The organism is Nocardia sp. CY15 (assembly GCF_009829295.1).
Taxonomy (GTDB): Bacteria; Actinomycetota; Actinomycetes; order Mycobacteriales; family Mycobacteriaceae; genus Nocardia; species Nocardia sputi.
The window spans coordinates 1-51,702 of record NZ_VUOT01000040.1; the positions used below are offsets into that span (position 1 = coordinate 1).

Below are 51,702 nucleotides of genomic sequence, written 5' to 3' on the forward strand. Positions count from 1 at the left end.
GTCCGCCGACGGATCCCGCCTGGGCGGCCAACGACCCGTATCTGCACGCGGACAAGTTGCGGGGAACCGCGATCTACGTCTCGACCGGTACCGGAGCACCCGGACCACACGACACACTCGACGGCGCCGGTATCGAGCATCATCCCGGCAAGCTGTTCGACCAATTACTCATCGGCGGCGTACTGGAGACCTTCGCGGACCACTGCACCCGTCAGCTGCGTGACAGACTGGGTGAGCTGAACATTCCCGCCATATTCGAGCTGCGCGACAACGGCACCCATTCCTGGTCCTACTGGCAGGAAGACCTGCACAGCTCATGGCCGGTGTTCGCCGCCGCGCTCGCCGAACAATCCTGACGATCCCAGCCGACGGTCACCCGCGTCGAGCGGTCTGCTCAGGCCGACGCGGCCACCTCTCCGGCGTCGCGCTCGGTGCGGGGCCGATTCGTCGCGGGCCGCCAGCCCAAAGCTGGGGCGATCAGCTCGACGGTGTCGTGCAAGATCTGCTCGTAATCGGCCCGGTAGAACTCGTACGGCAGCTCCAGCCGCAACTCCGAGGTCCGCGTGAGCACCGGATCGGCCCGCAGCCGCTCGATGATCTCCTCGGCGCTTCCGACCACGTCCGGCGCGAACAGGACCCGCCGCTCCCCCTGTGGCGCCAGGGTGCGCTCGTACCTGCTCGCCGCGTACTGCCGGTAACGCTCGCGGGTCGTGCGGTCGGCGCTGTCGAACGGGACGATCACGCGTCCCACCGCAACCCGGCCGGGCCGGACCGGATCCGTCAGTCGGCGGTAGTCGCCGATCAAGCTCAGCTGGGTGGCGGTGAAATCGTCGCTGCGGTCGCCGAAGACGATATTCCCGGTCAGCAGGTTGAGCCCGTTCTCGCCTGCCCAGCGCACCGAACGGCTACTGCCGCCGCCGTACCACAGCCGGTCGATCAAGCCGGGATTGTGCGGCTGCAAGCGGGGTCGCTGGATGTTCCCCGGGGAGTGGATCACCGTGTCGGTGTCACCGAGGTAGTCGCCGCGCAGGTTGTCGATCAGCCTGGTGATCCGTCCGTAGGACAGATCGTAATTGCGCCACTCCCCGTCGAACACCAGGTTTCCGATCAACTCGGCATGCGGCGGCGTGCCCGCACTGAAACCGGCTTGCAACCGGCCCCGGGAGAGCACGTCGGCCAGCGACAGATCCTCGGCCAGCCGGAACGGGCTCTCGTATCCGATGAGAATCACGGCAGTGCCCAACTCGATCCGGTTGGTGCGCTGCCCGGCGGCGGCCAGGAACACCGCGGCCGACCCGACGCCGTGCTCGAGATGGCGCTGCCGGACCCACGCACCGTCGAAACCGAGGCTCTCACCGTACTCGAACAGCTGCAGTGTGTCCTCGAGCCCCGAGTAGGGGTCGTCGTCGAGATAATTGCCCGGAGTCAGGAACGACAACGTCGTGATCCGGGATGTGGTATCGCTCATGGAGTTCAGCGCCGCTCGTACGGGATCTGCTCACCGGCCTCGATCGCGACCGGAAGCCGATGCTGCGCCGGTGGCAACGGGCAGGTCGCCAGGTCGGTGTAGGCGCAGGGCAGGTAGTCCTGCCGGTCGGCGGCGAAGGCGTCGGTCGGGGTTGCGGTGGCCTGCGCTGTCATGTGGTGCTCCTCTGTCTGTCCTCGGTTCGGCGCTGTCCTCGAGGCCCAGCATTACGCGCGCGGCACCCCGGCGTCCGAGCGTCGCCGCGCCCTCTGTCCGAGGGCGCTGCGCCTCTCCTGGGTGACGCCGAACGGAGGTGATACCGAAGTCAACCGAATGCATGTGCCGAGGAACAGGATTGCGATCAGCGCGAACACAAATATTTCGCTCGCGTCACGCGAAGGAACAGCCGCCAGAGGATTCGCGGGGAATGATCGGACCGGCTCGTTCGATTCGGGCTGCGCCGATCCATGTCGACCGGCGGAGTTCAACTCACTCGACCAACCGGCGACTCTCGAACTACGGAGCTTGGGGCGTGATCGTCACCGCACTCTCGAGTTCGCGCGTCCTCGGGCTAGTGTCCGCAGCCGTCGTGGTAGTCGAGGCCGGGAGCGTAGAACGACCAGGTGGCCTCGTCGAGTACGGACGACATGCGTCGGCACGCGGTCCGGAGCGGATCGGCGCGCAGTTCCTCGAGCCCACGGAGATCCCAGACAGCGATGGTGTGGTCGGCAGCACCGATTCCCAAGGTATGCCCGTCCGGTGCGAATGCGACCGGCCTCATCGATCCGCCGGTCTCCATCGGAGCGCCGAGTGGGCGCGGACGCTGCCGATCGCTGAGGTCCCACAGTCGGGCGGTGTCGGCGGTCACCGCAAGGGTCCGGCCGTCAGGCGCGAACGCCACCCCGTGAACGGAGTCCGGATAGCCGGGCAGCGGTTGCCCCGACAACGACGGACGGGCGCGGTCGGTGACGTCCCACAGCAGCACGCCCGGATTGCTGCCGCCGGTCACGAGGGTGCGGCCATCCGGGGAGAACATCAGGTGCCTGGCGGTCTGGGATGTGCCACCCAACTCACTGATCGAGCGAGTCACGTCGGCGACGTCGTAGAGGACGACGAAATCGCGCTCGCGCGCGGCCGCGACGGTGCGGCCGTCCGGTGAGAATGCCAGACCCGTCGTCATGCTGGGTCGCCCGACGGGCTTCGGACTCAGTCGCTTCGGGTTTCCGGGGTCGGTGATGTCCCACAGCATCATGGCCGGATGGCCGGTGACGGCAAGTAACTTGCCGTCTGGAGAAAAGGCGATGGCGCGAACGATATTGGTGAAGTCGGTCAAAGCAGCCCCGACCGGTCGGGGCTCGGCGAGGTCGTCGATGTTCCACAACGTCGTGGTCCGGTCGGATCCGCCGACGGCGAGGATTCGCCCATCCGGGGAGATCGCTGTCGCGGTGATCGTGTTCCCCGGTCGCCGTACCTGCCCGCCGGGCACCCGGCGGCCGGCCTCCAGACTCCACAGCCCGACGGTGTCGCCGGCGGCGACCGCGACGACGGGCCGCCGCTGAGCGAACGCCATTTCCGACGCGTCCGCGCCCAGTCCGCCGAGCGGCGCCGAGAGCCGTTGCGGCCGGTTCGCATCGGTGACGTCCCACAAGATCACCTGGCCGTTGTCGCCGCTGGTGGCCAGCCATCGGCCGTTCGCTGTCAGCGCCTCATGGTTGATGCCGCCGGTGTGCTCGACCGTGAATCGACGGGTCTCCCTGGGTGCGTCCACCGCAGTGACATCCCACCACACCACTGTGTGACCGACGATCGTGACGGCGGAGCGGCCATCCGGAAAAAAGGTGGACAACCCGGCGTTCCAGAGGTCTGTCGGTGTCGCGGTCGGCCCGGCGGGCGAGTCGACGTGAGCGACCAACCGCGCGGTACCTGCTTCGAGGGTGAAGAAGGAGACCGCTTCCTGCTCGGAGGTGATGACCAGTGAGGCGTCGGGGGACAGTGCGAGTTGCGCTACGGCCCGAGTGCTCGCGATCCACGATCCGGTGAGACTCTGTGGCGCCCTGGCGTCGCGAACATCCCAGACGCCGACGAGACCGTTGGTATAGCTCACCGCCACTGTCGGCGTCCTGCTCGCGAACGCCACGGATGTGACACGTGCGGGCACACCGGTGAAGATCGAGCCCACTGTGTCGATCGAGCTCACTACCCGGGGGCCCGGCGTCTCGCTCACGTCCAACAGCATCAGGGTGCTGCCGAAGCCGACGGCCAGCAACCGGCCGTCCGGCGAGAAGCCGAGCGCGCCGACCGGAACGATCTCCATCGCGGGCAACTCGATTCGGGATGGTTTCGCACGATCGGTGATGTCCCACAGTCGCAGGATGCCGGCCCCCGCCGCCGCAAGTAACGTCCCGTTCGGGGACACGGCAAGGAACTCGATCAGGTGGTCGGAAGCCAGTGCGTCGCCCCATCGGGAGGGCCGCTCGCCGTCGAGGTTCCACAACTGGAGACTTCTGCCGCCGTCGGCGAGTGCCAGCAGCCGGTTGTCCGGCGCGAAGGCGAGCGGGGTGGCTCGTCCGAATCTGCCCGGCAGCACGGTGGCCAGAGGGCTCCCGGCGAGCGTGTGGACCAGGCTTGCCGTCGTCTCCGGATTCGGCAGGTTGGCGTAGGCGGCCGCGCCCAGCCGCAAGGCCGTGTCGATGTCGGGGGGACTGCCGTTCCTCGCCGCATCCGCCGCCGTGATCAGGGAACGTGCTGCCGCGACCCGTTGCTGATCCAGCGCCTCTTGCTGTGCCCGTACCGCGAGGACCGTCGCGACCAGGGCGAAGACCAGCAGCACGCTCAGCACGGTGACGACACCGCCGATGATTCGCCGGGTGATCCGCCGCTGGCGGATGTCCTCGCCTTCTATCTCGTCCTTGCTGAGTTTGTGGACGGCGGCGGCCAGGGAAGCGACGTCGCTGCGGAACTCACTGTGTTGCAGGGAGAGAGCTTCTTTCCTTGCCCAGCGCAGATCCGCGTAGTTCGGCTCCGCGGAGAACCAACCCGACAGGCAGTCCGGGAGCGCATCCGTACGGTCCCAGTCGAAATCGCCCGTCGCCTCGTCCCAGCAGATCTCCCCACCGGTGAGCGCCACTAGGAATGTCTCCGGGGAACGGTGCGCCCGCCACCACTCGACCTCCCGGCGTACCCACACCGATCGGGCGGCAGGCGGAGAGGCGAGCAGGACGAAGTTGTCCGCCTTCACCAAAGCGCTTTCGATACCGTGCCACAGGCTGGCGTTCACGCCCAGGCCGGTCCTGTCGCGGAAGACCCGCAGCGCGTACGGCCGATACCACCGGCGACCCAGTCCACGCAAAGCGCGCTGCAATGCCGGCGCCAGTTCGGTGTCGAGCGCGTGACTGTAGGATATGAAGACGTCGTAACGACCGGGCTCGGCCATCAGCAGCGCGTCACTCCCGACTTGCCTTGACACACGCCGGGCGGGAAACTCCACGTCAAACGGTTACTCACGGGAACACGCGAGAATTCCGGCGGGGCCTTGGGCAGGCGGTCCAGCACACCGTCTTCGTAGAGCGTCGCACAGCCATCGACTCGCACGAACTCCGGATCGACGCCGGTGATACACACTCCGCCCGGTCGGGTAACTGTGAAGGTGCATGTTCTGGACTTGGGCCCTTCATCGCAGCCGTACCACAGGAATCCGTCCCGCGGCGGTTGATCGTAGATCAACCGCTGTTGAAAGGTCGCTTCCAAGCGCATGACCGTGGTGCCTTCCGGGATCAGCAAGCTGCACGGCGGCGCGGTGTGATTGGCGGCGAGGCCGCATTCCCCTCCGGCGTCCGAGCGGATGAGCATGCTCCACGGGTGATCGCCGTTGGCGAGAATATTGAGCTTCGAGCCGGGCGCGATAGTCGCTCCAGGCTGCGCCGAGTCCGTGGGCTGTGCCTGCGGCTGCGACCGGAACACCGAGTAGGCGATCGCGCCGGCCACAGCCAGGAGCACCACCGCCGCGAACGCGATCACGATGCGCCGCTTCGAATGGCTGTTCCGGTTCGGCTCCGAATTGGTCGTATGGCTGATCGGGCGCTGGGACATCGCCTCCCCTTCGGCTGTCCGGCTGGCAAACGCCGACAACTGCCCGAAGTCCAGTTCTGCGAAGGGGTTTCGGGTTGCCGTCCACGCAGGGCCAGTTTATTCGACCGCGCGACGGTAGAGGCAGGGAATGACGAACATGCTCGGCGGCGACGCCCGTTCTATCGAGTTCGAGCGCAAGAGAATCCGGGGAGGATACCGAGTTCGCCGCCGTCAGCGCCGCCTACGCGCCGGATGGATCTCCTATCTTCGCTACCGACGCGACCGTGCCACGTTGCCCTGCGGCACGGCATCCATGGGAACGCCCGTTCAGCGCCGAGTCGGCCACCGCGTCCTCGACGCAGGAGTAGATGGGCAGTTGAGCGTCGAGGTCGATGAGGGTCACGATGCGGGCCAGGACCGAGCGGCCGACCACGCACAGTCGCATACCCTGATGCCGGCATCTCTCGGATTCCTCCGCCAAGACCAGCAGGGAACGGCATGCCATGAAATCGAGCCCGGTGGTATCGATCACGATCGGATTCGGCGCCGCGGTAGCCGCGGCGGCCTCGCGCAGTAATCGGCGCCACGTCGGCAGTGTGTAGGCGTCGATTTCGCCACGAGCATGGAGAACGACCGCGCTACCGCGGTGTTCGATGGTGGCGTTCAGTCTGCGGCGAGCATCCTCCGGCTCATCGGTTGGTGGGTGCAGGGGGCCGGATTGACCGTGCAGTGCTGTGCTCATACGGGCACTCGATTCGTTTCGCGCGTATCGCGCTCGACATTAGGGCCCACCCTGCATCCTCAAGACAGACCTGTCTTTCTTTCCTAACATAGACAGGCCTGTCTGTACAGCGATATCGTGACGGGGAGATGGCGACTCCGAACCTTTCCCACGCCGCACCCGCGGTACCTGCCCGGGAGCGAATCCTGACGACGGCATACACGTTGTTCACCCGGCGTGGCGTCCGGGCGGTGGGCACCGACGAGGTGATCGCGGCGTCCGGTGTCGCCAAGGCCACACTGTATCGGCATTTTCCGTCCAAGGACGATCTCGTCCTCGCGGTGCTGCAGCGCCGCGAGCAGCTGTGGACACTCGGCCTGGTCGAGAAGCAGTCCCGTTTGCTCGGCAACACACCGGAAGAGCAACTGCTGGCGATCTTCGACGTCTTCCACGACTGGTTCCAGCAGCGCGAGGATTTCGACGGCTGCTCGTTCATCAACGTGCTGCTCGAACTCGGCGCGGGACATCCGGCCGGGCAGGCAAGCATCGGATATCTGGACAATATCCGGGGCATCGTACGCAGCCGTGCCGAGGCGGCGGGATTGTGCGACCCGGACGATTTCGCCCGCTCCTGGCACATCCTGATGAAGGGCTCGATCATCTCCGCCGCCGAGGGCGACCTCGAGGCCGCCCGGCGCGCGAAGCGCATGGCCCGCATGCTCATCGAGCAGCACCGACCGGTCGAGCCATGACGAAGCGGGCCCTGCGCCGCCATGGACGCGTCCTCGCGCGCAGCACATTTGTTGACACACTGCCAACAGAGCCGGAAGTCGTCACCTACCGCCGTAGCCGTCGTCGGATTCACACACGGCTCGCAGACACGGCACGAATGGAACCTCAGCTGTTGCCGTAGACACGATCCGGCACGATCAGCACCACCGCACGACGTTCGGCGGCCATCACCCTGTCGTACTCTTCCCAGTCCTCGTGGACGCCACCGGCCGCGGTGAACACCTCACGCAGCAGAAGCCGCAGCCGCTCGGCATCGATGCCGGACACCGGGTCGTCCGGCCCGGCGATCCAGACCGGCCCCTCGACGGCGGCCCACTGCCAACCGACCCGGACGACGATCGTCATGCGCGCCCGGGCACGTAGGTTGTCCAGTTTGCGGGCATCGCCGCGCACCACGATCCCCACCACGTCCGTACCGGTCTCAGGGTGCGCCAAGACACCCGCGTTCACCACAGACGACTGAATCGTTTCGTCCGCCCGGAGGGTCGAGACGACGCAGAGTCCGTGGTCGCCCGCAATCAGCCGAGCGAATTCCGCCAGATCGGTCATGTCGAGAGTTTACGTAGCCAGCACTGGAAGGTTGCTGTGCAATCGCCACTCGATCGGTACCTATGTCGGATAGGCGGTCCCGTGCCGCTGTGTAAATGGCAGTTCGCGGGGGTAGTCCCGAGACGATTGCCACGTCGGCGTTGCCGGGCTGTCCTTCGGTCGGGCTACACGCGCCGCAATCGGCATGAAAACGCGAATGCAGAGCAACCCAAAGGCTGGTACGCATCATGGTGCTACAGGTCCTCGGTGCCCCTCTCGCGGACGTCGAATCTCGATCGCGGGCCGCGTCGTGACCGCAGAGGCTCCTTTGTCCTCGTCCCAGTCGGTGGTGCGCACCGATCGACCCGAGCGATACGGCAAGCAGCTGGTCGCGCATCTCGGGCGACGCAACGGCGGTTCATGGTCGGCGGACTCCGCCTCGGGCTGGATCGACTTCGAAGTCGGGCGAGCGACCCTCACCGCCTGGGAAGGCGAACTGCATCTGCGCATCGACGCGGCCGCCGAGGATCTGCCGCGGCTCGAGGATGTGCTCGCGAGACATCTCATCCGGTTCGGCGAGCGCGACCATCTGACTGTGACGTGGCAGCGAGACCTTTCCGGGCCGGATTCGACCGATCCGCGAAGTGGCCGCCTGCCGGACAACTGACGCTCCCACCACGGCGGGGTCGACCCGATGTCGACAGCGATGACGACCGACCAATCCTCGAGCTTGCTCGCCGTAGCCGTTACCGACGACGAGCAGTCGCGCCGACCGGAACCTACCCGAGTCTGCCGCCTGACCAGGACGGTTGTTTCGACGGCCCGCGCCGGGCGGCGGCACCGACCGGATCCGATCTTCAGCCGACTGTCAGTAGACCGAGGGCGGCGGCGGCCGCGGCGAGCCCGAACGCCTGGCTCCGAGTCAAGCGTTCGCCGAGCGCCGCGATGCCGAGGAGAACGGGGATCGCGGGGTAGAGGGACGACAGCACGACGGCGATCACGACCAGTTCTTCCCGGGTCGCTAGCAGGTAGCAGACCAGAGCGAGGGCGGCCAGGACCCCGGTGACGAGTGACAGGAGGATGGCGAGCGCGGTGGCACGCGGGCGGCGGGGCATGGTCCGATGCAGCAGCGGCAGGAGGGTGGCGATCGCGGCCAGGCGTCCGGTGACAACGGGCCAGGTTCCGGCCGCCGCGTCGGCTTGTGCCAGCGCGAGGTACTGGAGGGCGATGCCCGTGCCTGCGAGCAGTGCGTCCACGGTCGCGGCTGTCGATCTGCCCGCGGTGCCGTGGCCGTGCGAGACGAGCCAGAGTGCTGGAATCGCCGCCACGATCCCCGCCCAGGCCAGAAGCGATGGCCGTTCGCCGAGCCACAGCGCCCCGATCAACACCGGCAGCGTCACACCGCTGACCGCGCTGACCGGGACGACCACGCTCATGGCGCCTCGGCTGATCCCGCGGAAGAGCAACAGCATGCCGACCGCCGTACCGGCCCCCGAGATGGCACCCCACGCAAGACTTTTCCAATCCGCCGCGGCGGCGAACAACGGCGCGGTGACCAGGGCGACGATCAGGCCGCCGACTTGTCCGAAGAACGCGACGACGAGGAAGTGAGCGCGTCGAGCCAGCAGGCCACCGGTGAAATCGGACAGACCGTACGCGGCCGCGGAAACCAACGCCAGCGTGGCGCCCGACGTCATCCGGTTCGCTCCCGCACTGCTTGTCCGACCGGGCAGATGGCATCGGTTGTGCAACAGCGACGGTCACACAGGCGGCACAACAGATCGGCGTCGCCCACCTCGCCGTACAGCCCGGTCAGCAACTTGCCGAGCAACTCGGACAGGGCGGCGCGTTCGGACGGGTCCAGGACGGCCAGGGCTCGGGTCAACCGATCCCTGCGTGCGGCGAGAATGCCGGCAGCCGCGGTGCGGCCTCGCCGCGTCAACCGGATGGACACCTCACGGCCCTGACCCGGCCGCCGTTCGACCAATCCACGTTGCAGGAGCCCGTCGATCATCCGCGCCGCCGCGGACTGACTCAGACCCACCCGCCTGCCGAGCTCGGTACCGCTCAGCGCGGCGGAGGTCGCCAGCACCACGAGTGCCGAGGCAGCCCTTGGGCCGGCCCCTGACATCTCGGTCACGTCCTCGAGCATCAGATCGGTCACCGCCAGCGCCGCGGCTCCGAGCAGATTGCCGGTGCGGTCATCATGCATGACTCATGCATAACACGATGGACGTGAATACACCATGAGTCGAGCGTGATTCGATTCGCTGGTCGACGAATTCGATAAAAGCCGATCAATCCGTTGCCCGTGCGACTCGGCCGAATCACCGCGGATGCGGGATCACCACGGATGCGGGATCACCTACGGTGGTGGGCACGGCTCGAACTCGACATCGCTTCTGGTCGGGCGCGATCGTCGCTAAGCTGACGCCGTCGAAGGCCGCCCCTCCGAACATGCGCGGTGTCGCGGGGCACAGGCTCAGAGTCGCGCGCGAAGCGGTGAGGTGTGCGATGCGGGATAGCTGGTGGCGGCGGACGGTTGCGGCGGCGGCTTGTGGCGCCGGCGTCCTGGCGGGGCTGCCGGTGAGCGCGGCGGCGGACCCGGTCGCGGACGTCGGCGTCGTGTGGTTGTGCCGACCGGATCGGGCGGATGATCCGTGCCGAGCGAGTTCGGCGACAACGGTACGCCGGGCCGGGCAGCCGGACGTGCGGGACGAACCGGCGGCGAACGATTCGGGCTCGGACTGCTTCTACGTCTATCCAACGGCATCGTTGGAACCGACCCCCAACGCCGATACCTCGGTGACTCCGGAGATCCGAGCCGTGGCCGAACAACAGGCGGCCCGCTTCTCCCAAGTCTGCCGGATATACGCGCCGGTGTACCGGCAGCGAACCCTGGCCGCGCTGGCGGCGGAGAAGGCGTATACCTCCGAGCGGCGCGCCGACATGGCGCGGATCGCCTACGAGGACGTGCTGCGGGCCTGGCGGCAGTTCATCGGCGAGCGCCGAGACGGCAGACCGGTGGTGTTGATCGGACATTCGCAGGGTACACGCATGTTGCGTCAACTGATCAGGGAGGAAATCGACCCGCGGCCGGAGGTACGAGATCGGATCGTGTCCGCGATCCTGCTCGGCGGCAATGTGGTCGTACCGAAGAACCGCGACGTCGGCGGCGATTTCCAGCATCTGCCGCTGTGCCGCGCCGAGCAGCAGACAGGGTGTGTGCTCGCCTGGCAGACATACGACGAGACTCCCCCACCGGACAGCCGATTCGGTCGCAACCCCGTGACTCCTGAGCCGCTCCCACGTCCGTATGGCGACGACTACGAAGTCGCCTGCACCAACCCCGTTTCTCTGGACCGCAACGAATCTCGCGTCGCCGCCAGTGTCCTGCGCGTGAATCCGGTGCCCAGCCCGCTCGGCGTCGAACTGGCATTGCGGGACGGAGCGTCCGCTGTCGTCGCGCCGACCCCGTGGCTCGATCCCGCCGAACGCTACCGGCTCCAGTGCTTGCGCAACGGCGACACGAACGTGCTGATGGCGACTCCGGAGCCGGGAAGCCCCGACTTGTACGCCGTGCCGGACGCGACGTGGGGTCTGCACCTCGCCGATGTGGAGATCGCGTTGGGTGATCTGGTGCGCATCGTGGCCACCCAGGGCCGCGCCTACCATGCCGCCCACCGCTGACAATCCACCGAGCGCGACCAACCGTGGATGAATCCGCCACGGACGGTGTCCCGGTCGAGCCCAGCCATAACGGACGACACGGACAAAACAGACGCCGACCGCGCTGCGCGGGACAGCCTCTCCGGGTCCAGAGAAGTGCAGCGCATGGCGCGCATCGGGGAGCTACGAAAGCCGGGACGAGCTCACAGCAGGTTGGCGGTGCGGGATGCCAGCCACATGGTGTGCTCGCGACTGATGGCTTCTTCTGCGTCCGCGACGGCCTGCGGCCATTCGACTTCCGAGACATCGGCCAGCTTGTCGGCTTGCAAGGCCAGTTCGTTCGCTGCCGTGGCGTAGGCAGAGTTCCGTGCCGCGTACTGCTTGATGCCCATCCATGCGGTACCCGCGGCGATGCAGGCGGCGATGACACCTGACCAGTCGATCTCCCAGACGCCGAACGCGCGCAACCCGGCCAACACCAATCCCAGAACTTCTCCGAAAACCAGTGCAACACGCCACCGAGACATCTTCTGCTTCGCGTCCTCGGCTTTGTTCGCGTACCACTGACGCTGGTCTTCGGTGCGGTCCCGGAGGTAGACAGCCTTGCGCTCCGTGAACGGGGCGGCTCGCAATGTCTGCATCGCGGACGTGGCGACGGCATCGCCCGCTCCGATCGGAATCTGGTTGCCGAACTCCGCGGCGATGGCGGCAAGGCGGTCCCGCATCGCGGCGCGGGCATCGGCCGCGCTCATCGAGGGCAGGAACGGAGCAGCGCCCGCCGCATATCGCCATGCCAAGGTCTTGGCGGACTCCGCGAGCGCGCGCCCGGAATACCAGTCCTGCTCGGGCCGCACAGTGCTCGACACGATCTCCGCTGCCAGCGCGGCGGCGAACCCGAGCAGTGCCACCACACCCCATACATTGACGGCGCCTGCCTTCCAGGTCAGCGCTCCGCCGACCGCGGCGAACACCGTCCCGCCGAGCCGAATGCGGTTGAGCCGCAGCGTCATCTGCTGCCCCCGCAACGACGCCGCGTCCGCACTGCGCCAGAACGCGGGCATGTCCGCATCGGACATCCGACTCATGTGTCCCCCTCCACCAATACGCGAACCCAGGAATGATGACACGGAATAGAGCACCGCGAGGGGCGAACTTCAGGTGTAGAGAGTCCTGGGCCGTCGAGCTCCCCCGCGTTCTGGCTGGCCGCGATGCGCGATGCGCTTTCCAACCGGATCATCGGCTGGAAGTAGTTGGGAGTCGGTTTCCGCCAACGGGTTCCAGTCGGAACCAGATGATCCGCTCTCCACCCGAGCGGGTGCCTCACGTACCTGGTCGCCGGTTGTCGACTCAGCGCCCGTGGCCGACAGCTCCGGCACCCCGGACCACTGTTCTCCGCAATGCCGCAACCGCATTCGCCTTACCGTCAGGAACATGCATGAATGCGCATATCTACGTAGGAACATATAAGTTCCCGCCGACCCGCTGGCGGGTTGCCGTTGCGCACATCCGGCGCGGTGCGCATTTTGTTTCGGATCATCAGTGCATCGGGTGGCAGACGGGCGGTCCCCACTTAGCGCCGGCGCCCGTCTCGGGCTCGTCATCGCTACTCGCCGACATATCGGCTTCCCGAAGAGACTCGCACTTCGGCGCCTGTGAATGCGGCGAGCATTACGGCTTCACCGACATTGCCGAGCGGTGGAACGGCCACGGCCGCCGCGGACGCGAGCAACAGCAGTCCTGTGCTCAGCAACGGAGAGAGGCGCCCTTCGCTGCGCCACAATACGATTCCGGCGACGAGCAGCACCGCAGTCACGACGAGCGCAGGCACCGGAGGTGCCGGGGATTCGGCAGAATAGCGAAGGGTATCGGCGAACCAGCGGGGCACGAGTCGCAGGTGCGGCAGTTCGGTGAGCACGCCCCACGCCACCAATGCGACGGTGAGCACCAGCGCCGACCGCCGCCACCGCGGGCTCGCTCCGGTTCGGTCGGCCGCCCAGAGCACCAGCAGCGGGGTCAGCAGGGCGTGGCCGACGAATCGGCCGAGACTCAGAGCATGCAGCAACGCCCCCTCCCCCAGCGTCGCTCCGAGCCCGACGATCGCCGAGTCGTAAGCCACGCCGATGCCCACCAGGCCCAGCAACCAGATCCGGGGGATTCGGGTGATGCGAGTCCACAGCAGCACCACGCAGGCCAGCTGGATGCAGGCAGTCAGTAGCAGGACGGCGGACACCATAACGAACTGGAGAGTACCCGGGGTTTTCGCCGCGTCTCCAAACCCGCGTCAGTGGTGCGGCCCGGGCGGCGCCGGGGCGCCGGTGTCTGTTATCAGGCTATCCATTAAATTCTGGCCATGGCGATCGTGGCAGTACTGGCTCCTGACAACGCGCTCGGTTTCGAAGTAATGCTCCCGGGCTTCGTGTTCGGCGCCGCGAATTCCGTGAGCGGGCAAAAGCATTACGAAATCCGGGTTGTCACGATCGGCGGCACTGCCGCCATCGCCCCCGTGCACGGTGTGGTGCGACTGCAGACGGATTGGGCTCTCGACAGCGTCGCCGATGCCGACATAGTCCTCGTGCCGGGGCAATCCGAGTTCCAGCGCGAACCCGCCGACTGCGTTCGCGAGGCGCTGCTGGACGCGGCCGCGCGCGGAGCACGGATGGCTTCCGTCTGCGTCGGCGCGTTCACCCTTGCCGCGACCGGACTGCTCGACGGGCAACGGGCGACCACCCATTGGGAACACGCCGCCGAGCTGGCGCGCCGGTATCCGCTCGTCGAGGTGGACGCTTCGGTGCTGTTCATCGACAACGGCGCGGTACTCACCTCGGCTGGGGCAACGGCGGGGCTCGATCTGTGCCTGCACATGGTTCGCCGGGATCTCGGCGCCAAGGTGGCCGCCGACACCGCCCGCCGGATCGTGATGCCGCCGCAGCGAGACGGTGGGCAAGCGCAATTCATCACCTACACCGACCCCGAAAGCCCCGACACATCGCTGCAACCGGTCCTCGACTGGATGCAGGTCAACCTGCACCGCCCGCTCACCCTCGACGACATCGCCGCGCACGGGGCGATCAGCGTGCGCAGCCTCAATCGCCGGTTCCGTGCCGAGATCGGGACCACCCCCTTGCAATGGTTGCTACGCGCCCGTGTGCATCGTGCGCAGCAGCTGCTCGAGACCACCGACCTGTCGATCGACCGCATCGCAGAGGAGGCAGGCTTCGGCGCCGCCACGACCCTGCGCTACCACTTCGCCCGGCTGACCCGGACGTCTCCGCAGGCCTACCGCAACAACTTTCACCATTCTGGCCGTGCCATGCGGTCCGTGGATCGCCACCAGGAGCCGACCGGTCGGATGGCCGAGTCCACGCACTGAGGTACGAACAAACTGTGGCCAGATCTGGGCAATAGATGGCTATCTGGCCACTGGGCGGCCGCTACTTCCGGGCACACACTGAGTGCGCACATTTCGGAAGGAGCACGATGACCGTTCAAAACGCCGATCCGACCCAGTTCGCACTGCCCGCTTCGGATCTCGCCGTGGCCGCGGACGCGCTGGTGGCCGAGGTGTCGCCGCCGCTGGTCTACAACCACTGCGTGCGCGCCTACCTGTATGCGCGGGAGTTGGCCGCGGTCGACGGGTTGCGGGCCGGTGCGGACTACGACGACGAGCTGCTGTATCTCAGCTGTCTGCTGCACGACCTGGGGGCGACGGACTTTGCGAACGGCGACCAGCGTTTCGAGATAGACGGAGCTGACGCGGCCGCGGAGTTCCTCAGGAGCAAGGGTGTCGACGAGCAGCGGGTGCAGACGGTGTGGAACGCTGTCGCCCTGCACACCAGCGACGGCATCGCGCGTCGTTTCGGTACGGTTGAGGCGCTGATGCAGATGGGTACGGGAGCTGACATCGCGGGGCTGCGGCGTGCACAGCTGTCCGACGGTTTCGCTGCTCGAGTGCATGCGGTGTGGCCGCGCTATGACCTGGGCTACGCATTCGGTGAGATTCTGGCTCGGCAGGTGCGTGACAATCCGGCCAAGGGCAGCTGGTTCACCTTCCCGGGTCAGCTCTGCCAGCTCTACTACCCGACGCACGCGCCGACCACCTGGTTCGACGCCGTCGAGGACGCTGGCTGGAACGACCGCCCGGTACGGATCGGGGACCGTGGCCTGGGAGCCCCCCAGCCGACCGAGCTGGCCTCGCTGTTCGCGCGGTACTTCAACGCCGGTGACCTGGACGCGTTGATGTCGCTGTACGAGCCGACGGCGCTGCTGTTGCCGAGCCCGGGTGACCGGCGATCCGGCGCCGAGGCCATCCGCAGTTCGCTCGCCGCGATGATCGACTCCGGGGCGAAGATCGAGTTGCGGCCCCGTCGCGTGCACGTGGTCGGGGAGCTGGCTTTGATCTCCAACGATGCCACCGTGTCGGGCGCGACGCCGGACGGTGACCCGGTGTTCTCCACTTCGACCGAGATCGCACGGCGCGGGAGCGACGGGTCGTGGCGGTATGTGCTCGACGACCCGTATTTCTCCCTGTGAGCAGGTCGGGCACGCGTACCGGAATCTCCTGTCGCGCATATCGTTCGATGGCCGCCGCGCTGTGCGGTGATCGCGAGCGCACATGAACCGGCGTGCAGCGCTGCGGACGGGACTCGGCGCTGTCGCCGGAGCGGGTGCGCTGTCGAGTCCGTTCACACCGGCTCCGCCGGCCCGCAGCGGAACCGGGCCGGACGGGTGGCGGGTGCAGATTCTCGCATTCGACGGTGTGGATGACATGGATATTTTCGCGCCGCTGGAGGTGTTGGGTTATGCGACGCATTTCGATTCCCGTGCACGTGTGGAGCTGGTGACTGCGGCGAGTCCCGGTTCGGTGGTGCTCATGTCCGGCACCCGGATCGACGTCTCGGCCGGGTGGGCTCCGGAGCGTGCCGATGTGATCGTGGTGCCCGGCGGCGGTTACGGCCTGTCGCCGGGCTCTCCCGGCGTGCCCGGCGAGATCGCGCGCGGGCACCTCCCCCGGCTGCTGGCCGCCGCCCGGCGTGACGGTCTCACGATGGCCTCGGTCTGCGTGGGCGCGATGCTGCTGTCAGCGGCCGGGATCACGCGGGGCAGGCCGTGCACGACCCACCACCGGCTGATCGAGCAACTGGAGCGCGAAAGGGGCGTGATCACCCGGGCACGGGTCGTGGACGACGGCGATCTGGTCACCACTGGCGGCGTCACCTCCGGGCTGGACCTCGCTCTGTGGTTGGTGCAGCGGGAATTGGGTTCGGATATCGCCGTGGCGATCGAGGAAATCATGGAGTACGAGCGACGGGGGACAGTGTGGAGGCGGGACAGGGCATGAGCACATCTACTGCGGACCGGAATGAAGCCGAATCGCCGCGCGTCACCCGGCGCGGGTTGTTCGGCGCGGGCTTGGCGACGGCGGGAGCCGCGGCGACCGGTGTGGTCGCGGGCCGCGCAACCGCACCCGAAACCACCCCGGGGACTCGCCTGGAACCGTTCTACGGGCCACACCAGGCAGGCATCGCGACCCCCGCGCAGTCGCACGCGCTGTTCTTGGCGGTCGATGTCGCGCGACCGGACCGTGAGGTGCTGCGCGCACTCCTGGCCGGTTGGTCGGCGACCGCCGCCGCGTCGGCGGCCGGTGCACCGCTCCCGGAGCAACCGGGGACGCCACCGGGGTTCAGCGCCCATACCGACTTCGCGAGCGGGCTGGCTCCGGCTCGCCTGACTGTCACCTTCGGCCTCGGGCCCTCGGTGTTCGACGAGCGGTTCGGGCTCGCCGCCCAGCGTCCGCGACACCTGCGAGCGCTACCCGCGTTCACCGGTGACATCCTGCATCCGGCGTGGTGCGGCGGCGATGTGCTGGTGCAGGTATGCGCCGACGACGCGCAGATCGTCAGCCACACGTTCCGCGCGTTGCGGGCACGCATGCCGGGACTGGCGCGCCTGCGCTGGACCCAGCACGGGTTCCTGAGCCGTCCTGCCGACGGTGGCACCTCGCGAAACATGTTCGGCCACAAGGACGGCACCGCCAACCCCCGCCCGGGCAACACCGAGTTCGATCGAACGGTATGGGTTCGCTCCGCCGACGAACCCGGCTGGTTCCAGGACGGCAGCTACCTGGTGTTCCGCAAAATCCGCATGAGAACCGCCGAATGGGACCAGCTGCCGCAGACCGAGCAGGACCGCATCATCGGCCGCCGCCGCAGTGATGGGGCGCCCCTGGGCGGTGCGGCCGAATCCGATCCGGTGGACCTCACCCACCACGGCCGAGACGGCGAACTTGCGATCCCGCCCGGCGCCCATGTGCGACTGGTCCATGGCATTCCCATGCTGCGCCGCGGCTACAACTACGACTACGGCACACTGATCTCGAACGCCGGGGCCGCGGGCTCCTCCCCCGAGACTCCACACACACACCTGCCCGGCACTCCCGAACATACTCACGGGGGCCACAACCAGCTCGACGCCGGCCTGTTGTTCGCCGCCTACATGAACAACCCGCCCGAACAATTCATCAGAGCGCAGAATGCACTCGCCGCCGAAGACCGGATGAACCCCCTCATCGAGCACACCGGCAGCGCGATCTTCGCCGTCCCGCCCGGCGCGATCCCGAACGAGTCGATCGCGGCGGCGTTGCTCCCATGAGCGCTGCCGCTTCCCCCGAGCCGACCGAGAGGCAACCATGACAACGTACGGAATTCTCATCTTCGACAACGCCGAAGAACTCGACTTCGCAGGCCCCTGGGAAGTGTTCACCGCATCGGCGATCCTGCGCGACGACACCGACCGCGCCGTCCTGATAGCCGAACGGCCCGAGCCGGTCCGATTCAGCAAAGGACTCCGTGTCCTGCCGGACCACACACTCGACGATCACCCACCGCTGGACGTACTGCTGATCCCGGGCGGGCGCGGCGCACGAAAGGTGGAGCCGTACAACACCGTCGTCACCGAATGGATCGCCCGGACAGCCGCAGATGCCGCGTGGGTTGTCAGCGTCTGCACCGGAGCGTTCCTGCTCCACGCCGCCGGCCCAGCCCGGGGACGCCGCGTCGCCACCCACTGGAAGCACGAGGACGAACTCGAAGCGCGCGGAGACGTCACCGTCGTCCGAGACGCACGATACGTCATCGACGGCAACATCCTCACCAGTCAAGGTGTCTCGGCTGGCATCGACAGCGCGCTGTGGCTCGTCGGCCAACTCCACGGCCGCGCGCACGCGCGGGCGGTGCGTCGCGAAATCCACTATGATCCGGCACCGCCCTACCTCGCCGACGAACCCGGTGTCCGGTGAGTGTGCGATCGATGACGAGACACCAGCCGACGCACGGCTGTTGCCACGCCGAGCTGCCGGTGACGGGTCGTCCAGAGCACTGCCGTTGAACTCATCCGTGTGGCGGCGACCGCATCCGGGATCGCCGCCGCACGCTCCGGCGTCCGACATCACTTGTGGTCGACCGGACCGGTCAGCGAATACGTGGTCCAGGCTGCTCGCGCGGTGGGGTGGTCAGGGCCTCGATCCGCTTGACCGGCCACTGCTGACGCATCTCGTTCTTGTCACCTGCCGCCCGATCCGATGGCTGCGGATACGCCTGCGGTATGACGACAGCCGTGCGTGGTCGAGGACGTTATTGATCGGAGGCCCCGGCGTCCCGGTCCCGGGTCGAACGTGACTTCTGGCGCTGGTAGTAGCGCGCGACCCGTGCGCGGTTGCCACATCGATCGGGTGAGCACCATTGCCTGCGCGGATGGGTGGGCAGGAACAGCATTACGCAATCATCGGCGGCGCAGCGTTTGAGCTGGGAGATGCGCGGGTCGGTGAGCAGGTCGATCGCCGAGTCGGCGAGCTCCGCGGCCACGCGTGCACCGGGGTCTCCGGCGCGGCGAGCGATTGCGATGACCGCGTTGCCGTTCCAGTCGAGGTGACGGGTGACCGGGGCCGCCTCTCGGGCGTCCTCCAGTCCGCGCAATGCCGCCGCAGGCGGGCGCTCCCCTCGCAGTAGTGCCTCGACCGCGGCGGTCAGGTACTCACGCACCGCCCGCACAGCGGCGAGGTCCTCGCCGGCCGGCGAGGAGAGCGATTCCGACAGGCGGCCGTTCTGCAGGTCCAGCCAGGCGGCGAGTTGCTGGGGCGTGCTCAATAGATCGGCCCCGAGGGGTCGGGTGTTGACCAGGTCCAGAGCCAGTGGTTCGCCGATCAGCGGTTCGAGATCACGCATGCCACTAATGCTAACCCATCGGGTTGACACATTAGAACCAATCGGAGTATCACTAATGCCACTTTGGGATGAGAAAGCATGTGAATTGTGAATGAACTGCCACTGGTCCTGCACCGCCACCTCCAAGTCGACGGTGCCGCGGTGTTCTACCGGGAGTCCGTCCCGCAGCGCCCGAACGCGCCGACCCTCCTGCTACTCCACGGCTTCCCCTCTGCCTCTCACCAGTTCCGCCGCCTCATCGATGCGCTCGGCAACGACTACCGACTGATCGCGCCCGACTATCCGGGCTTCGGAAACACCATCACCCCAAAGGATTTCGAGTACCGCTTCGACAGGCTTGCCGATATCACCGAAGGTTTCGTCCAAAAGCTGGGACTGTCACGATTCGCGATGTATGTCTGCGACTTCGGAGCACCGGTGGGTTTCCGGCTGGCGGTGCGCCATCCCGAGTGGATCACCGGGCTGGTGATCCAGAACGGCAACGCCTACGAATCCGGGCTGTCGCAGGGCGCCCGCGAGTTCATCGGCCTGCGCCCCGACCAGGACGGGGCGCACGACACCATCCGCCGACTGCTCACCCTCGAAGGCACTCGCGGCCAGTACGAGGGAGGCGTCGCCGAGCCCGCACTGCTCGCACCGGATGGCTGGACATTGGACCAGTACTATCTCGACCAACCGGGACGAACGCGGGCGCAGGTCGACCTGGCCTTCGACTATCACTCCAACGTCCGCGCCTATCCCGAATGGCAGTCGTGGCTGCGGCGACACACCCCGCCCACGCTGATCGTCTGGGGCGCGAACGACCCATTCTTCCCGGCGCCCGGAGCGCACGCCTACCTGGCCGATCTACCCGAAGCGCGACTTCACCTGTTCGACACCGGCCACTTCGCCCTGGAAACCCACCTACGCGAGATCGCCCCGCTCGTCGCGGACTTCCTCGACCACGACCTTGCGATGGAATCGGACTGACTGCGCGGACCGGGCGACCAACCTCACGACGCGCCCCGCCGAGCTGCTCCCCGAACCATCCCATCGCTCGACACTTCGCCCGAACCAGCGGGTCCGACCGAAAGGTGGTGATCCGGCCGAAGTTCGACTGGCCGAGCCCGGGTCCACAGGAAGTTTTCTCCACTGAACCCTTGCGCAGCACCGACATCAGTGCTATAAGAATCTATGTCTGGTGACACACTTAATCTGATTCGTTCTATTCAGGATAGAGTGAGTTGGAGGTGACGACCATGCTGATGCGCACCGATCCGTTCCGCGATCTGGAACGTCTGACGCAGCAGGTGTTCGGCACAGCGGCGGGCCCCGCAGTACTGCCGATGGACGCCTGGCGCGAGGGCGACCAGTTCGTCGTCGAGATCGACGCTCCCGGCATCGACCGTGATTCCCTCGGACTGGACGTCGAGCGCGACGTCGTGACCGTCCGCGCACGCCGACCGGAACTCGACGCACAGCGCGAGATGATCGCCACGGAACGCCCTCGAGGCGAGTTCAGCCGCCAACTGTTCCTGGGCGACAACTTCGATACCGACCAGGTCCGTGCCGACTATGCCGACGGCGTACTCCGGCTGACGATTCCGATCGCGGAAAGGGCCAAGCCGCGCAAGATCGCCATCGGGCGCGGCGACGGGCACCAGGCGATCGACGCCTGAACGCTGCGGCGGGAGGCACCGTCATGACCGGTTCCGCTCCGAGCACGCAGTCGATCGACGAGTTCGACGCCTGGCTGCTCGATCCCGACCTGGAGCAGCTGTTCGCCGAGGTGGACGCGATTCTGTGCGAAGCCCGCGACCGTATGCGCGGGCGGCCATACCCTTCGGTCCCGGCGCCGCGCTCACGGCGCACGCCGAGCCCGCGACCCGGCCAGGACCCGGTGGGAACGCCTGGGAGGCGGCCCGGGGCGGGGCGCGCCAGCCAACGCGCTCCTCCGCCGAGCCGCATACGACGACGTAAAGAAGGGAGGTGATGCCCGAATTCGACTGATGGAAAGGAGTTCCGCGGCGAGCCGTCGCCGCCCCTGCGCCAGGCGCATTCGAGCACAGCGTGCGACCCTGCTCCGCGCGCACCGCCGCATCATGCGGCATGGCAGGGAGGACGGCATCGCCGCAGGGACAACCTGCTCGTAGTCACGTCACTCTTCTCCAGGCCGGGGGAGGGACACAGGCCCCTCCCCCGGCTGGGGCCGTACCACCGGTCAGCAGAACGAAAGGAGATTCGTCATGTCCGCCTTCCCCATGAGCAACGACACCGACTACGCCGAGCAAGACGTCCTCGCCTACCATGCCGACCACGACTTCGGACTGGACACCACGACGCTCACACCGCTGGCCGAACGCATTCGTACCGCGTTCGACACCGCTGGGATCGCCGACCGTATCGATCAGTCGCTGCTCACGCCGCTCCCCGACGAGGACTATCCCCTCGCCTACTGACTTCGACCGAAAGCGGTCCCCGGCACCGTCGCCTGGTTCATGCCCCAGAAATCGGCGTGCACCGAGCCTGCCGACGCATTCGCGCAAACTCCGCCAGTGATTCTCGGTCACCCATCGCTCGTCGCGCTGCTCATGCTGCGGCTGTCGGCGCCTCCGTGGTACTCACCTCGCCGGCGCGGAACCCCGCCCGGCACCCCGGTGCCGGCCGCAAGCACCGCCGACCTCGATCAACGACCGGTAAGGCCGGGGGTGATTCGGAACGCGGTGGGTATCTCCAGCCGAGACGTTCGCTCCACCCGCCGCCGCTACCCCGGAGAGACACAGCCGCGATCAGTTCGGAGGTTGTCGTGACCAGTGATCTACAACAGGCCAAGCGCCCGGTCAGCGGGCTGCTGGCAGGCCCATACGGGCATCCCTTCCACCCGATCCTGGTCACCGTGCCGATCGGCGCCTGGGTGGCGAGCCTGGTGTTCGACATCGGTTCACGGATCGTGGACGATCCGGACTTCCTCGCGCAGGGCGCGCTGTGGTTGATCGTGATCGGCGTGCTCGGCGCGGTGGCCGCGGCCGCCGTCGGATTCCTGGACCTGTTGGCGATCCCGAGCGGCACGCCGGCGTTCCGAACAGGTCTGCTGCACATGAGCCTGAACATAGCCGTCACGGTCGCCTTCGCGATCGGCTTCCTGTGGCGCCGAGCGGGCGACGGTCCGCACGGTCCCGTGGCGCTCGGTCCGCTCCTGCTGTCGGCGATCAGCCTCGTGGCCTTGGGCGTGTCGGGCTACCTCGGCGGAAAGCTGGCCTACCACTACGGCGTCCGCGTGGCCGACGAGGCGAGCCAAGCCGCGGGCTTCCGGCGCTGATCCCCATCCGTTCCGACCGAAAGGAGATCGTCATGGCCATCGCGGCATTGATCACCTGGCTGCTCACCGCAGGAGGCGGATTCGTCCTGCTCGCCTCGTGGATCTCGAAAGGCGGCACTCGGGAGCAGGGTACGACTCAACTGCCGCCACCGGTGGTATTCGGCCACTTCCTGCTGGCCGTCGCGGGTTTGATCGTCTGGATCATCTACCTCGTCGTCGACGAGGACGCGCTGGCGTGGACGGCATTCGTCCTCCTGATCCCGGTAGCCCTGCTCGGCTTCTTCATGCTGGCTCGCTGGCTGCCGGTGTACCGCGAACGGGCCGCGGCCGGTCCACCGCAGACTCGGGCTGCGGCCGGCCCACAGCAGACTGCCGAAAGCCATTTCCCCGTTGCGGTCGTCGCCGGTCACGGCGTCTTCGCCGTCACAACGGTGGTACTGGTACTGCTGACCGCCCTCGGGGTAGGGGGAAGCTGACAGCCGCCGAAGTCGGCCACCCGGCACTGGCACCTCGCTGACCAGGCGGGTGTGCCAGTCCGCGGACTCGGCCGCATCGGCGCACACACCGGTGGGGCCCCTGTCCGTGACAGGGGCCCCACGGGTCGCGCTATGTCAGGGCTGGCGGGGGTGGGTGCCGGTGGTGGGAACGGTGCGGTTGTCCTTGCGGCGAGCCAGGCCGGTCAAACCGGCGAGGCCGAGGAGGCCCAGCAAGCCCCACAGGCCGGTCTTGTCACTGCTGTCGTCATCAACGTGGGTGTCCTGGGCCAGCGGTGATGGCGAAGGGATGGGGGCTGCTTCGGCTACCCCTACCCCGCCGAGCGTGAGGGTCAAAGCGGTCAATGGGATCGCGATGGTCTTGCGCATCTTGCATCACTCCCTTTCTCTCGATGACTCACGGGCGGTACCCGGTGTGCGGGATCGGAAACAATGCGGGATCCGACAGTTCCCGGCCCACTGGCTCCCGGTCTGCCCGGACCCCCGACGGTCACCTTCCCGGGGCGCACGCGGTCGACTTCACCGGACTCGCGCGAAATATCGGACCGGCATTCGAGGCGACGGCAATGCTCCCCCGTCACATGGAGGCCGCTGCCGATCGGGGATCGAAACGTCATCGTGGGGTACGCGACCGCGCCTGTCGGCGGGGCGATCGGCCGAATATCGACTTCACGCGGTTCAGCAACGGGGCGAAGGGGCGTGGATCGACGTCGCGCAGTGCCTCGGTGAGCAGTCGGATGGGTTCGGAGCACGAGTCGTAACGGGTGCCGGGCTTCTTGGCGAGCGACCGGTGCAGGATCGCGTCAACCTCACGCGGAATCCAGTGATGGCGTTCGGAGATGTCGGGGGGTGCGTCGTGCAGGTGGGCCTCCGCGGTGGCCATGAGGTTCGGGTTTGGGAACGGCGGGAGGCCGGTGAGCAGTTCGACGGCCGCGCAGGCCAGCGAGTACTGATCGGTCGCCGGGGACACCGTGCCCGCCCGCAGCAGTTCCGGCGCGGCATACGGCACCGACGCCACGATGAAACCATCAGTGGCCAATGGTGGTTCGGGCCGGTTCAACCACCGGGCCTGATCGAAGTCCGAGATCTTCACCGTCGCCGGGTCGTCGGCGCCGAGCAACACATTCGCCGGTTTCACGTCGAGATGCAGGACATGGTTGGCGTGCGCGAAATCCAGCCCTGCCGCCATATGGGTCAGCATGTGCAGTACCCGGGGCAGGTTCGGGTGCTGGTGGGGCATGCGCACCAATGCCGCCCCCGTCGTGCCTGCCACGTACTCGCGCGCCGACCACAGTCTTCCGTCGCATTCGCCGTGGGCGTACATCCGCACGATGTCGGGGTGCCGCAAGGCGGAGAGGATCTCGAATTCGTGCACGAATCGCGCACGCGCCACGGCTGACCGACTGTCGTCCGGACCCAAGATCTTCAGTGACACCGGCCGCGACCGTGCGGGGTCCTCGGCCAGGTACACCTCGCTGCTGCCGCCGTGCCCCAACCGGGCCCGCACGACGAATCCCGCGAACTGTTCACCTGACTCGAGTGCCACCGCCTCACCATAGTGTGGTGGCGCCGGTCGCATCCCCAGCTCTGCCCAGCTGTGGAATGCTGCCGATTCGGCCAGTCGAACCGTCACGCCGAACCCAGCGGACGAGCCGAGGGAATCCGGTGTACCGCAGGTCGCGATTATGGCGTCTTGCCCGGCCCTCCCGACGAAAGCGGACCTACAGAAATTACAACAGGGTGTCATCGGGCTGCCCGTTCAAGCGGATGCCGGGGAACCGATCGAGTGCGCTCGCGCGATGACCTGGCTCAAGCCGTATCCATTGACGATCGGTATGCCATAGCGGTCTTCGAACTCCGTTTTCAATTCGATCCCGGCCGGCGCCGCGCAGCAGATGGCGAACCGGACGGACGAGATCGTTCTCGGAATCCGTCCGGGCAGCTCGGACAGCGCTGCGTACAGGCTGGGCACCGCAGAGAAGTAGGTGGGTCGGGTGCGCTCGATTCGTTCCAGGAACGTTCTCGGGTCTACGGCACCCCCCACAGTGGCGCGCCCCCCAGCGACCAGCGGTGACAAGGCTCCCACCAAGATGCCGCTCATCTGCCACATAGGCATGATCGACAGGCTGTGCTCGGTGTCGGTCAAGGCGAAGACCTCGATCACCAGCCGGCACATGGCCTCGAGGTGCCGGTGGTCGAGCACGGTGCGTTTGCTGCCTCCGCCGTATGTGATCAGCGCCGGTGCCTCCGGGCTGGGCGGCGCTGCTTCGGTGGCGCCGGGTTCTGCGACGCAGAGTTCTCGGACCGAGGTGACAGTTCGAACCGACAGGGTATCCGCCAGTGAGCGCTGCGCGATGAGGATCTCGGCACCCGCCTCCGCGATCCGCCGACTGGTCTCCGAGTCGGTCAGCAACGGGTCGACCAGGCTGGCCGTGGCACCCGAACGCCAGGTGGCGAACAGCGACACCAACAGCTCGATGCTGTCAGGCAGCATGATGGCGACAACATCGCCGGTCGTGACGCGCGCGGCGCGCAAGCCCGCCGCGGCACGCCGCACGGCGGCCAGAAATCCGGCGTTGTCGAGTTGGTTGCTGTCATCGGCAAGCGCGGGAGCGTACGGCGCGGCGACGGCGCGACGGTCCGGGACGGTAGAAAGCGTCATGCGACATCCTCCAGCAACGGTGTAGGGGGAATACTGACCACGGTAGGAACCACTGCGCGGGTCGGCACCGTCGCGAATCGATCAAATTCTTCGCCTGCTTTGTCGCCACGAGACAGTATCGGGCTCGCATGCGGCGTGCCCGCTCCACGACGAGGTAACTACTATCGAATGGTGACGGGTTCTCGTCGCAACGGTGATATCGAGCCCGACCGTATCGTCGCAAGAATCGCCGCCCGCATGACCGAGCGGGTGGCGGACATCAGCGCGAGCATCTACCGCGGACTCGGGGACGATATACCCGAACTGGGTGCCGATGTTCCCACCATCGAACTGCTCCGGGCCAGCGTGCAGGGCAACGTCGACACACTACTGCACGCGTTGCGCCACGACATTTCGGTGTCACGGATATACCTGCCTTCGGCAGCGATCGAATACACCAGGCGGTTGGCTCAGCACGGCGTCCCGCTCAATACCCTGGTTCGGGCCTATCACCTCGGCCAGCGGCGGGCAACCGAACTGATATTCGCCGAAATACAGGCTGCCGATATATCGCCTGCGGATCGCTTTCTCGTCGGACGCGCGATCAGCACCAGGCTGTTCCAGTACCTCGACCACATCATCCAGCAGGTCGTCGCCGCCTACGAAGAAGAGCGCGAGCAGTGGTTGGAAACTCGCAACAGTGTGCGCGCGTTGCGCGTGCGCGAGCTACTGGCGGGCAAGAAGGGCGTCGACATCGACCGCACGATCGACCAGATTCGCTATCCGCTGCGTTGGCACCATCTGGCACTCATCGTCTGGTACCCCGACACCGGGTCCTACGGTGACAGACTGCCCGAGCTGCAACGATTCGTCCGTGAATCGGCCGAGACAGCGCGAACCGCCGCGAGCGCCCTGTTCGTCGCCGACGATCAGATGAGCGGCTGGGCGTGGCTGCCCTACCGTTCGGCGCAACCCGACGCGGTCGACAGAGTCCGGGGTTTCGCGGCCACACAGTCGGATGCGCCATGGGTGGCGATCGGAACAATGGCGCCTGGTTTGGCAGGGTTCCGCCGGTCTCATCACCTTGCTTTGAACGCCCGCGCGGTCGCGCTGGCCCGGGCGGATGTCGAACAGCGCATCACCGCGGCCGGTGACTCCGGATTGTCGGTCGCTGCTCTACTCGGTGGCAGAATCGCGGAGGTCTGGGAATGGGTCGGCGAGGTGCTCGGCGACCTGGCCTCCGCCGACGAGAACGACGCACGGCTGCGCGAGACGCTCCAAGTATTCCTGCGCGCCGGTTCGAGTTACACAGCCGCAGCGGCAGAACTCGACCTGCACTACAACTCGGTGAAATATCGAGTGGGACGGGCATTGTCGCGGCGCGGCAAACCGATCGCCGACGACAGACTCGACATCGAACTGGCTCTTCTGATCTGCCAGTGGTACGGACCACCGCGGCGCCGCCACGAGAACGGCTGATCCAGCGTAGGCGCTGTCCGGCGCGGCAGTGACGAGCGCTCCGGCCGACGGCCCCACCTGCGGGGTTCGGATCAGCTCGTGAGGCCCACGAAGAACTCTTCCACCTCGTTCCGGAAGCCGTCGAAGTAGGACGGGACGCCCGGCCACAGTTGCCGGCAGTCCTGTTCCAACTCGATGAGGTAGTCGTACACCTGGTTCCAGAGCCCGGGTGCGAACTCGAGGTAGCTTTCCATCGCGTTCACGATGGTGACACGGCTGTCGGGATATTCGTCGCCGAGGTCGCGCAACCTCGTCGTCAGATCATCCGTGGTCGCGTGGAACCGCGTCTTGTCGTCCGCGATTTGCCGAGCGATCAGGTCTGCGAAATCCGCTCTGCTCATCCGGCCACTCGCGCACCTATCGGCGGCGGGAGCGAGTCTCTGTTCGTTGTCGAGGAGTTGATCTCGCATGGGCGCGCGTCCGAAGTCGTCGAAGACATCCCGGACCGGCTGCGGTAGTCGATCCAGCCGCGCCGGTTCAAGGTGATCGGGTAGCGGGTAGGCGGGCAGCGCACCGTGGCCGGCCGCGATGGATTCTGTTGCCGCTCTGCTATGGGCACGGATGGCGTCGAGGAGGCTCCTGAACTCTTCTGGCGACAGCAGACCGGACGCGGTGGGTGTTGCCATTGCTCTCCCCTCTCCGGATGGCTCTTCGGTGGGCACAGGGCAGTGTATGAAGCGCCCAGCAGAATCGGATTCACCTCTGACGGGTGAATCACTGCGCAGAAGCGACGCTGCGCGACAGGTGGCCCGGCGGGTTTCGTCCACGTCGTTCCCACCGGCCCCGAACTACGATCGTGCGCGTGACGGCACCGAGACTTCGAGCATTCGATGCGAGCGGACGGACGCTGGATGATCCGAGCGACATCGAAGCGCACGACCTCGTCGCGAGCCTGAACGCCCGCTGGACGTACGCGACAGTGGAAAGGCTCGATCGCGAGCCCGCAGGCCAGTTCTACTTCCAGATTCATCTCGATTACGGCGGTGACCAGGATGCGGACGCCGACGAGGAACCCCGCGACGATTACGACGTCGACTTCCGCGATGGTGGCCCGGACAAGCACCACTGCGCCCGGATCACCGGCTTGTACGGTTTCGCCGGAATGGATCTCGTGCACAGGGTCTATCGCGCATGGCGCGCGGAAGATCCCGCGCTGCCCGAGCTGTTGTCGTGGAAATTGCTGGAGCAGTGCATGGGAAGGACAGGCTCCGCGGCATAGCGGAGCCTGATCCGCCCCTCGGCGAGCGATATTCCGCCGACCGGTTCGCGGCAGGTCAGCGACGGAACAACCGTCGGATGGATCGAGTGACACGGGAGAGTACTCGCGGTTGCGCAGCGGTTGGTTCGACTGTCTCCCGAGCCGACGCCGCCTGGGCGAATCGCGCATGTAGTTGTTCCCGGACCTGGTCGGGCGTGTAGGCGCGGCGGCGGCGCTCGGCGCGCACCACCACGACACCGGTGGCGACCACACCGGCCGCACCCGCCAATCCCACTGCCTTCCACCACCTCATACCGCATAGGCTACGACCATGACGGGTACGGGCATCAGTCTCGACCGAGCGGTCGAGGTCACCCGAACAGGTGACATTTGGCTTTTCCGTGGCCATTCGACAGTGGACCGGGTGATCCGGATGACGACGAACAGCCCGGTCAACCATGTCGGGATGTCCGTCGTGATCGACGATCTACCCGCACTGATCTGGCACGCGGAACTCGGGCGGTCGCTTCCGGACATGTGGTCGGGATCCGCGCACCGTGGCGTCCAGTTGCACAACTTGCGCGACGCGGTGCTGGTGTGGGCACACCGCTACGGACAGCAGGCCTGGTTGCGCCAGTTGAACCCTCCTGCCACCCAGGAGATGGAGGACAGCGTGTTGCGCACCATCGCCCGGCTCGACGGCACCCCGTTCCCCTCCACCGCCGGTCTGGCGGGACGCTGGCTGCGCGGCCGCACACGCCTTCCCCGCCGCAAGCCGAGCCGGTCGGCCGCCCGGGGGTTGGAGAACGCCTACTGCGCCGAAATCGTCGCTGCGACATACCAGGCGATGGGCTTGCTCCCCCAACGCCGTAACCCGGACTGGTACGACCCGGGCCGGTTCTGGAGCGGAGACCGTCTGCGGCTGTCCGGAGACTACGACCTGAGTGGCGAAATAGCCGTTCGGATACCGGCTCGGACGACTTCCTGACCACTCCCGGTCCGTCAATCTGGACTGAGAACTCCAGCCACATCCGGATCCATGCCTCGTCCGGAAACGAATCTCGACGGAGAAGTTCATGTCCGGTCGACGAAATCGGCAACGATGGGGCAGAGTTCGGCGCTCCGACGCGGCACCCGCGATCCGATATCCGGCGCGGCCCATTATCGATGCCTTGCTCCACGCCATGATCACGCGCCGCAGGGCTCCCCCACCACCGACGCGAGCCTCGTGCACATCTGGTCTCTCACCGGCACCGTCGAGGACGACGCCGGAAACGCGGCGGGTTTCGCGGAATTCTCGCCGCGCGACGTCATCACGACCGCGGGCTCGCCGATCCTGGACATCGCCGGACCGATGATGGCCGGTATAGATCGAGCAACGGCTGCTGCGATGATCGCCTGATCCCTGCGGTCCGAGCAGGAGATCGACCCTTGGTCGGCATCGGACTCTTCGGCCGGGTCATCGATCGCTACCGGCGCGCACCGGATGTCATGTCGACTCGCGAATTCTCTTCGAGCACTGTTGATTACATGTACGGCGCGCTAGCATCTCTTCGGCAGTTCTGGAAGAGATGTCACTCGGCGGAGGTGCGATGCCACTCGGGCGCTGGAAGTCCGCGACCCACCCGAAGATCGATGACGTATCGATCGACGACGTCCTGCACGCGCTCGCCGATCCGACCCGACGGCGTATCGTGCGCGCGCTCCTGGACGGGGGCGATCGCCCCTGCGGCACCTTCGGTCTCGGCATTGCGCCCTCTACGCTCAGTCACCACTTCAAGGCGCTTCGCAATGCCGGGATCATCCGCCAGTTCGATCAGGGTCGCCAGCGCATGAACACGCTGCGGCTCGATGAGCTGGATACTCGATTCCCCGGCCTGGTCGCCTCGGTCCTCGCGCACGCCGAGCCGAGTCGCCCGGCCTCGCCGATGGATGCCGACCTGTCGGGAAGTGCGCCATGACGCTGATCAACGTCGCCCGAGCCTGCGCCATCCCGGTCAGCCTGTGGTTACCGGCAACGCTCATCCTCGATCCCGGCTACCGCGCGAACAATATCTTCGCCGCCCCTGATTTCGGCTTCTCCCTCGTTCTGCTGATCGCCGCGTTCCTCCCTCGGCGCACCGCGCTGCCCTCCCTCATGGCCGGGTACTTCTTCGGCTCCGGCGTCATCACCATCGCCGCACTCGACCGCTTCTACCGCAGCGAATCCGTCCGAGGAATCGTCGATTCGATCATCGCCGCGACCTACCTGTCCGTCGCGCTGCTGCTCTTCCACCGGATCGGACGCACCGGGACAGACGCCGCGGAACGGTGGAAGATCGCCACAGCCGACCGCTCTCACCGAGTTCGAATGAAAAACGGCGATTCCGGTTTGGTGTTTTCGACCCCGGGTAGCCGCTCCGAGACCGCATAGGACGTGCGCAGCGGCGATGGCTTCGCTCCCTCTGCGAATAGCACCTGCGCCCTGCGCACCACAGGGAACGGCACTTCACGCGCGTCCAGGACCGGAGAGCGAGAGGAGGCCCCGTGCACTACATCGATGAGACCAAACATTTGCTGAGCGATCTCGTGGGGCGAGTAATCGAGTCGGCGAGCAGCCACTCGAGCAGCCAAACCGTGACCATCGCCCGTCCACGAGCCGAGGTCGAGCGATTCTGGCGCGACCCGGAGAACCTGTCGGAGGTCCTGGGCGAGGTCGCCGAGGTCCGAGCGACCGAACCGTCGACCTACGAGTGGACGTTGCACTCGGGCGCCGACGGACGCGCCACCTGGAAGACCACGCTGCTCGAGGAGGACGGGCACCTCCGGTTCGTCGGCTCGACCGACGAGGACACCCCTTCCGCGCAGGGACTGGAGCTGGAAATCAGCTTCCGTGACGCGCCGCGGGATCTCGGTACCGAAGTGACGATGCGAGCGCGGACCCCGCTACCCGACCTGCTGACCGGCGCGGGGATGTTCACCGCTCTCTACCGAGCCCGCGCTCGGCTGCAGACCGGCGAAATGCCCACCCTGGCCCACAACCCGAGCGCTCGCTCCACGGCTCGGTGAACAGGAGTTGACATGCATGCGCTCTGTTGGAACGGCGTCGACGACCTCGCCGTGGAAACCGTGCCCGACCCCGTCCTGGTCAACCCGCACGATGTCATCGTGCAGGTCCGCCTGACCGCCACCTGTGGTTCCGACCTGCACTTCATCGACGGATATCTGCCGGGAATGCGGGAAGGCGACGTCTTCGGACACGAGTTCATGGGTGAGGTGGTCGAAATCGGAGCCGAAGTCACCTCGACGAAGGTGGGCGACCGCGTCGTCGTCCCGTCCTTCATCGGGTGCACATCGTGCTGGTACTGCGACCACGAACTATACGCCCTCTGCGACACCACCAACCCGAACGGCGCACTCCAACAGCCGATTCTGGGCTACCCGAGCGGCGGGATCTACGGCTACACCCACCCCTTCGGCGGCTATCAGGGCTCTCACGCGCAATATATCCGCGTTCCTTTCGGCGACGTCAACTGCTTTCCGATCCCGGAGGGCATCACCGATGAGCAGGCGCTCTTCCTGTCCGATGCCGTGCCGACCGGTCTGATGGGCGCGGAATTCTGTGACATCCAGCCGGGCGACACCGTCGCGGTGTGGGGCAGCGGCGGCGTCGGATTGATGGCGGGACACAGCGCCCGTCTGCTCGGAGCCGACCGGGTCTTCGTCATCGATCGTTTTCCCGAGCGATTGAGCGTGGCGAGCGAGCAGTTCGGCGCCGAGACGATCGACTACACCGCCGTCGACAGCGTCCAGGAGACTTTGCGCGAGAGCACCGGCGGCCGCGGCCCGGACGCCTGCATCGATGCCGTCGGGATGGAAGGACACGGCACGGGACTGCAGCAGTTCTACGACCGGGCCAAACAGTTGCTCCGGCTGGAATCCGACCGCGCGACACCGCTGCGCGAAGCGATTCTCGCGTGCCGGAAAGGTGGCGTCGTCTCAGTGCTCGGCATCTACGGTCTGACGGACAAGTTTCCGATGGGCGTCGTGACGAACAAGGGCCTCACCATCCGGACCGCACAGCAGAACGGCCAGCGATACGTGCCCCGGATGTTCGATTACATCCAGCAAGGCGACCTCGACCCCTCCTACCTGATCACTCATGACATGCCGCTGGAAGACGCGGTGTACGGCTACGACGTCTTCAAGAACAAGAAGGAAGGCTGCATCCGATCCGTCTTCCGGCCTTGACGCCCGTCGCACCGGGACGGGCGGAGCCGGCGGGTAACCGCGTCGAGCCTGTGGAGCGCTTCGCCGCGTCGATCGCGGACGTCGCCTGCGCGAGTTCGGCGGTCCCCGGCGTTGTTCTGGCGTCGATCACGTCATGGTGGAGCCGAAAACCCGCTACCGTCCGAGCTGGGTGACGGGTGCCCACCCCCTGAGGACGCCCCACCCACCCGGGGGGTGGGCACCCTCCACCCCCCGGGGCCCCAAAGGGGGCTTGTGGGTCACGCGAGACGAATCGGTCTCGCGTGCGGTCAAGCAGGCACCCCGGACAGTCCCCACGCTTCGACCGGGTCACGGGAATACCAGTGACCGGTCCATTCCCGGCCCGACTCGAAGGCGTCATAGAACTCCTCGTCGTCGGGCAACTCCGGGCCGTGCGCGTAGACGACACCGGGACGGTCGCGGTGAAAGCGGCGGGCGCGCTCGGCCGCGCGAGCGGAGCGCTCGGCGAGATAGGCGCGCTGGGTGATCAGCCACTCCTCGCTCGTGTAGGCGTCCGGACCGCCGTAGTCGAGCGGATAGTGCATCTGGTACTCCAACCGGGCCAGCTGCTCGCCGGCGTGCTCGTACAGCCATACGATCCATCCCGGAACCTCCGGCTGCGCAGCCAGCGCCCGCGCAGCGAATCCACTACGCGCCGTCGCGCTTTCCGGATCACACTCCGCCGCGGCCGTGACCTGGGCAACAGACCCGGAGTCCAGGCGACCGCGCTCTCGGTCTTTTCGATGCCTACCTCCCATAGCCGATAACTCTAAGTCTTCGCACCGCCCCAGACGAGGGTTTGCTCGAAGTTGGCCCGCGACCCGCTCGACTCGATGCCCGGCCGGGCTGCCTGCGCTTACGTGAGGAACGAAGGCCTGCCCGGGATTTCGCTCTTCGCAAACCGGGCGGGGCCGGTCATGGCATCGCGGAACGGGTGTTCGCCCCACGGACTGGATGGCCTAGACCGAGCTGGATTCTCATGAGCCGTAGTCGGTTCGGATTCGACATCCGGATGGGCATCGAGCAACCGATCGAACAGCAGACCATTTCCCCGCCGTGCCGTCGATCGGGTGATTGCGCCGCTGCGTCCGGCGCCTCTGGAAAGCGATTAACAGAACCGGCATTCCGCTCACGCGGAGCTGCGGGCGAGGGCGTGGCCGCGCTCATGACTTTTCCGCCTCCGGCATCGATGCGATCGTCGCGCCTGCCGACAGCAGTCTCTCTGCCAGCACGCGACACCGCTTCCCGAGTTCCGGAGGGTCGAGCACTTCGAAGTCGTGCCCCAGCAGAAGCACGTGCATGAGTACCGTGTCGAGTCTGTCCGCGCCACTGAGCACCTCGCAGCGATCAGCGCCGCTCCGCCGTACGACGGCGGCCGCGGCCGGAATCTGCGCACGTACCGTGTCGGCCGAGGCGTACACGAGGAAGCGCGCCTGGTGCGGGTAGACCCGGCTCGCCACACCCTCCTGCACGTACGTCGCCGCGTCGGGTGCCGCGCGCGGGCGGAAACGCCAGGTCCGGGCGGACACATCGACCATCCGATCGACACGGAAGCTGCGCCAGTCATCGCGATCGATGTCGTAGGCGAGTAGGTACCAGCGTCGATCAGAAGCGACCAGGCGGTAGGGTTCGGCCCGCCGCCGTCGCACCCCGCTACCCGACGGGTAGTCGAAACCGACCTCGACCTCGTCACGGCAGGCTCTGGCCAGCGCCATCAGTGCCGCGGAGTCGACCGGCGTGCGACCACCCCCGAAAGACTCCACCGAGCCGGAGAGCGCGCGCACTTCGTGCCGCAACCGCGCGGGCAGCACGCGATCGAGCTTGGCCAGCGCCCGGAGTGCGGCGTCGCCCGCGCCGACCACAGCGCCTCCCGCACCGGCCAGTAGCGAAACCGCGGTGACGATCGCCTCCTCGTCGTCGAAAAGCAGCGGGGGCAAGTCCTGTCCCGCGGCAAGCCGATAACCGCCGCCGACGCCCTGGTCGGCATGCACCGGATAACCGAGCGCGCGCAGCCGCTCGACATCGCGCCGTACCGTGCGGGTGGTGACGCCGAGCCGGTCGGCGAGCTCGGGGCCGGTCCACACCTGGCGTTGCTGCAGCAGCCCAAGCAACGTGAGGACACGCTCGGTGGTGCCGCGCTCGTCACCGCTTGCCACGCGCATGTCGCTCAGCTTGCCAGAAATAGCGGACCGATACTGTCCGCCAGAGGTGTCAGGGTGGTCGTATGGATGCAGATGAATTCGACTGGAATCGCAGGCTGCGCGAGCAATGGGAATTCCACTGGAACCATCAGCTGCGAGGCCGCCTCGACGGCCTCACCGACGACGAGTACTTCTGGTCGCCGGTGCCGGACGCCTGGAGCGTGCGACCGCGCGGCAACTCGACGGCGCCCATGCAGGCCGGCGCCGGTGATTTCACGATCGACTTCGCCTTTCCCGAACCCGTCCCCCCGCCCTTCACCACGATCGCCTGGCGCCTGGGTCACGTCATCGTCGGGGTGCTCGCAGCGCGCAACGCGGCTCACTTCGGCGGGCCTGCTGCATCGTATGAGACGTGGGAATACGCGGGCGACGCGGCCACCGCGCTCGATCAGCTCGAGACGCAGCTCGAGGCGTGGCTGGCCGGGGTGCGCGGGCTCGGCGAGCCCGGGCTGCGGGTCCCGATCGGCGCGACAGAGCCCTTCCCCGAACTGCCCATGGCCGATCTGGTGTTGCACATCCACCGTGAGCTGATCCACCACCTGTCCGAGGTCTGCCTGCTGCGCGACCTCTACCTGCACACTCGGCATTCCTAGGAGGAAAACACACGGTGGTGCGGGGCCGAACTCTTCGGCGTACGGCACCGCACCCGCATCCGGGCCGATGAAGTGGGAACAGATCGAAGGGACGTTCGATACCGTATTGCGGCGCGCGCGGTCGGTGAACGATCGTGACCGCGCGGCGCTATTCTCGGCGAAGGATGGCAAATTGCATCGGATGCAGCTTCCATATGATCAGCCGCAAATCGAAACGGTCACTCGACAATAGGGATCGAAATGCTCTCCGCGGCATTGCCCCTGCCATGAGGTGATGGTTCAGCGCGACACCGCACGACACGAGCCAGGGCCGCGGCGTCGAGCCCAGCACGCCGAGGCCCCTGGGGGTGCCCAGACGGCTCCGGAAACAGACTCTTGACTCGTTCCAGAAAAGGGACGAGACTTCCGTGCATGCCAACGGCCTCGGAGTTCCAGCAGATGCTGCGGGGGGTCTCGCTGCGTGTGACCCGTCCCCGGGTCGCGGTGCTGAGCGCGGTGCACGACCACCCGAACGCCGACACGGAGTCGATCATCCGCGCTGTTCGATCCGATCTGCCAGAGGTGTCCCATCAGACGGTGTACGACTCGTTGAACGCGCTCACCGCGACCGGCCTGGTTCGGCGTATTCAGCCGTCCGGGTCGGTCGCACGTTACGAGTCGCGAGTCGGCGACAATCACCACCACGTCGTCTGCAGGGCGTGCGGGGTGATCGCCGATGTCGACTGCGCCATCGGCGATGCCCCGTGTTTGACCGCATCCGATGACAGCGGGTTCTCGATCGACGAGGCCGAGGTCATCTACTGGGGCCTGTGTCCCGCTTGTGTGGAAACACAGGCTTCCCGATCACCTTCGTGATCGCAGCCCACATCACTCATTCAGGAAGGAATGCTGTGTCATCCGATAGCCGCCCGCCCAATCCTGACACCGAAACTCGCAGCGCGAGCGAGAGCGAGAACCCGGCGATCCCGTCCCCCACTGCGAAGACGGATCATCGCCCCCGCAGCAACAAGGACTGGTGGCCGGAGCAGATCGATGTCTCGGTGCTGCACGCCCATTCGTCCAAGTCCAACCCGCTGGGTGAGGACTTCGACTACCCCGAAGAGTTCAAGAAACTCGATGTCGACGCCCTCAAGGCCGACGTCACGGCTGTTCTGACCAATTCACAGGACTGGTGGCCTGCGGACTACGGCCACTACGGCGGTCTGTTCATCCGGCTGAGCTGGCACGCGGCGGGCACCTACCGCATTGCCGACGGTCGCGGCGGCGGCGGGCAGGGCGCCCAGCGCTTCGCACCACTCAACAGCTGGCCGGACAACGCCAACCTGGACAAGGCGCGCCGACTGCTGTGGCCGGTCAAGCAGAAGTACGGCAACAAGATCTCGTGGGCCGACCTGCTGGTGTTCGCCGGCAACGTGGCCCTGGAGTCGATGGGCTTCAAGACTTTCGGCTTCGGCTTCGGCCGCCCCGACATCTGGGAGCCGGAAGAGGTCTTCTGGGGTCCGGAGGACACCTGGCTCGGCGACGAGCGCTACAGCGGTGACCGTGAACTGACGGGTCCACTCGGCGCCGTGCAGATGGGCTTGATCTATGTGAATCCGGAAGGGCCCAACGGTCAGCCGGATCCGGTGGCCGCCGCGCGGGACATCCGCGAGACGTTCGGCCGCATGGCGATGAACGACGAGGAGACCGCCGCGCTGATCATCGGCGGTCACAGCTTCGGCAAGACCCACGGCGCCGGGGACGCGAGCCTGGTCGGCGCCGAACCGGAAGCCGCCCCGATCGAGCAGCAGGGCTTGGGGTGGAAGAGCGCCTACGGCACGGGCAAGGGTAAAGACGCCATCACCAGCGGCCTGGAGGTCGTCTGGACGTCCACCCCGACCAAGTGGGGCAACGGCTTCCTGCAGAACCTGTACGGCTACGAGTGGGAGCTGACCAAGAGCCCCGCCGGAGCATGGCAGTGGAAGCCGAAGGACGGCGCAGGCGAGGGCGCCATCCCGGATCCGTTCGGCGGGCCCGCGCGTACTCCGACCATGCTGACCACCGACCTGGCGCTGCGGGAAGATCCGATCTACAGGGAGATCACCCGTCGCTGGCTGGATCACCCCGAGGAGCTGGCCGAGGCGTTCGCCAAGGCGTGGTACAAGCTGCTGCACCGCGACATGGGCCCGATCAGCCGCTACCTCGGCCCGTGGGTTCCCGAGCCGCAGCTGTGGCAGGATCCCGTTCCCGCCGTCGATCACGAGCTGATCGACGAACAGGACATCGCGGCCCTGAAGAGCAGGGTCCTCGAGTCCGGCCTGTCGGTCGCGCAGCTGGTCAAGACGGCCTGGGCGTCGGCGGCCAGCTTCCGCAGCACCGACAAGCGCGGTGGCGCCAACGGTGCTCGGATCCGGCTGGAGCCGCAGAAGAACTGGGCGGTCAACGAGCCCGACGAGCTGGCCAAGGTGCTGCCGGTGCTCGAGCAGATCCAGCAGGACTTCAACAGCTCGGCTTCCGGCGGCAAGAAGGTCTCCCTCGCCGACCTCATCATCCTGGCCGGATCCGCGGCGGTCGAGAAGGCCGCCAAGGACGCCGGGCAGGACATCACGGTGCCGTTCGCGCCCGGCCGGACGGACGCGACCCAGGAGAACACCGATGTCGAGTCGTTCGCGGTGCTCGAGCCGCGGGCCGACGGGTTCCGCAACTATGTGCGGCCCGGCGAGAAGGCTCCGCTGGAGCGCCTGCTGCTCGACCGCGCGTACATGCTGGACGTGACCGCTCCGGAGTTGACGGTGCTCATCGGCGGCTTGCGCGCCTTGGGCGCCAACTACGGCGGCACCACGCACGGTGTGTTCACCGACCGGCCGGGTGTGTTGACGAACGACTTCTTCGTCAACCTCCTCGACCAGAACACGGAGTGGAAGGCGTCCGAGTCGGCGGAGAACGTCTACGAGGGTTTCGACCGGTCCTCCGGCGAAGCCAAGTGGACCGCCACCGCCAACGACCTCGTCTTCGGGTCGCACTCGGTGTTGCGTGCCGTGGCCGAGGTGTACGCGCAGGCCGACGCCGGGGCGAAGTTCGTGAACGACTTCGTCGCCGCGTGGGTGAAGGTGGTCGACAACGACCGGTTCGACCTTGCCTGAGCTTTCGACCTTGCCTGAGCTATAGGTGAACTCCAGGCCGGCCCTTCGGGGCCGGCCTGGCTGCTTTTACCGACAGGCCGGAGCGACGCTGGGCACGCCCCGGGAGAACAGTCCTCGCCGGGCGGACCTGCGTAGCAGTCCTAGACGGGGGACTTCGTGGCCGTGTCGTCGGGGCGGTGGCCGGTGGTCATGTAAAGGGTGCGGCGGCCGACCTCGACCGCATGGTCTGCGAAGCGCTCGTAGTAGCGGCCGAGCAGGGTGACATCGACCGCCGCGGTGGTGCCGTTGTCCCATCCCTCGGCGAGAACCGCTGCGAACAGGTCTCGGTGCAGCTCGTCCATGGTGTCGTCGCGGACATCGAGGTCCGCGGCATCGACGGGATCGGCCGTGGTCAGCACGCCGACCGCGGCATCCGCGAGGTCGACGGCCGTCTCACCCATGTGCCTCATCAGGTTTCGCACCGCTGCGGGGACCGCGCCGCCCGGATGGCGGCGTCTGGCGGCGCGGGCGATGTGTTCGGTCAGCGTGCTCATCCGGGTCAGGTCATCGATCAGCTGCAGCGCGGTCACCACCTGCCGCAGTTCTCCCGCGACAGGGGCTTCGAGCGCCAGCAGCGTGACCGCGGCGTGCTCGGTGTCCTCACGCATCGCGACGGTTTCGGCGCAGTAGTCGATCGTCCGTTCGGCCAGCTCCAGATCGGCGCCGAGGAGCGCGTCGGTGGCCATCGCGATGGCCTCGCGGTTGCGCACGCACATCACCCGCAGTTGGTCGGCCAACTGCTCGAGGTGATCGTGGTAGCGGGTGCGCACCCCTCCATCATCGCGCAGTTCTGCCCTGGTAACCCACTTTTCGGTAAGCCGTGACGGGGGTGATGTCCACCGGGCAGTCGGTGTCACGCTCGCCGCCTTCTTTTCCACGAGGAGGTGTGTCATGCCGCCCAGCCTGGGCGGGATGTCGCGAACGGATACGTCGATCCGGGGCGCCCGTCCGGCGGACTGACCGTGAGGTTCGGTTCGGTGTGGATCGCAAAGTCTATGTATGGCGGCGGAGCGCGTATCCGACCGCGGTAGCGCCTGCGACGAGCACCGGGACGAGTAGCAGCGCTCGCGGCAAATCGGCGACCTCGGCGGCGAAGCCGATCGCCGGCGGCGCCAGCAGGATCCCGCCGTAGCCGAGGGTGGTCGCGACCGCAACGCCATTCGAGCCGCCCCGAGCCCCCGCCGCCGCGACCGCGAGCGGAAAGAGGTTGGCAAGCCCCAGCCCGGCGATGCCGAGACCCGCGAGCGCGAGCCACGGCCAGGACGTGAGCGCGGCGACAGTCGTCCCGAAACACGCTGCCAGACCGCCGGTCAGCAGGACACACCCTGGCCCGGCCGCGGCGATCAGCGCGCCCCCCGCCAACCGGCCAACTGTCATGGCGCCCTGAACGAGCCCGTACCCCGCCGCCGCCAGTCCCTCGGTCACCCCCAGATCCGCGCGCAGATGCAGCGGCACCCAATTGTCCAGGCCGCCTTGGGCGAAGGCCGCACATAACCCGACTACACCGAACATCGCGACGATCCAGGCCGGGCGATCCCCCGCTGCCGAGCCGGATGGCGACGACGGCGCGCGGGGAACGGGGTCAGCGCTCAATACCCACCCGGCCGCCGAGGCCAGCACGACGCCCAGCGGAGCCACCGACAGCAGGTGCCCGGCAGGCGAGAGGTGTGCGGCGAGCACCGCACCGACCGCGGCCCCGGCCAGGCTGCCCAGACTGTTGGCCGCGTGCAGCGCAGGCATCAGCGGGCGTTCCAGCGCGGCGACCAGGTCGACAGCTACCGTGTTGACGGCGACGTCGAGCGCTCCGAAGGCCACGCCGAAGACGGCCAACGCCAGAGCGAGGAGCGGCACGGACGTCGCCAGTGGCGGCAGTACCACCGTCGCCGACAGCATCGTCGCCGCCACGGCCGCCACCCGGGCGGCGCCCCAGCGTCGACAGATCACCCCACCGGCCGACATCGTCGCCACCGCTGTGACCGACATGGTCAGAAGAGCCAAACCGAGCTCGCCTGGTGCGGCGTGCAGGCGGTGCGCTACAGCGGGAATGCGCACCGCCCATCCCGCGAAGACGAACCCTCCGAGGGCGAACAAGACCGCCACCGCGGCCCTGGCATGCCGCAGCGGCGCGGAGCCCGCCCGCCGAGTGAGCACAGCCGATTTGTTACCAGTCATAGTCTTAGACGGTAAGCATTTCGACCTTTACCGGTCAACAGTTACACTGGTAAACATGTCGGGGACGAGCAACGCTCCCGGTCGCCTCGAGCAGGTCCGGACATTCCTGAATACCTGGCGGCTACCGCACGAGACCCGAACGCCCGCAGACGATCTCCCTTCGCTGATCACGCGGGCCGCGGACTGGCGCATCGCCCTGCCGGACATTCCGCTCCCGCGCACGCACGATCTGGACGAGTTGCTCGCGCTGCGCACCGACCTCCGCGCGGCACTCGGTCAGCCGTCCCCGGCCGGCCTGCGCGAATGGTTCGAACGGCACCCGGTGAACGTGACCGTCGAGGACGAAGCGCAACCCTTGCGCTACCGCCCCTGCGACCACGGCGCGGCGGCGACCATCATGGCGATGGTCGCCGCCGCACTCGCGGAGCATCAGTGGGCCCGGCTGAAATCGTGCCCCGACTGCCGCAACGTCTTCTACGACCACAGCCGCAACCGCAGCCGCACCTGGTGCTCTATGTATGCCGAAACGCCCGACGGGCGCGCCTGCGGCAGCATCTCGAAAGTGCGCGCGTATCGAAAACGTCAGCGCGGCGACTGATCACCGGTTCCCGCTGCCCCATACCCGGCCGTTATCGGGACGGGAAAGCGTCAGGGGTGACCATGGTCCCGTCAGTGCGGGCACGAGTCCTCTGACCCCTTCCGGCCGAAGCGAGGAGTCTCGCAGTATCGGCCGAGGCCTGCGGCTGCCGCAGGCACGGTCAACCGTGATTCACCTGGGAAAGGGACCCCCATGAGCTACCATCGCGACCCCCTCGCACCAGCGATACACACCGCGCACGAGTGGCTGCGCACTGTCACCGAAGGACTCGCCACCGACGACCGGGCATTCGCACACCGCGCGCTACGCGCCTGGCTGCACACCGTACGTGACCGCATCGGCGTGAACGCGGCCGCGCACCTGAGCGCCCAACTACCCGAACTCCTCCGCGGGATCTTCTACGAGGGCTGGGTTCCCGCCCGTGTCCCCGTGCCGCACGACGTGCCGTCATTCCTCGGTCAGTTCGCCCAGGAAGCAGGCGTCTCCCGCGAGGAGGCCTCCGCACTGGCCGGCGCGGTGACCGACGCGCTGGCCGACCTTTTCTCTCCTGGGCAACTCGATCACGTGTTCGCGTTGTTGCCGGAAGATCTGCGGGCCGTACTGCGCGGAACCGACCGCACCGGCGCCTTGCCGGAGGCCACCCCAGCCACGCGTCCGGAACCGTCTCGTCTCGACGCATTGGACAACCGGCTACGGGCACTCACCGACGCGGTCGCCGTTCTGGCCCGCAGCCTCGAAGAAATCTCCGGTAGCGAACCCCAAGACCCCGCTCAGGCATCCGCCGCCCAGCAAGCTCACCGGATCCTGATCGCCGAAGGACTCACCAGCGCCGATGCACCGACGCGCTGACCCGATCGTGTCCGTACGCCCGGCGTGGAGCGTCGGTCCGGCAGGCTGACACACTCCGCGACAATTCACGCGGCCGCCCGAGCAGCGGCCATGTTCTGATGCCGGTTCGCCGGGAAGAGGACTTCGGTCGGTACCGAGCGTGCCGACGCGTAGTGTCGACCACGCAACTCCTCCCCCGGATTGGACACCACCATGATCACGGTGTTTCTGGTCGACGACCATGAAATAGTCCGCCGCGGCCTCGCCGACCTGCTCTCCGACGACCCGGAGCTGTCCGTCATCGGCGAAGCCGGCGACGTCGCCCAGGCTCTCGCCCGCATCCCCGCGCTCCGACCGGACGTCGCCGTCCTCGACGTGCGCCTACCCGACGGCAACGGCATCGAACTGTGCCGCGACCTGCTGTCGAAACTCGACGATCTGCGCTGCCTCATCCTCACGTCGTTCACCGACGAACAGGCCATGCTGGACGCCATCCTCGCCGGAGCCAGCGGCTATGTCGTCAAGGACATCAAGGGCATGGAACTCGCCAAAGCCATCAAAGAAGTCGGCGCGGGCCGCTCACTGCTCGACAACCGCGCCGCCGCCGCCCTGATGCAGCGGCTGCGAGCCAATACCCACCACGACGGTCCCCTGGCCGGACTCACCGATCAAGAACGCAAACTTCTCGACCTCCTCGGTGAAGGATTGACCAACCGGCAAATCGCTCAGCGCATGTTCCTCGCGGAGAAAACGGTGAAGAACTACGTATCCCGCCTGCTCGCCAAACTAGGCCTGGAACGGCGAACCCAGGCAGCCGTCTACGCCTCGAAACTCCGGTCGCGGCCGTCCGGATCCACCGTCGATCTGTGATTGTCGGCTAGCGCTCGAGAAGTCGCCGCCTCACCTGAGCGACTCCCCGGCAGCGGGGACTCGTAGCCGACCACAACATCAGCCCCGCGTCGGCGCCCTGTGTCCGCACCCCCACCGATGCATGCTGGTGTAGATCCGCACGGGTATCGGTGCTGCGGGGCCGCACCGACATACCGGCACCGACGCACCACCTGATGTCGATGAAGGCCCGCCCTCTGAAGGGTTCGTTGTGGATTGAGCGGGCCTGCCATCACCGTGGTGTCGTCTGGATGACGGGTGCGTCGGAGGTCGTGCCCATGGCTTTACTTGCCGCGCAGCGCTGCTGGACGGTGGCCGTCCTCATGCGAAGCCCCAGGCGAGGAGAAGCGCCCGAGACCGCGCAGATGAACGTTCTGCCTTGCGTGTGCCTGAAACCTCGGTGCACACATGTCTTTCGGCGAGTCGGGTGTAACAGGTGCTGCGCCGATTTCGAATACCCGAGTGGGTGCGACTGTTTCGGTCACCTCCGGTGGCCGGCGCCCGCCTCGGATACGCGCGCTGCCGCCGAACCAAGCACACGATTTCCCCCTGCCGGCGGCAGCGCCACCGGCCCCGCCTGCAACACCGGCGAGGCCGGTTCGCCGAACACGCCATCGACGTCCGCGCCGATACCGCCACCGTCAGCCAGGAGTACGCGCACGCCGCGGTGCGGCTGCTGGCGATGCAGGCTCCGGTGGCCGGGAAACTGCAGTAATCACCTGAACAACAACCAACCGTGCAGCAGGTGCCTCGAAGCGTGTTCGTGATCACTTTGCCGTCTGCTGAGAGTCCGCGATCCCGGTGAGGATGCGGCGCAATCCGTACGAGAACTGTTCGGCAGGGCTCAGGTCAGCGGATTCGGTCATGCGCGAAACCCGGGGATATGCGCCGCTCTCGATGACCTTGCGCATGTAGGGGGCGACGGCGGCGCGCCACTGCTCCTCGGTCTGACCGGTGCGCCGCTGGGTCTCTTTCTCGGCGAGTTCGCGCATGACCGCGCCGCGAACGTAATCCCTGATCAGCCCGACGGCCGAGGCCGCGTCGGCGATGTCGGCGGTCAGCGGCCCGGCTGCGGTGAGGGCGTGTTCCAGACCGCGTAGCCAGTTGGGGCCGAGCGATGGCCGGGTGGCCAGCAGCGGGGCGAGCCAGGTGTGCCGCAGCCACAGCTCGCGCTCGTGGTGGGCGTACGCCTCGAGGTCGGCGCGCCAGTCTCCCGTCAGCGGCACATGGTCGCCCTGTACCGCATCGGCCATGAGGTCGAGCAGGTCGTCGCGGCTGTCCACGTAGCGGTAGAGCGAGGTTGTGCCGGTCGACAACTCGGCGGCGACGCGGCGCATCGACAGCGCGTCGAGCCCCTCGGCATCGGCAATGGCGACGGACGCGTCCACGATGCGCTCCACAGTCAGGGCCTGCCTTTTCGGCCGATACGGCTCACGCTCCCAAATAAGCGACATGGACAGAGTCTACTGGAGTGGATACAGTGTGCCCATGAACGGGCACGCTGTATCCACTGATGTTCTGATCGCCGGCGGCGGATCCGTTGGGCTGATGCTCGCGGTGCTGTTGCGCCACCACGGTGTCAAGCCCCTCGTCGTCGAGGAGAAGCCGGAGCTGTCGCCCCACCCCAGGGCCACCGGCATCGGGTCGCGGACGGTGGAGATCCTGCGCGAGGTCGGCCTGGAGCAAGCGGTCGACGAGGCCGCGGTCGACTTGCGGGCGGGAAAGATCAGAGGGCGCACACTCGCCGAGGCCGACTTCACCGAAAGCGCAGAGTGGAAGACGGAAACCGCGGACGAACTCACCTACACGCCGGCCCGGATCCGCGGCACCTGCCCACAGAACCGGCTCGACCGCGTGCTGATCACCAAGGCCGGCGACGTGGAGTTCGGCGTGGCGCTCGACTCGTTCGAGCAGGACTCCGGCGGCGTCACGGCGACTCTGTCCGATGGGCGTACCGTGCGGGCGCGATATCTGGTGGCGGCCGACGGAGTGCGCAGCCGGGTTCGGCAGGTCCTCGGCATCGGCCTCACCGGTCCCGGTGTGATCGGTGAGGAGACGACGAGTGTTCTGTTCGGCGCTGATCTGCGTCCGCGCAAGTCGTTCGCGATGTGCGATATCGAGCATCCCGACGCGACCGGCCTGCTGGTGACCGTCGACGGCGAACGCGAGTGGGTGTTCCTCACCCGTCTCGACACGGAGCCGACTCCCGACCTCATCCGCACCGCGCTCGGCGACCCGTCGATCGAGGTGGAGATCCGCAGTGTGCTGCGGTTCCGGGGACGCGGCCAGGTGGCCGATCGGCTCTCCGTCGGGCGGGTCTTCCTGGTGGGCGACGCGGCGCACGCGATCCCCCCACTGGGCGCGTTCGGGTTGAACGCCGGCGTCGCCGACGCGCACAATCTGGCGTGGAAGCTCGCGCACGTGCTGCGCGGTGAAGCCGGACCCGAGCTGCTGGAGACTTATCACGCGGAACGCCATCCGGTGGCGCTCATGACGATGGAGCAGGCGCGCCTGCGGTTCGACGATCCGTCCCTGCACTGGGGAAAGGACATGGCGCAGGCGCGCAAGGCAGCGGGGGTGATCAACGCGCCGGTGGTGCACATGGGATACCGGTACGGCGGCGCGGAGCTCCCCTCCACCGAGGACGTCGCCCTCGACCTCGACGGAGCGCCGGGGTCCCGCCTGCCGCACATGTGGGTGGCCGACGGGGTGTCCACGCTGGATCTCGTCGGATCGCAGTGGTGCGTGCTCACGGCCGATCCCGACGTGGAGGCCGACGTTCCGGTGCACCTCGTGGATGGCTGGCCGTACGGGACGGTGCTGGTCCGCCCCGACGGGTTCGTGAGCCGTTCGTACCGATAGCTCGTTGGGATCGGTCGCAACCGGTCGGATGACGTTCGTGCGCTGCGAGATAGTGGGTCCAGTCGCGGGCTGCGAGCGATCTCCAGCGCACCGCGGTGGAGATGTGGAAGTTGGCGGTGTGCGGCAGAAGCGGCCCTGGGAGCTCGCTGGCCAGTTCGATCAGCACACTGTTGCGATGCGCGCGCACGCTGATTCCATGGGCGTTGAGCCTGGTCGTGAGCGTGCCAGCCGCGATCGGCGCGTCGACGGTGCGGGTACCGGGGAACAAGAACTGCCGCGGTGCAGCGGGCCCGGCGCGTCGAGGTCTGCGAGCCGGCGTGCGCAGCATCTGCGCCAGCGGTGGTGGCAGCAGCACCGGATGCCGGTCGAGGTCGAGAAAAGGAATCGGCGCCGATGTCGAGGATGTCCTCGGTGCTCCGGCGGTGGATTCGCGTCACTGGCAAGCCGTAGAGCAGTACCAGCGCTCCGGCAGCCCGGACATCCAGTGGCACAACGGAGTTCGGGTCGAACAGTGATTGCAGTGCTTGGCGATGGCTATCGGCGTCGATCGTGATCAACGGTAACGGTGAGGTCTGCTGGTGGACGCGCAGCCCCCTGGTGAGCTTGTGTGTCCGAGTCCAGGCGATGAACCCTGCGATACGCACGGCACGATCGGGGGTGCCTGCGACCCAGCGATCCAGCCATGCCTGAGCGAGATCACCGAGTTCACGGGCGTCGTCGGCGAGGTCGGTGAGCAGGGGCGATGGCGGTACGGATGATGCGGCGATCCCGTTCGGCTGGGTACAGGAGCATCCACGGCGACTTCCGGTGCGTCCTTTCCTGTTCTCCTCCGTCTGTCCTGGTACCCATCCCCACGAAGCCAGGAGTCACCATGACCCACCCGAATGAATTCCAGTCCTCGGCGGCAGAACGCATGGACGCATCACGGCAGTCTGCGGCACCGGCGTGTTGCAGCACCGAACGGCAGACCACGTGCTGCGATGCCAGCGACAAGGCGAGGTGCTGCGCTCCGGCGGCCACGGCAGGCAGCGGCTGCGGCTGCCAGTAGCCCCTCATCCGGCACGGTGCGGTGCGCGCCTCGTATGGCTCGCACCGCGCCTTTGTCCGATCGTGGTGATCCAGCGGCTGACCGGCGGGGCGTTGCTGAACCGGTGTGCCGGTCTACGGGGCGGAGGGTGGTGTGGCACCACAGCCGCAGCCCCCGTCGCTGCTGGCCGCGCCGCCACATGCTCCGTCGCGGGGCTGGTAGTCGTGCACGTGGCCGGTGCGGTCCTGGCTGATCTGACAGCAGGCACGCAATCGCGCCTGCAGGGCGGCGCGTCCGCGTTGCACGCGAGATTTCATCCCGGAGACCGAGATACCCGCCTCACCGGCAGCCGCGGCATGCGTGCGCGCATCGAGGTCGACCATCTTCACCGCCGCGGCCTGCTCGGCGGGCAGCCCGGCAAGCATCGGCACCAGACACGAGGCGAGTTCTTTCTCCGCCGCCGCGTCGCTCTCGAGTTCATCCCCGTGCGCGGAGGGGTTGTCCGGGACGGCGTCGACGGGTAACTCGCGGCGATGGGCCGCGGAACGGTAGTAGTCGGTGATCGCGTTGCGGGTGATGGCATACATCCAGCCAAGCAGCCGGCCCTGCTCGCGCAGATCGTCCAAGCTTCTGGCCATCCGCAGGAACACGATCGACAAGATGTCATCGGCGTCTTCCGGGCGTGAGACACGGCGGGCGATGAAGGCCCGCAGGTCGCCGGAAAAGCGGCGCCACAGCTGGTCGAGATCGCCAGGATGCGGCTGTGGTGTGGTCGCGGTGGTGGCCGTTGGCTGGCTCATGATCGGGGTTCCTCTCCCTCTCCAGCATCCTCGCCTGCCGTCGTGGTGGCGAGCCTTGATTCCTCAGCACAGATACCGACGGCGCTGACCGCGATCGGACGCATCCGTGCGTCCCGATCCGGAGTGTCACGTCTGTATGGGTGTCGAAGTCGATATCGGATCTCTGGTTCGACAGACCCCGTCAGCGCGGGGAGGAGGTGAGAGCGATGCTGACGACACATCTGCTGTCGGATCTGACCGACGAAGAGGTCGATCTGATCGTGGCCGAGGAACTGCATCTGCTCGACGCCACCACATGAGCGCCATCGACGCCTGTAGCGGGCGTATCCGCTGAAACAGCAGCCCACCTGTGCCCGTACGGTAGGTGGATCTCGACGCCGCTGATCGTTGCATCCCGACGTCGCATCGAACTGCGAGATTTGATATCGGTGAACTCTGAGATCCCCGCAGCCATGACCGGGAGGCCCCAGTGCGGGGCGTTAACGTCTCACCGTGTGAGCGAGGCGGTTGAGGACCCGGCAGCATCGACGTCATCGGCCGCAGCGCGGCGCGATGCGCTGCTGCTGGTGTTCGGCTCGGGTGCGGTGATCGGCGTCCTGGGCGGTTTGATCGGGATCGGTGGCGGGGAGTTCCGGTTGCCGCTGCTGGTCGGGCTGTTCGGATTCGCGGCCTGCACGCGGTGATCCTTAGCAAGGCGACGAGCTTGATCGTCGTACTCACCGCGCTCCTGGCTCGGCTGACCGCCTCACCCTACGACGAGCTCAGCCAGCACTGGACGATTGCGGCCAACCTGCTGATCAACAGCCTCGCCGGGGCCTGGCTCGGGGCCGACTGGGCGACAACGCTTCATTCGCGCACCCATCGCCGCAGCCCTGGCAATCAGTCACTTGGGCCAGGTCGGAACTCTCGCACTGCCGACGGCGGCGCGGGTTGGCGGCGCGGCACTGGCCGGTGTCTGCATCGGGATCGTGGCCGCGTTGATGGGTGTAGCCGGCGGGGAGCTGCTGATCCCGACGATCGTGCTGCTGTTCGGAGTCGACATCAAAGTCGCCGGAGCTGATCGCTGATGGTCTCGCTGCCAACAATGCTGGTCGCGTTCGCCCGCTCCAGCCGGGACCAGAGCTTCCAGATCCTGCGCGCCGACATCGGATTCGTCCTCGTCATGGCCGCCGGGTCGATCACGGGACCATCATCGGTGGGCTGTTGCTCGGCGTCGTCCCCAGCGCCGCGCTCATCCCGATTCTGATCGCGCTGCTGCTCGCCTCCGCGGTCAAGGTCTGGCGCCACCAGTGGTACCGGAACGCGTGAGGTCGGAATTCGCCGAGCGGACTTACCCTCTCGCCTCGCCTCGTCGTCGCCGAGTTCCAGCATGAACGACATCCGAAATCCGCTGAAACAACCAGCCCTACCCCTTTCGCGAGGTAGGGACATGGGAGTGGTCTTCAGCGAGCGCTCGCCGGCCGAAGCAGACGCGTCAGAACGGGGATGATGGTGACCGCGGCCCACAGTCCCGTCGCCGCGACCAGGGCGGTGGCTGTGTCGGCGACGGTGGCGGTGCCGAGCACGTGCCCGCGCAGGGCGTCGGTGGCGTGTGCGACCGGATTCACCGTCGCGATGGCCTGCATCCAGCCGGGCATGGTCTGGATAGGCGCGAACGCGCTCGAGACGAACATCAGCGGCATCATCACCATCATTCCGGCGAACTGGACCACGTCCGGGCGGCGTAGCCGGTCCCCGATCAGCCCGAACAGGGCGCTCATCGCTCCCGCTAGCACGACCAGGACCATCACCGCGGCGACGGCATCGATCGCGTTGCCGTGGAAGTCGAAACCCAACAGGACGGCGGCGATCCCGAGCAGCGCGGCTCGCGCGAGGGTGAACACGGCCTCGTTGATGGTGCGCGCCATCCCGGGCAACGTCGCTCGCATCGGCAGGGCCGCGAAGCGGTCGTGCATGCCGTTGGTGTGATCGATCGCGGCGGAGACTCCGGCGTTGGTGCCGGCCATCACCGTGGAGACCGCGAGCATGGCCGGGGTCAGGAAGTCGATGTAGCTGACCCCGGCCGGGAAGCCGGGCCCGGCGGCGACGCTGCGGAACACCTGGCTGAACAGCACGAGCATCGCCATCGGCATGGTCAGCGAGAACATCAGCAACTGCGGGACACGGGCGCTGGTGCGCAGGTTCCGCACAGTCAGTGCGGCGAGCTGGTCTCCGATCGGGGAACGCCCGATCGCGGTCGTCGTGGTGGTCATCGGTGGGCTCCTGTGGTGTGGGCGAGGTGAGTGAAGACGTCATCGAGGCTCGGGGAAGTCACATCCAGGTCGGTGACCTCGATACCGTCGCGGTGCAGGTCGGCAACCAGCGCGGTCGCGGTGGGGGCGTCATCAACGGTGACCGACACCCGCACCCGGGTGCCGTCGACTCGCTCGGTGTCCGGGGTGAAGGGCAGGTCCGCGATCTGCCGGGCGGGGACGGTGGCGTGCAGGACCTTGCCGCCGACGATCCGCTTCAACTGGGCAGGGGTGCCTCGGGCCGCGACCCGGCCACGGCTGAGGACCACGATCTGGTCGGCGAGCCGGTCGGCTTCCTCGAGGTATTGGGTAGTGAGCACCACGGTGGTGCCCGCGGTGGTGAGCTCCTCGACGACGTCCCATAGTCCGGCACGGGCCAGGGGGTCCAAACCGGTGGTCGGCTCATCGAGGAACAGTACCGACGGGTCGCCGACGAGGCTTGCGGCCAGATCGACACGGCGGCGGGAGCCGCCGGAGAGTTCCCCGACCCGCCGGGCCGAGTACTCACCCAGCCCGAGCCGGTCGATCAGCGCGTCGGCACGTGTACGGGCGGTGCGGCGCAACCCGTTCAGGCGGCCGATCAGCTCCAAATTCTCCCGGGCGGTGAGGAATGCGTCGAGTCCGGCATATTGACCGGTCACCCCGATGCGTCGGCGAACCTCGGTGGCATCGGCGATCACGTCCAGACCGGCGATCTGCACGCGGCCGACGGTGGGCCGCACCAGAGTGGTGAGGGCGCGGATCAGGGTGGTCTTGCCGGCGCCGTTGTGGCCGAGCACCCCGAGCGTCGTCCCAGCAGCGACTTCCAGGTCGACACCGTCGAGCGCCCAGGTTCTGCCGTAGGCGACGTGCAGATCCTCGACCACGACCGCCGGGGCGGTCATCGCACACCCCCGACGCGGTCAGCGAGGTCGTTGAACAGGTGAATGGTCATCGAAAAGGTTCCTCTCTAAAGAAGTGCTCTCACACCCGGGCGGATGCGAGTCCGCTTCCTCAGACGAACCAACCGCGAGATGGACGCAACGACCGCCGGTGAGGGCCGGCCGGTCAGGTGAGCACTGGTATCTCTGGACGCAGGCGGCGATCCGAACAGCGGCCAGCAGGGTAGACCAGATGTCATCTGGCTTAGGGGCCGTGCAAATGGGCGGTGTGCTGAAACCCTGTAACCGGGCCGTTGTAGTGCGGTAGTGGCTTACCTGCCTACGGTGTAGACCAGCCCGACACCCGGCCGACTCACCTCCCCGATGTTCCGAAGGTGCGGCATCGGGGCTGGATCGTCGGTGGGCCCTGAGAGTTGTCGCGTCCGGCTGAATACTGACCCTCTGGTTCCGGGTGAATGTTGACCCACCCGTGAACGATCATGAGGTGCTGAACGTGGAGGACTGGGCGGAGATCCGCCGGTTGCATCGCTCGGAGGGGATG

General features: G+C 67.2%; 56 protein-coding genes and 1 pseudogene. 32 read left to right on the forward strand and 25 right to left on the reverse strand.

From position 1 onward, the window contains the following. Positions 1 to 356, forward strand: a pseudogene (locus GVY39_RS29405) (alpha/beta hydrolase-fold protein); the annotation flags it as partial. A gap of 38 nt (positions 357 to 394) precedes the next feature. On the opposite strand, the gene GVY39_RS29410 reads toward GVY39_RS29405, so the two are convergent. The 5 genes from GVY39_RS29410 to GVY39_RS29430 all read right to left on the reverse strand — a co-directional run bounded on the left by GVY39_RS29410 (position 395) and on the right by GVY39_RS29430 (position 6,275). Next, positions 395 to 1,468 (reverse strand): LLM class flavin-dependent oxidoreductase, encoded by a 1,074-nt coding sequence (locus tag GVY39_RS29410; RefSeq protein WP_159930174.1) that lies wholly within the window; start codon positions 1,466 to 1,468, stop codon positions 395 to 397. 5 nt (positions 1,469 to 1,473) lie between these two features. After that, complete coding sequence (locus tag GVY39_RS35415) at positions 1,474 to 1,641, reverse strand: DUF1684 domain-containing protein (protein WP_201295389.1); 168 nt, start codon at positions 1,639 to 1,641, stop codon at positions 1,474 to 1,476. A 395-nt stretch (positions 1,642 to 2,036) separates the two neighbouring features. After that, a complete protein-coding gene (locus tag GVY39_RS29420) occupies positions 2,037 to 4,898 on the reverse strand; it encodes a toll/interleukin-1 receptor domain-containing protein (RefSeq protein WP_159930175.1) in 2,862 nt (953 codons plus the stop codon). Next, positions 4,898 to 5,449, reverse strand: a complete 552-nt coding sequence (locus GVY39_RS29425) for a hypothetical protein (RefSeq protein ID WP_159930176.1) — start codon at positions 5,447 to 5,449, stop codon at positions 4,898 to 4,900. The genes GVY39_RS29420 and GVY39_RS29425 overlap by 1 nt, the downstream gene beginning before the upstream one ends. Positions 5,450 to 5,774: 325 nt before the next feature. Beyond that, a complete protein-coding gene (locus tag GVY39_RS29430; protein ID WP_159930177.1) occupies positions 5,775 to 6,275 on the reverse strand; it encodes an anti-sigma factor antagonist in 501 nt (166 codons plus the stop codon). Positions 6,276 to 6,403: 128 nt separating this feature from the next. Here GVY39_RS29430 and GVY39_RS29435 point away from each other — a divergent pair, with 128 nt between their 5' ends. Next, positions 6,404 to 7,006: a TetR/AcrR family transcriptional regulator gene (locus GVY39_RS29435; protein WP_159930178.1), complete on the forward strand. Its 603-nt coding sequence runs from the start codon at positions 6,404 to 6,406 to the stop codon at positions 7,004 to 7,006. 145 nt (positions 7,007 to 7,151) lie between these two features. Here the strand turns inward: GVY39_RS29435 and GVY39_RS29440 are convergent, their stop codons facing one another. Next, entirely contained in the window at positions 7,152 to 7,595 is a 444-nt protein-coding gene (locus tag GVY39_RS29440; protein ID WP_159930179.1) for a pyridoxamine 5'-phosphate oxidase, read from the reverse strand. A 307-nt stretch (positions 7,596 to 7,902) separates the two neighbouring features. On the opposite strand from GVY39_RS29440, the gene GVY39_RS29445 reads away from it, so the two are divergent. Further along, a complete protein-coding gene (locus GVY39_RS29445) occupies positions 7,903 to 8,241 on the forward strand; it encodes a DUF2218 domain-containing protein (protein ID WP_236565740.1) in 339 nt (112 codons plus the stop codon). Positions 8,242 to 8,431: 190 nt separating this feature from the next. On the opposite strand, the gene GVY39_RS29450 is transcribed toward GVY39_RS29445, so the two are convergent. Together GVY39_RS29450 and GVY39_RS29455 are read right to left on the reverse strand one after the other, a co-directional pair. Continuing rightward, a complete protein-coding gene (locus tag GVY39_RS29450; RefSeq protein ID WP_159930181.1) occupies positions 8,432 to 9,271 on the reverse strand; it encodes a DMT family transporter in 840 nt (279 codons plus the stop codon). Beyond that, the gene (locus GVY39_RS29455; RefSeq protein WP_159930182.1) at positions 9,268 to 9,786 is read right to left on the reverse strand and encodes a MarR family winged helix-turn-helix transcriptional regulator; all 519 of its coding nucleotides are present in this window, start codon (positions 9,784 to 9,786) and stop codon (positions 9,268 to 9,270) included. The genes GVY39_RS29450 and GVY39_RS29455 overlap by 4 nt, the downstream gene beginning before the upstream one ends. A 302-nt stretch (positions 9,787 to 10,088) precedes the next feature. Between GVY39_RS29455 and GVY39_RS29460 the strand changes: the two genes are divergently transcribed. Further along, positions 10,089 to 11,264 carry a DUF3089 domain-containing protein gene (locus GVY39_RS29460; protein ID WP_159930183.1) on the forward strand — a complete coding sequence of 392 codons (1,176 nt, stop codon included), beginning with the start codon at positions 10,089 to 10,091 and terminating at the stop codon, positions 11,262 to 11,264. A 182-nt stretch (positions 11,265 to 11,446) separates the two neighbouring features. Here GVY39_RS29460 and GVY39_RS29465 read toward each other — a convergent pair whose 3' ends face one another. Beyond that, a complete protein-coding gene (locus GVY39_RS29465; protein WP_159930184.1) occupies positions 11,447 to 12,328 on the reverse strand; it encodes a DUF4231 domain-containing protein in 882 nt (293 codons plus the stop codon). 518 nt (positions 12,329 to 12,846) lie between these two features. Continuing rightward, positions 12,847 to 13,476, reverse strand: coding sequence for a hypothetical protein (locus GVY39_RS29470; RefSeq protein WP_159930185.1), 630 nt, complete (start codon positions 13,474 to 13,476; stop codon positions 12,847 to 12,849). 117 nt (positions 13,477 to 13,593) lie between these two features. Between GVY39_RS29470 and GVY39_RS29475 the strand changes: the two genes are divergently transcribed. The 5 genes from GVY39_RS29475 to GVY39_RS29495 all read left to right on the forward strand — a co-directional run bounded on the left by GVY39_RS29475 (position 13,594) and on the right by GVY39_RS29495 (position 18,537). Then, entirely contained in the window at positions 13,594 to 14,613 is a 1,020-nt protein-coding gene (locus tag GVY39_RS29475; RefSeq protein ID WP_159930186.1) for a GlxA family transcriptional regulator, read from the forward strand. 107 nt (positions 14,614 to 14,720) lie between these two features. Further along, positions 14,721 to 15,773 carry a nuclear transport factor 2 family protein gene (locus tag GVY39_RS29480; protein WP_159930187.1) on the forward strand — a complete coding sequence of 351 codons (1,053 nt, stop codon included), beginning with the start codon at positions 14,721 to 14,723 and terminating at the stop codon, positions 15,771 to 15,773. A gap of 82 nt (positions 15,774 to 15,855) precedes the next feature. Beyond that, complete coding sequence (locus GVY39_RS29485; RefSeq protein WP_159930188.1) at positions 15,856 to 16,581, forward strand: DJ-1/PfpI family protein; 726 nt, start codon at positions 15,856 to 15,858, stop codon at positions 16,579 to 16,581. Then, positions 16,578 to 17,891 carry a Dyp-type peroxidase gene (locus tag GVY39_RS29490; protein WP_159930189.1) on the forward strand — a complete coding sequence of 438 codons (1,314 nt, stop codon included), beginning with the start codon at positions 16,578 to 16,580 and terminating at the stop codon, positions 17,889 to 17,891. Before GVY39_RS29485 ends, GVY39_RS29490 begins: the two co-directional genes overlap by 4 nt. Before the next feature lie 37 nt (positions 17,892 to 17,928). Next, complete coding sequence (locus tag GVY39_RS29495; protein WP_159930190.1) at positions 17,929 to 18,537, forward strand: DJ-1/PfpI family protein; 609 nt, start codon at positions 17,929 to 17,931, stop codon at positions 18,535 to 18,537. A gap of 334 nt (positions 18,538 to 18,871) precedes the next feature. Here GVY39_RS29495 and GVY39_RS29500 read toward each other — a convergent pair whose 3' ends face one another. Continuing rightward, positions 18,872 to 19,462, reverse strand: coding sequence for an ABATE domain-containing protein (locus GVY39_RS29500; protein ID WP_159930191.1), 591 nt, complete (start codon positions 19,460 to 19,462; stop codon positions 18,872 to 18,874). An 87-nt stretch (positions 19,463 to 19,549) separates the two neighbouring features. Between GVY39_RS29500 and GVY39_RS29505 the strand changes: the two genes are divergently transcribed. The 5 genes from GVY39_RS29505 to GVY39_RS29525 all read left to right on the forward strand — a co-directional run bounded on the left by GVY39_RS29505 (position 19,550) and on the right by GVY39_RS29525 (position 23,236). Beyond that, positions 19,550 to 20,431, forward strand: coding sequence for an alpha/beta fold hydrolase (locus tag GVY39_RS29505; RefSeq protein ID WP_236565741.1), 882 nt, complete (start codon positions 19,550 to 19,552; stop codon positions 20,429 to 20,431). Positions 20,432 to 20,700: 269 nt separating this feature from the next. Beyond that, positions 20,701 to 21,120: an Hsp20/alpha crystallin family protein gene (locus GVY39_RS29510; RefSeq protein WP_159930224.1), complete on the forward strand. Its 420-nt coding sequence runs from the start codon at positions 20,701 to 20,703 to the stop codon at positions 21,118 to 21,120. Between the two features lie 567 nt (positions 21,121 to 21,687). After that, entirely contained in the window at positions 21,688 to 21,900 is a 213-nt protein-coding gene (locus tag GVY39_RS29515) for a hypothetical protein (protein WP_159930192.1), read from the forward strand. Positions 21,901 to 22,247: 347 nt separating this feature from the next. Beyond that, positions 22,248 to 22,760: a DUF2231 domain-containing protein gene (locus tag GVY39_RS29520; RefSeq protein ID WP_159930193.1), complete on the forward strand. Its 513-nt coding sequence runs from the start codon at positions 22,248 to 22,250 to the stop codon at positions 22,758 to 22,760. Between the two features lie 32 nt (positions 22,761 to 22,792). After that, positions 22,793 to 23,236 carry a hypothetical protein gene (locus tag GVY39_RS29525; RefSeq protein ID WP_159930194.1) on the forward strand — a complete coding sequence of 148 codons (444 nt, stop codon included), beginning with the start codon at positions 22,793 to 22,795 and terminating at the stop codon, positions 23,234 to 23,236. A gap of 135 nt (positions 23,237 to 23,371) precedes the next feature. Here GVY39_RS29525 and GVY39_RS29530 read toward each other — a convergent pair whose 3' ends face one another. The 3 genes from GVY39_RS29530 to GVY39_RS29540 all read right to left on the reverse strand — a co-directional run bounded on the left by GVY39_RS29530 (position 23,372) and on the right by GVY39_RS29540 (position 25,916). Then, positions 23,372 to 23,623, reverse strand: a complete 252-nt coding sequence (locus GVY39_RS29530; RefSeq protein ID WP_159930195.1) for a WGxxGxxG family protein — start codon at positions 23,621 to 23,623, stop codon at positions 23,372 to 23,374. Between the two features lie 244 nt (positions 23,624 to 23,867). Continuing rightward, entirely contained in the window at positions 23,868 to 24,800 is a 933-nt protein-coding gene (locus tag GVY39_RS29535) for a serine/threonine-protein kinase (RefSeq protein WP_159930196.1), read from the reverse strand. Positions 24,801 to 25,013: 213 nt separating this feature from the next. Next, positions 25,014 to 25,916 carry an AMP-binding protein gene (locus tag GVY39_RS29540; protein ID WP_159930197.1) on the reverse strand — a complete coding sequence of 301 codons (903 nt, stop codon included), beginning with the start codon at positions 25,914 to 25,916 and terminating at the stop codon, positions 25,014 to 25,016. Between the two features lie 171 nt (positions 25,917 to 26,087). On the opposite strand from GVY39_RS29540, the gene GVY39_RS29545 reads away from it, so the two are divergent. After that, positions 26,088 to 27,374 (forward strand): CdaR family transcriptional regulator, encoded by a 1,287-nt coding sequence (locus tag GVY39_RS29545; RefSeq protein ID WP_236565742.1) that lies wholly within the window; start codon positions 26,088 to 26,090, stop codon positions 27,372 to 27,374. A 71-nt stretch (positions 27,375 to 27,445) separates the two neighbouring features. Here GVY39_RS29545 and GVY39_RS29550 read toward each other — a convergent pair whose 3' ends face one another. Continuing rightward, positions 27,446 to 28,039 (reverse strand): hypothetical protein, encoded by a 594-nt coding sequence (locus tag GVY39_RS29550; protein WP_159930199.1) that lies wholly within the window; start codon positions 28,037 to 28,039, stop codon positions 27,446 to 27,448. A 176-nt stretch (positions 28,040 to 28,215) separates the two neighbouring features. Here GVY39_RS29550 and GVY39_RS29555 point away from each other — a divergent pair, with 176 nt between their 5' ends. Further along, the gene (locus tag GVY39_RS29555; RefSeq protein WP_159930200.1) at positions 28,216 to 28,632 is read left to right on the forward strand and encodes a hypothetical protein; all 417 of its coding nucleotides are present in this window, start codon (positions 28,216 to 28,218) and stop codon (positions 28,630 to 28,632) included. Positions 28,633 to 28,687: 55 nt separating this feature from the next. Here GVY39_RS29555 and GVY39_RS29560 read toward each other — a convergent pair whose 3' ends face one another. Further along, on the reverse strand, positions 28,688 to 28,924 hold the full coding sequence (locus GVY39_RS29560) for a hypothetical protein (protein ID WP_159930201.1): 237 nt from the start codon (positions 28,922 to 28,924) through the stop codon (positions 28,688 to 28,690). Positions 28,925 to 28,942: 18 nt separating this feature from the next. Between GVY39_RS29560 and GVY39_RS29565 the strand changes: the two genes are divergently transcribed. From GVY39_RS29565 to GVY39_RS29590, 6 genes are all read left to right on the forward strand, one after another. Further along, a complete protein-coding gene (locus tag GVY39_RS29565) occupies positions 28,943 to 29,599 on the forward strand; it encodes a hypothetical protein (RefSeq protein WP_159930202.1) in 657 nt (218 codons plus the stop codon). 114 nt (positions 29,600 to 29,713) lie between these two features. Next, a complete protein-coding gene (locus GVY39_RS29570) occupies positions 29,714 to 30,013 on the forward strand; it encodes a hypothetical protein (protein ID WP_159930203.1) in 300 nt (99 codons plus the stop codon). 190 nt (positions 30,014 to 30,203) lie between these two features. Further along, positions 30,204 to 30,572 (forward strand): helix-turn-helix transcriptional regulator, encoded by a 369-nt coding sequence (locus GVY39_RS29575; protein WP_159930204.1) that lies wholly within the window; start codon positions 30,204 to 30,206, stop codon positions 30,570 to 30,572. Next, the gene (locus tag GVY39_RS29580; RefSeq protein ID WP_159930205.1) at positions 30,569 to 31,024 is read left to right on the forward strand and encodes a hypothetical protein; all 456 of its coding nucleotides are present in this window, start codon (positions 30,569 to 30,571) and stop codon (positions 31,022 to 31,024) included. Before GVY39_RS29575 ends, GVY39_RS29580 begins: the two co-directional genes overlap by 4 nt. A gap of 113 nt (positions 31,025 to 31,137) precedes the next feature. Then, positions 31,138 to 31,659: an SRPBCC family protein gene (locus GVY39_RS29585; RefSeq protein ID WP_159930206.1), complete on the forward strand. Its 522-nt coding sequence runs from the start codon at positions 31,138 to 31,140 to the stop codon at positions 31,657 to 31,659. Between the two features lie 12 nt (positions 31,660 to 31,671). Beyond that, positions 31,672 to 32,841, forward strand: a complete 1,170-nt coding sequence (locus GVY39_RS29590; protein WP_159930207.1) for a zinc-dependent alcohol dehydrogenase — start codon at positions 31,672 to 31,674, stop codon at positions 32,839 to 32,841. Positions 32,842 to 33,128: 287 nt separating this feature from the next. On the opposite strand, the gene GVY39_RS29595 is transcribed toward GVY39_RS29590, so the two are convergent. Together GVY39_RS29595 and GVY39_RS29600 are read right to left on the reverse strand one after the other, a co-directional pair. Continuing rightward, the gene (locus GVY39_RS29595; RefSeq protein ID WP_159930208.1) at positions 33,129 to 33,617 is read right to left on the reverse strand and encodes a hypothetical protein; all 489 of its coding nucleotides are present in this window, start codon (positions 33,615 to 33,617) and stop codon (positions 33,129 to 33,131) included. Between the two features lie 405 nt (positions 33,618 to 34,022). Next, positions 34,023 to 35,021: a YafY family protein gene (locus GVY39_RS29600; protein WP_159930209.1), complete on the reverse strand. Its 999-nt coding sequence runs from the start codon at positions 35,019 to 35,021 to the stop codon at positions 34,023 to 34,025. Between the two features lie 62 nt (positions 35,022 to 35,083). Between GVY39_RS29600 and GVY39_RS29605 the strand changes: the two genes are divergently transcribed. The 3 genes from GVY39_RS29605 (at position 35,084) to katG (ending at position 38,775) form a co-directional block, all read left to right on the forward strand. Further along, on the forward strand, positions 35,084 to 35,653 hold the full coding sequence (locus GVY39_RS29605) for a DinB family protein (protein ID WP_159930210.1): 570 nt from the start codon (positions 35,084 to 35,086) through the stop codon (positions 35,651 to 35,653). 411 nt (positions 35,654 to 36,064) lie between these two features. Further along, complete coding sequence (locus GVY39_RS29610) at positions 36,065 to 36,508, forward strand: Fur family transcriptional regulator (protein WP_159930211.1); 444 nt, start codon at positions 36,065 to 36,067, stop codon at positions 36,506 to 36,508. 35 nt (positions 36,509 to 36,543) lie between these two features. Next, positions 36,544 to 38,775 (forward strand): catalase/peroxidase HPI, encoded by a 2,232-nt coding sequence (gene katG / locus GVY39_RS29615; protein ID WP_159930212.1) that lies wholly within the window; start codon positions 36,544 to 36,546, stop codon positions 38,773 to 38,775. A gap of 140 nt (positions 38,776 to 38,915) precedes the next feature. Here katG and GVY39_RS29620 read toward each other — a convergent pair whose 3' ends face one another. Both GVY39_RS29620 and GVY39_RS29625 read right to left on the reverse strand, forming a co-directional pair. Then, a complete protein-coding gene (locus GVY39_RS29620) occupies positions 38,916 to 39,707 on the reverse strand; it encodes a PhoU domain-containing protein (protein WP_236565743.1) in 792 nt (263 codons plus the stop codon). Positions 39,708 to 39,807: 100 nt separating this feature from the next. Further along, positions 39,808 to 40,986: an MFS transporter gene (locus GVY39_RS29625; RefSeq protein WP_159930213.1), complete on the reverse strand. Its 1,179-nt coding sequence runs from the start codon at positions 40,984 to 40,986 to the stop codon at positions 39,808 to 39,810. A gap of 55 nt (positions 40,987 to 41,041) precedes the next feature. Here GVY39_RS29625 and GVY39_RS29630 point away from each other — a divergent pair, with 55 nt between their 5' ends. From GVY39_RS29630 to GVY39_RS29645, 4 genes are all read left to right on the forward strand, one after another. Further along, on the forward strand, positions 41,042 to 41,584 hold the full coding sequence (locus GVY39_RS29630; RefSeq protein WP_159930214.1) for a CGNR zinc finger domain-containing protein: 543 nt from the start codon (positions 41,042 to 41,044) through the stop codon (positions 41,582 to 41,584). Between the two features lie 192 nt (positions 41,585 to 41,776). Further along, on the forward strand, positions 41,777 to 42,433 hold the full coding sequence (locus tag GVY39_RS29635) for a DUF2267 domain-containing protein (RefSeq protein WP_159930215.1): 657 nt from the start codon (positions 41,777 to 41,779) through the stop codon (positions 42,431 to 42,433). Positions 42,434 to 42,625: 192 nt separating this feature from the next. Then, entirely contained in the window at positions 42,626 to 43,282 is a 657-nt protein-coding gene (locus GVY39_RS29640) for a response regulator transcription factor (RefSeq protein ID WP_159930216.1), read from the forward strand. 508 nt (positions 43,283 to 43,790) lie between these two features. Further along, positions 43,791 to 44,015 carry a hypothetical protein gene (locus GVY39_RS29645; RefSeq protein WP_159930217.1) on the forward strand — a complete coding sequence of 75 codons (225 nt, stop codon included), beginning with the start codon at positions 43,791 to 43,793 and terminating at the stop codon, positions 44,013 to 44,015. A 52-nt stretch (positions 44,016 to 44,067) separates the two neighbouring features. On the opposite strand, the gene GVY39_RS29650 is transcribed toward GVY39_RS29645, so the two are convergent. Next, on the reverse strand, positions 44,068 to 44,754 hold the full coding sequence (locus GVY39_RS29650; RefSeq protein WP_159930218.1) for a TetR/AcrR family transcriptional regulator: 687 nt from the start codon (positions 44,752 to 44,754) through the stop codon (positions 44,068 to 44,070). A gap of 34 nt (positions 44,755 to 44,788) precedes the next feature. On the opposite strand from GVY39_RS29650, the gene GVY39_RS29655 reads away from it, so the two are divergent. Continuing rightward, a complete protein-coding gene (locus tag GVY39_RS29655) occupies positions 44,789 to 46,162 on the forward strand; it encodes an FAD-dependent monooxygenase (RefSeq protein ID WP_159930219.1) in 1,374 nt (457 codons plus the stop codon). Positions 46,163 to 47,323: 1,161 nt separating this feature from the next. Here GVY39_RS29655 and GVY39_RS29660 read toward each other — a convergent pair. Continuing rightward, complete coding sequence (locus GVY39_RS29660; RefSeq protein ID WP_159930220.1) at positions 47,324 to 47,989, reverse strand: sigma-70 family RNA polymerase sigma factor; 666 nt, start codon at positions 47,987 to 47,989, stop codon at positions 47,324 to 47,326. 494 nt (positions 47,990 to 48,483) lie between these two features. Here GVY39_RS29660 and GVY39_RS34100 point away from each other — a divergent pair, with 494 nt between their 5' ends. Then, on the forward strand, positions 48,484 to 48,672 hold the full coding sequence (locus tag GVY39_RS34100) for a hypothetical protein (protein WP_201295390.1): 189 nt from the start codon (positions 48,484 to 48,486) through the stop codon (positions 48,670 to 48,672). A 204-nt stretch (positions 48,673 to 48,876) separates the two neighbouring features. After that, on the forward strand, positions 48,877 to 49,056 hold the full coding sequence (locus GVY39_RS34105; RefSeq protein ID WP_201295391.1) for a hypothetical protein: 180 nt from the start codon (positions 48,877 to 48,879) through the stop codon (positions 49,054 to 49,056). On the opposite strand, the gene GVY39_RS34110 is transcribed toward GVY39_RS34105, so the two are convergent. From GVY39_RS34110 to GVY39_RS29675, 3 genes are all read right to left on the reverse strand, one after another. Next, on the reverse strand, positions 49,031 to 49,360 hold the full coding sequence (locus tag GVY39_RS34110) for a hypothetical protein (protein WP_201295392.1): 330 nt from the start codon (positions 49,358 to 49,360) through the stop codon (positions 49,031 to 49,033). The genes GVY39_RS34105 and GVY39_RS34110 overlap by 26 nt on opposite strands. A 71-nt stretch (positions 49,361 to 49,431) precedes the next feature. Further along, the gene (locus GVY39_RS29670) at positions 49,432 to 50,241 is read right to left on the reverse strand and encodes an ABC transporter permease (RefSeq protein ID WP_159930221.1); all 810 of its coding nucleotides are present in this window, start codon (positions 50,239 to 50,241) and stop codon (positions 49,432 to 49,434) included. Then, on the reverse strand, positions 50,238 to 51,164 hold the full coding sequence (locus tag GVY39_RS29675) for an ATP-binding cassette domain-containing protein (protein ID WP_159930222.1): 927 nt from the start codon (positions 51,162 to 51,164) through the stop codon (positions 50,238 to 50,240). The genes GVY39_RS29670 and GVY39_RS29675 overlap by 4 nt, the downstream gene beginning before the upstream one ends. Between the last annotated feature and the right edge of the window lie 538 nt (positions 51,165 to 51,702).

What these genes read in the sequence shown, in the direction of transcription:
- GVY39_RS29410 (WP_159930174.1), bottom strand. Translation starts at nt 1,468, where the DNA reads ATGAGCGATACCACATCCCGGATCACGACGTTGTCGTTCCTGACTCCG.
- GVY39_RS35415 (WP_201295389.1), bottom strand. Translation starts at nt 1,641, where the DNA reads ATGACAGCGCAGGCCACCGCAACCCCGACCGACGCCTTCGCCGCCGAC.
- GVY39_RS29420 (WP_159930175.1), bottom strand. Translation starts at nt 4,898, where the DNA reads ATGGCCGAGCCCGGTCGTTACGACGTCTTCATATCCTACAGTCACGCG.
- GVY39_RS29430 (WP_159930177.1), bottom strand. Translation starts at nt 6,275, where the DNA reads ATGAGCACAGCACTGCACGGTCAATCCGGCCCCCTGCACCCACCAACC.
- GVY39_RS29435 (WP_159930178.1), top strand. Translation starts at nt 6,404, where the DNA reads ATGGCGACTCCGAACCTTTCCCACGCCGCACCCGCGGTACCTGCCCGG.
- GVY39_RS29440 (WP_159930179.1), bottom strand. Translation starts at nt 7,595, where the DNA reads ATGACCGATCTGGCGGAATTCGCTCGGCTGATTGCGGGCGACCACGGA.
- GVY39_RS29450 (WP_159930181.1), bottom strand. Translation starts at nt 9,271, where the DNA reads ATGACGTCGGGCGCCACGCTGGCGTTGGTTTCCGCGGCCGCGTACGGT.
- GVY39_RS29455 (WP_159930182.1), bottom strand. Translation starts at nt 9,786, where the DNA reads ATGCATGATGACCGCACCGGCAATCTGCTCGGAGCCGCGGCGCTGGCG.
- GVY39_RS29460 (WP_159930183.1), top strand. Translation starts at nt 10,089, where the DNA reads ATGCGGGATAGCTGGTGGCGGCGGACGGTTGCGGCGGCGGCTTGTGGC.
- GVY39_RS29465 (WP_159930184.1), bottom strand. Translation starts at nt 12,328, where the DNA reads ATGAGTCGGATGTCCGATGCGGACATGCCCGCGTTCTGGCGCAGTGCG.
- GVY39_RS29470 (WP_159930185.1), bottom strand. Translation starts at nt 13,476, where the DNA reads ATGGTGTCCGCCGTCCTGCTACTGACTGCCTGCATCCAGCTGGCCTGC.
- GVY39_RS29475 (WP_159930186.1), top strand. Translation starts at nt 13,594, where the DNA reads ATGGCGATCGTGGCAGTACTGGCTCCTGACAACGCGCTCGGTTTCGAA.
- GVY39_RS29480 (WP_159930187.1), top strand. Translation starts at nt 14,721, where the DNA reads ATGACCGTTCAAAACGCCGATCCGACCCAGTTCGCACTGCCCGCTTCG.
- GVY39_RS29485 (WP_159930188.1), top strand. Translation starts at nt 15,856, where the DNA reads ATGAACCGGCGTGCAGCGCTGCGGACGGGACTCGGCGCTGTCGCCGGA.
- GVY39_RS29490 (WP_159930189.1), top strand. Translation starts at nt 16,578, where the DNA reads ATGAGCACATCTACTGCGGACCGGAATGAAGCCGAATCGCCGCGCGTC.
- GVY39_RS29495 (WP_159930190.1), top strand. Translation starts at nt 17,929, where the DNA reads ATGACAACGTACGGAATTCTCATCTTCGACAACGCCGAAGAACTCGAC.
- GVY39_RS29500 (WP_159930191.1), bottom strand. Translation starts at nt 19,462, where the DNA reads ATGCGTGATCTCGAACCGCTGATCGGCGAACCACTGGCTCTGGACCTG.
- GVY39_RS29510 (WP_159930224.1), top strand. Translation starts at nt 20,701, where the DNA reads ATGCTGATGCGCACCGATCCGTTCCGCGATCTGGAACGTCTGACGCAG.
- GVY39_RS29515 (WP_159930192.1), top strand. Translation starts at nt 21,688, where the DNA reads ATGTCCGCCTTCCCCATGAGCAACGACACCGACTACGCCGAGCAAGAC.
- GVY39_RS29525 (WP_159930194.1), top strand. Translation starts at nt 22,793, where the DNA reads ATGGCCATCGCGGCATTGATCACCTGGCTGCTCACCGCAGGAGGCGGA.
- GVY39_RS29530 (WP_159930195.1), bottom strand. Translation starts at nt 23,623, where the DNA reads ATGCGCAAGACCATCGCGATCCCATTGACCGCTTTGACCCTCACGCTC.
- GVY39_RS29540 (WP_159930197.1), bottom strand. Translation starts at nt 25,916, where the DNA reads ATGACGCTTTCTACCGTCCCGGACCGTCGCGCCGTCGCCGCGCCGTAC.
- GVY39_RS29550 (WP_159930199.1), bottom strand. Translation starts at nt 28,039, where the DNA reads ATGGCAACACCCACCGCGTCCGGTCTGCTGTCGCCAGAAGAGTTCAGG.
- GVY39_RS29560 (WP_159930201.1), bottom strand. Translation starts at nt 28,924, where the DNA reads ATGAGGTGGTGGAAGGCAGTGGGATTGGCGGGTGCGGCCGGTGTGGTC.
- GVY39_RS29565 (WP_159930202.1), top strand. Translation starts at nt 28,943, where the DNA reads ATGACGGGTACGGGCATCAGTCTCGACCGAGCGGTCGAGGTCACCCGA.
- GVY39_RS29570 (WP_159930203.1), top strand. Translation starts at nt 29,714, where the DNA reads ATGGGGCAGAGTTCGGCGCTCCGACGCGGCACCCGCGATCCGATATCC.
- GVY39_RS29575 (WP_159930204.1), top strand. Translation starts at nt 30,204, where the DNA reads ATGCCACTCGGGCGCTGGAAGTCCGCGACCCACCCGAAGATCGATGAC.
- GVY39_RS29580 (WP_159930205.1), top strand. Translation starts at nt 30,569, where the DNA reads ATGACGCTGATCAACGTCGCCCGAGCCTGCGCCATCCCGGTCAGCCTG.
- GVY39_RS29590 (WP_159930207.1), top strand. Translation starts at nt 31,672, where the DNA reads ATGCATGCGCTCTGTTGGAACGGCGTCGACGACCTCGCCGTGGAAACC.
- GVY39_RS29595 (WP_159930208.1), bottom strand. Translation starts at nt 33,617, where the DNA reads ATGGGAGGTAGGCATCGAAAAGACCGAGAGCGCGGTCGCCTGGACTCC.
- GVY39_RS29600 (WP_159930209.1), bottom strand. Translation starts at nt 35,021, where the DNA reads ATGCGCGTGGCAAGCGGTGACGAGCGCGGCACCACCGAGCGTGTCCTC.
- GVY39_RS29605 (WP_159930210.1), top strand. Translation starts at nt 35,084, where the DNA reads ATGGATGCAGATGAATTCGACTGGAATCGCAGGCTGCGCGAGCAATGG.
- GVY39_RS29610 (WP_159930211.1), top strand. Translation starts at nt 36,065, where the DNA reads ATGCCAACGGCCTCGGAGTTCCAGCAGATGCTGCGGGGGGTCTCGCTG.
- GVY39_RS29620 (WP_236565743.1), bottom strand. Translation starts at nt 39,707, where the DNA reads ATGACACACCTCCTCGTGGAAAAGAAGGCGGCGAGCGTGACACCGACT.
- GVY39_RS29625 (WP_159930213.1), bottom strand. Translation starts at nt 40,986, where the DNA reads ATGACTGGTAACAAATCGGCTGTGCTCACTCGGCGGGCGGGCTCCGCG.
- GVY39_RS29630 (WP_159930214.1), top strand. Translation starts at nt 41,042, where the DNA reads ATGTCGGGGACGAGCAACGCTCCCGGTCGCCTCGAGCAGGTCCGGACA.
- GVY39_RS29635 (WP_159930215.1), top strand. Translation starts at nt 41,777, where the DNA reads ATGAGCTACCATCGCGACCCCCTCGCACCAGCGATACACACCGCGCAC.
- GVY39_RS29640 (WP_159930216.1), top strand. Translation starts at nt 42,626, where the DNA reads ATGATCACGGTGTTTCTGGTCGACGACCATGAAATAGTCCGCCGCGGC.
- GVY39_RS29650 (WP_159930218.1), bottom strand. Translation starts at nt 44,754, where the DNA reads ATGTCGCTTATTTGGGAGCGTGAGCCGTATCGGCCGAAAAGGCAGGCC.
- GVY39_RS29655 (WP_159930219.1), top strand. Translation starts at nt 44,789, where the DNA reads ATGAACGGGCACGCTGTATCCACTGATGTTCTGATCGCCGGCGGCGGA.
- GVY39_RS29660 (WP_159930220.1), bottom strand. Translation starts at nt 47,989, where the DNA reads ATGAGCCAGCCAACGGCCACCACCGCGACCACACCACAGCCGCATCCT.
- GVY39_RS34110 (WP_201295392.1), bottom strand. Translation starts at nt 49,360, where the DNA reads ATGCTGGAACTCGGCGACGACGAGGCGAGGCGAGAGGGTAAGTCCGCT.
- GVY39_RS29670 (WP_159930221.1), bottom strand. Translation starts at nt 50,241, where the DNA reads ATGACCACCACGACGACCGCGATCGGGCGTTCCCCGATCGGAGACCAG.
- GVY39_RS29675 (WP_159930222.1), bottom strand. Translation starts at nt 51,164, where the DNA reads ATGACCGCCCCGGCGGTCGTGGTCGAGGATCTGCACGTCGCCTACGGC.